The 51,713-nt window shown below is 63.1% G+C and carries 44 protein-coding genes; 25 read left to right on the forward strand and 19 right to left on the reverse strand.

The annotated features are described in order from the left end of the window. Window positions 1-422: 422 nt before the first annotated feature. Window positions 423-2,045 carry a glycosyltransferase family 39 protein gene (locus OZ411_RS33995; protein ID WP_282531432.1) on the reverse strand — a complete coding sequence of 541 codons (1,623 nt, stop codon included), beginning with the start codon at window positions 2,043-2,045 and terminating at the stop codon, window positions 423-425. Between the two features lie 272 nt (window positions 2,046-2,317). On the opposite strand from OZ411_RS33995, the gene lepA reads away from it, so the two are divergent. From lepA to OZ411_RS34015, 4 genes are all read left to right on the forward strand, one after another. Then, the gene (gene lepA, locus OZ411_RS34000; protein ID WP_130583046.1) at window positions 2,318-4,129 is read left to right on the forward strand and encodes a translation elongation factor 4; all 1,812 of its coding nucleotides are present in this window, start codon (window positions 2,318-2,320) and stop codon (window positions 4,127-4,129) included. Window positions 4,130-4,177: 48 nt separating this feature from the next. After that, window positions 4,178-4,414: an antitoxin MazE family protein gene (locus tag OZ411_RS34005; RefSeq protein WP_282531433.1), complete on the forward strand. Its 237-nt coding sequence runs from the start codon at window positions 4,178-4,180 to the stop codon at window positions 4,412-4,414. Next, on the forward strand, window positions 4,411-4,740 hold the full coding sequence (locus tag OZ411_RS34010) for a type II toxin-antitoxin system PemK/MazF family toxin (protein ID WP_282531434.1): 330 nt from the start codon (window positions 4,411-4,413) through the stop codon (window positions 4,738-4,740). The genes OZ411_RS34005 and OZ411_RS34010 overlap by 4 nt, the downstream gene beginning before the upstream one ends. A gap of 92 nt (window positions 4,741-4,832) precedes the next feature. Then, window positions 4,833-6,005 carry an acyl-CoA dehydrogenase family protein gene (locus OZ411_RS34015; RefSeq protein ID WP_282531435.1) on the forward strand — a complete coding sequence of 391 codons (1,173 nt, stop codon included), beginning with the start codon at window positions 4,833-4,835 and terminating at the stop codon, window positions 6,003-6,005. A gap of 183 nt (window positions 6,006-6,188) precedes the next feature. Here the strand turns inward: OZ411_RS34015 and OZ411_RS34020 are convergent, their stop codons facing one another. Further along, window positions 6,189-8,405 carry an EAL domain-containing protein gene (locus OZ411_RS34020; RefSeq protein WP_282531436.1) on the reverse strand — a complete coding sequence of 739 codons (2,217 nt, stop codon included), beginning with the start codon at window positions 8,403-8,405 and terminating at the stop codon, window positions 6,189-6,191. 462 nt (window positions 8,406-8,867) lie between these two features. On the opposite strand from OZ411_RS34020, the gene OZ411_RS34025 reads away from it, so the two are divergent. The 7 genes from OZ411_RS34025 to modC all read left to right on the forward strand — a co-directional run bounded on the left by OZ411_RS34025 (window position 8,868) and on the right by modC (window position 14,358). Then, a complete protein-coding gene (locus OZ411_RS34025; RefSeq protein WP_282531437.1) occupies window positions 8,868-9,860 on the forward strand; it encodes a tripartite tricarboxylate transporter substrate binding protein in 993 nt (330 codons plus the stop codon). Between the two features lie 182 nt (window positions 9,861-10,042). Further along, window positions 10,043-10,990, forward strand: a complete 948-nt coding sequence (gene mepA / locus OZ411_RS34030; protein ID WP_282531438.1) for a penicillin-insensitive murein endopeptidase — start codon at window positions 10,043-10,045, stop codon at window positions 10,988-10,990. 164 nt (window positions 10,991-11,154) lie between these two features. Next, window positions 11,155-11,364 carry a TOBE domain-containing protein gene (locus tag OZ411_RS34035; protein WP_282531460.1) on the forward strand — a complete coding sequence of 70 codons (210 nt, stop codon included), beginning with the start codon at window positions 11,155-11,157 and terminating at the stop codon, window positions 11,362-11,364. Between the two features lie 2 nt (window positions 11,365-11,366). After that, window positions 11,367-11,873 carry a hypothetical protein gene (locus tag OZ411_RS34040; protein ID WP_282531439.1) on the forward strand — a complete coding sequence of 169 codons (507 nt, stop codon included), beginning with the start codon at window positions 11,367-11,369 and terminating at the stop codon, window positions 11,871-11,873. A gap of 291 nt (window positions 11,874-12,164) precedes the next feature. Beyond that, window positions 12,165-12,950, forward strand: coding sequence for a molybdate ABC transporter substrate-binding protein (gene modA, locus OZ411_RS34045; RefSeq protein ID WP_130584043.1), 786 nt, complete (start codon window positions 12,165-12,167; stop codon window positions 12,948-12,950). A 38-nt stretch (window positions 12,951-12,988) separates the two neighbouring features. Continuing rightward, window positions 12,989-13,684: a molybdate ABC transporter permease subunit gene (gene modB / locus OZ411_RS34050; RefSeq protein WP_282531440.1), complete on the forward strand. Its 696-nt coding sequence runs from the start codon at window positions 12,989-12,991 to the stop codon at window positions 13,682-13,684. Window positions 13,685-13,686: 2 nt separating this feature from the next. Continuing rightward, window positions 13,687-14,358 carry a molybdenum ABC transporter ATP-binding protein gene (gene modC / locus OZ411_RS34055; RefSeq protein ID WP_130584045.1) on the forward strand — a complete coding sequence of 224 codons (672 nt, stop codon included), beginning with the start codon at window positions 13,687-13,689 and terminating at the stop codon, window positions 14,356-14,358. Window positions 14,359-14,539: 181 nt separating this feature from the next. Here modC and OZ411_RS34060 read toward each other — a convergent pair whose 3' ends face one another. Further along, window positions 14,540-14,794, reverse strand: a complete 255-nt coding sequence (locus OZ411_RS34060; protein ID WP_282531461.1) for a PepSY domain-containing protein — start codon at window positions 14,792-14,794, stop codon at window positions 14,540-14,542. A gap of 253 nt (window positions 14,795-15,047) precedes the next feature. Between OZ411_RS34060 and OZ411_RS34065 the strand changes: the two genes are divergently transcribed. After that, complete coding sequence (locus OZ411_RS34065) at window positions 15,048-15,845, forward strand: hypothetical protein (protein ID WP_282531441.1); 798 nt, start codon at window positions 15,048-15,050, stop codon at window positions 15,843-15,845. Between the two features lie 313 nt (window positions 15,846-16,158). On the opposite strand, the gene OZ411_RS34070 is transcribed toward OZ411_RS34065, so the two are convergent. Further along, entirely contained in the window at window positions 16,159-17,952 is a 1,794-nt protein-coding gene (locus tag OZ411_RS34070) for a potassium/proton antiporter (protein WP_282531442.1), read from the reverse strand. Window positions 17,953-18,166: 214 nt separating this feature from the next. Here OZ411_RS34070 and OZ411_RS34075 point away from each other — a divergent pair, with 214 nt between their 5' ends. The 3 genes from OZ411_RS34075 to OZ411_RS34085 all read left to right on the forward strand — a co-directional run bounded on the left by OZ411_RS34075 (window position 18,167) and on the right by OZ411_RS34085 (window position 21,603). Continuing rightward, window positions 18,167-19,480 carry a mechanosensitive ion channel domain-containing protein gene (locus OZ411_RS34075; RefSeq protein WP_282531443.1) on the forward strand — a complete coding sequence of 438 codons (1,314 nt, stop codon included), beginning with the start codon at window positions 18,167-18,169 and terminating at the stop codon, window positions 19,478-19,480. A gap of 113 nt (window positions 19,481-19,593) precedes the next feature. Further along, the gene (gene map / locus OZ411_RS34080; RefSeq protein WP_130583597.1) at window positions 19,594-20,415 is read left to right on the forward strand and encodes a type I methionyl aminopeptidase; all 822 of its coding nucleotides are present in this window, start codon (window positions 19,594-19,596) and stop codon (window positions 20,413-20,415) included. Window positions 20,416-20,751: 336 nt separating this feature from the next. Continuing rightward, window positions 20,752-21,603, forward strand: coding sequence for an SMP-30/gluconolactonase/LRE family protein (locus OZ411_RS34085; RefSeq protein WP_282531444.1), 852 nt, complete (start codon window positions 20,752-20,754; stop codon window positions 21,601-21,603). A 154-nt stretch (window positions 21,604-21,757) separates the two neighbouring features. Here OZ411_RS34085 and OZ411_RS34090 read toward each other — a convergent pair whose 3' ends face one another. From OZ411_RS34090 to OZ411_RS34105, 4 genes are all read right to left on the reverse strand, one after another. Beyond that, window positions 21,758-22,477, reverse strand: a complete 720-nt coding sequence (locus OZ411_RS34090; RefSeq protein WP_282531445.1) for a DNA-3-methyladenine glycosylase I — start codon at window positions 22,475-22,477, stop codon at window positions 21,758-21,760. Between the two features lie 85 nt (window positions 22,478-22,562). Further along, a complete protein-coding gene (locus OZ411_RS34095) occupies window positions 22,563-23,654 on the reverse strand; it encodes a nitronate monooxygenase (RefSeq protein ID WP_282531446.1) in 1,092 nt (363 codons plus the stop codon). Window positions 23,655-23,664: 10 nt separating this feature from the next. Beyond that, on the reverse strand, window positions 23,665-24,378 hold the full coding sequence (locus OZ411_RS34100; protein WP_282531447.1) for an SDR family oxidoreductase: 714 nt from the start codon (window positions 24,376-24,378) through the stop codon (window positions 23,665-23,667). Window positions 24,379-24,525: 147 nt separating this feature from the next. Then, complete coding sequence (locus OZ411_RS34105; RefSeq protein WP_282531448.1) at window positions 24,526-25,479, reverse strand: AraC family transcriptional regulator; 954 nt, start codon at window positions 25,477-25,479, stop codon at window positions 24,526-24,528. 207 nt (window positions 25,480-25,686) lie between these two features. Here OZ411_RS34105 and radC point away from each other — a divergent pair, with 207 nt between their 5' ends. After that, window positions 25,687-26,400, forward strand: coding sequence for a DNA repair protein RadC (gene radC, locus OZ411_RS34110; protein WP_282531449.1), 714 nt, complete (start codon window positions 25,687-25,689; stop codon window positions 26,398-26,400). 80 nt (window positions 26,401-26,480) lie between these two features. Further along, window positions 26,481-26,909 carry a GNAT family N-acetyltransferase gene (locus OZ411_RS34115; RefSeq protein WP_282531450.1) on the forward strand — a complete coding sequence of 143 codons (429 nt, stop codon included), beginning with the start codon at window positions 26,481-26,483 and terminating at the stop codon, window positions 26,907-26,909. 225 nt (window positions 26,910-27,134) lie between these two features. Here the strand turns inward: OZ411_RS34115 and OZ411_RS34120 are convergent, their stop codons facing one another. Further along, entirely contained in the window at window positions 27,135-31,001 is a 3,867-nt protein-coding gene (locus OZ411_RS34120) for a DUF4082 domain-containing protein (RefSeq protein ID WP_282531451.1), read from the reverse strand. 201 nt (window positions 31,002-31,202) lie between these two features. Between OZ411_RS34120 and OZ411_RS34125 the strand changes: the two genes are divergently transcribed. Continuing rightward, the gene (locus OZ411_RS34125) at window positions 31,203-31,400 is read left to right on the forward strand and encodes a hypothetical protein (protein WP_130578544.1); all 198 of its coding nucleotides are present in this window, start codon (window positions 31,203-31,205) and stop codon (window positions 31,398-31,400) included. Between the two features lie 214 nt (window positions 31,401-31,614). On the opposite strand, the gene OZ411_RS34130 is transcribed toward OZ411_RS34125, so the two are convergent. Continuing rightward, a complete protein-coding gene (locus tag OZ411_RS34130; RefSeq protein WP_130578543.1) occupies window positions 31,615-31,989 on the reverse strand; it encodes a hypothetical protein in 375 nt (124 codons plus the stop codon). Window positions 31,990-32,295: 306 nt separating this feature from the next. Between OZ411_RS34130 and OZ411_RS34135 the strand changes: the two genes are divergently transcribed. Continuing rightward, window positions 32,296-33,963 (forward strand): PAS domain-containing methyl-accepting chemotaxis protein, encoded by a 1,668-nt coding sequence (locus OZ411_RS34135; protein ID WP_282531452.1) that lies wholly within the window; start codon window positions 32,296-32,298, stop codon window positions 33,961-33,963. Window positions 33,964-34,284: 321 nt separating this feature from the next. Here OZ411_RS34135 and OZ411_RS34140 read toward each other — a convergent pair whose 3' ends face one another. Genes OZ411_RS34140 through OZ411_RS34160 form a run of 5 tightly spaced genes read right to left on the reverse strand, consistent with a single transcriptional unit; the run spans window position 34,285 to window position 38,620 of the window. Then, window positions 34,285-34,986 carry an AprI/Inh family metalloprotease inhibitor gene (locus tag OZ411_RS34140; protein WP_282531453.1) on the reverse strand — a complete coding sequence of 234 codons (702 nt, stop codon included), beginning with the start codon at window positions 34,984-34,986 and terminating at the stop codon, window positions 34,285-34,287. A gap of 13 nt (window positions 34,987-34,999) precedes the next feature. Then, window positions 35,000-35,986, reverse strand: a complete 987-nt coding sequence (locus OZ411_RS34145) for a 2-hydroxyacid dehydrogenase (protein WP_165421085.1) — start codon at window positions 35,984-35,986, stop codon at window positions 35,000-35,002. After that, a complete protein-coding gene (locus OZ411_RS34150; RefSeq protein ID WP_130578540.1) occupies window positions 35,986-36,774 on the reverse strand; it encodes an ABC transporter permease in 789 nt (262 codons plus the stop codon). Before OZ411_RS34150 ends, OZ411_RS34145 begins: the two co-directional genes overlap by 1 nt. After that, the gene (locus tag OZ411_RS34155; RefSeq protein WP_282531454.1) at window positions 36,771-37,583 is read right to left on the reverse strand and encodes an ABC transporter ATP-binding protein; all 813 of its coding nucleotides are present in this window, start codon (window positions 37,581-37,583) and stop codon (window positions 36,771-36,773) included. Before OZ411_RS34155 ends, OZ411_RS34150 begins: the two co-directional genes overlap by 4 nt. 17 nt (window positions 37,584-37,600) lie before the next feature. Beyond that, on the reverse strand, window positions 37,601-38,620 hold the full coding sequence (locus OZ411_RS34160; RefSeq protein WP_130578538.1) for an ABC transporter substrate-binding protein: 1,020 nt from the start codon (window positions 38,618-38,620) through the stop codon (window positions 37,601-37,603). A 123-nt stretch (window positions 38,621-38,743) separates the two neighbouring features. On the opposite strand from OZ411_RS34160, the gene OZ411_RS34165 reads away from it, so the two are divergent. The 4 genes from OZ411_RS34165 (at window position 38,744) to OZ411_RS34180 (ending at window position 43,844) form a co-directional block, all read left to right on the forward strand. Continuing rightward, window positions 38,744-39,577 carry a creatininase family protein gene (locus OZ411_RS34165; protein WP_130578537.1) on the forward strand — a complete coding sequence of 278 codons (834 nt, stop codon included), beginning with the start codon at window positions 38,744-38,746 and terminating at the stop codon, window positions 39,575-39,577. Window positions 39,578-39,696: 119 nt separating this feature from the next. Then, window positions 39,697-39,972: a hypothetical protein gene (locus tag OZ411_RS34170; protein ID WP_130578536.1), complete on the forward strand. Its 276-nt coding sequence runs from the start codon at window positions 39,697-39,699 to the stop codon at window positions 39,970-39,972. 452 nt (window positions 39,973-40,424) lie between these two features. Beyond that, complete coding sequence (locus OZ411_RS34175; protein ID WP_282531455.1) at window positions 40,425-42,425, forward strand: carbohydrate porin; 2,001 nt, start codon at window positions 40,425-40,427, stop codon at window positions 42,423-42,425. A 105-nt stretch (window positions 42,426-42,530) separates the two neighbouring features. Further along, window positions 42,531-43,844, forward strand: a complete 1,314-nt coding sequence (locus OZ411_RS34180; RefSeq protein WP_130578534.1) for a nitrate/sulfonate/bicarbonate ABC transporter ATP-binding protein — start codon at window positions 42,531-42,533, stop codon at window positions 43,842-43,844. Window positions 43,845-43,958: 114 nt separating this feature from the next. On the opposite strand, the gene OZ411_RS34185 is transcribed toward OZ411_RS34180, so the two are convergent. Further along, complete coding sequence (locus OZ411_RS34185) at window positions 43,959-45,584, reverse strand: FMN-binding glutamate synthase family protein (protein ID WP_282531456.1); 1,626 nt, start codon at window positions 45,582-45,584, stop codon at window positions 43,959-43,961. Window positions 45,585-45,895: 311 nt separating this feature from the next. Continuing rightward, window positions 45,896-46,669, reverse strand: coding sequence for a ferredoxin--NADP reductase (locus tag OZ411_RS34190; RefSeq protein ID WP_130578533.1), 774 nt, complete (start codon window positions 46,667-46,669; stop codon window positions 45,896-45,898). A 290-nt stretch (window positions 46,670-46,959) separates the two neighbouring features. On the opposite strand from OZ411_RS34190, the gene OZ411_RS34195 reads away from it, so the two are divergent. Beyond that, window positions 46,960-47,910, forward strand: coding sequence for a RimK-like protein (locus tag OZ411_RS34195; protein ID WP_349017062.1), 951 nt, complete (start codon window positions 46,960-46,962; stop codon window positions 47,908-47,910). Between the two features lie 113 nt (window positions 47,911-48,023). On the opposite strand, the gene OZ411_RS34200 is transcribed toward OZ411_RS34195, so the two are convergent. Together OZ411_RS34200 and OZ411_RS34205 are read right to left on the reverse strand one after the other, a co-directional pair. Continuing rightward, entirely contained in the window at window positions 48,024-48,962 is a 939-nt protein-coding gene (locus OZ411_RS34200) for an amino acid ABC transporter substrate-binding protein (protein WP_282531457.1), read from the reverse strand. Window positions 48,963-48,974: 12 nt separating this feature from the next. Then, window positions 48,975-50,264: a dicarboxylate/amino acid:cation symporter gene (locus OZ411_RS34205; protein WP_282531458.1), complete on the reverse strand. Its 1,290-nt coding sequence runs from the start codon at window positions 50,262-50,264 to the stop codon at window positions 48,975-48,977. A 274-nt stretch (window positions 50,265-50,538) separates the two neighbouring features. On the opposite strand from OZ411_RS34205, the gene OZ411_RS34210 reads away from it, so the two are divergent. Next, the gene (locus OZ411_RS34210) at window positions 50,539-51,540 is read left to right on the forward strand and encodes an NADP-dependent oxidoreductase (protein WP_282531459.1); all 1,002 of its coding nucleotides are present in this window, start codon (window positions 50,539-50,541) and stop codon (window positions 51,538-51,540) included. Window positions 51,541-51,713 lie beyond the last annotated feature (173 nt).

The following is a 51,713-nucleotide window of genomic DNA, read 5'->3' on the forward strand; positions in this document are numbered from 1 at the left end:
TTAGCGCCAGCGTCGGGGCGCCAGGACCACACGACTTCGCCGTCCGTGATGCGCGCGCTCGTCAGTCGCACCCGTCACGTCCACCGCATCTCACCGCAACGTTCGTGACGATCGCGATCCGCCCCTCATTCGCGCTGAGACGCGCGGAGTTAAATCACTGATTTGCCCGACGCCGAAAGCGGAATGTTTTTTGTGCGAGGGCTGGACGGGGCAAATCACCATGGAATCGCTGGCGAATTTTTCTCCGCTGTCATTCCGGGGCATCGCAAAGCGATGAGCCCGGAATCCATTTCGCCGCCTGCACAAGTGGAGGAATGGATTCCGGGCTCGCGACTTCGTCGCGCCCCGGAATGACGGAGAGTAAGTGGTCCGTGGCCCATCCCTCGAGACGCCGCTGGCGCGGCTCCTCGGGGATGAGGTCGTCACTTTGGGACGTCCGGCGCCGGCGGCGCGATGTAGACTTTCCAGCTTACGGCGGGGCCGGGATGGCCGTGGACGAAGCGGCGCGTGGTCATGATCAGGCGCTCGGCGTGCGGCGCGTTCTTGGCGATCCAGCTCTCGAACGCCGGCAAGCGTCCGTCATTGGGATCGAACACGCCGATGAAGCCGAGGCGCTTGGCTTCCGCTTCGCTGGTGAGACCCGCGCCCCAGACCTCGCCCGGCGTGAACGGCGCCGGATGATCGGGGCTGTAGAACACCAGCGGCATGATCACCTCCGTGGTGCCGGCCACCGCCGCCCAGCGTGAGGCGAATTTGCGGTGCCAGGCTTCGGCGAGTTCGCGCGCAAGCTCGGCACGCGCGCCGTATTTCGCGACGCTGTTCGGATCGGCCGCGAGTTCGCGCTCGGCGATGGTCGGAGACGCGAACAGCATGGCAATGGTGATCACGAACCAGATCGCGCTGATCCGAAACAGCGCCATCTTGGGAATCCGCAGCCAGGGGATCGCGACCAGCGCCAGCGGCGTCAGGAAGAACAGCGAGATGCCCCAGTCGGTCTTGATGTAGATCTCGAAGAACAGCGCGCCGAGCGGCGGCCCGATGGCGACGATGATCTGGATGATCCAGACGTTGAGCGCCTGCGAGAGGTTGACGCCGGGATTCGGCCCAAGCGACCAGTTGCGCGTGAACAAGGTCGACGGCCGCCGCACCAGCGCGCCCCAGCCGAGCGCCAGCGCCGCCAGCACGATGCAGGCGGCGAGCAATCCGATATTGTGGACGATATAGCCGTTCACGAGGTACAGACTGACCGCGCGATTGTCGATGCTATAGACATCTCCGGCATAGGTCAGCGGAGCGAAATGGGCCTCGCTCAGCCAGACGATATGCGGAATCATCGCCACGATCAGCGTTGCGATCGCAACCCACGGCGCCGGCGAGGCCAGGAAGCGCAACCGCTCGGGATGGATCAGCGCCGCCAGCCCGATGGCGCCGATCATGGTCAGCACCCAATATTTAGTCATCAGCGCCAGCGCGCCGGCAAGGCCGAGCCAGATGCCCGAAATCGCGGTGCGCTTCTCGAACGCATAGAGATAGGCCAGCACGACCGGCGGCAGGGTCGCAAGCTGCAGCAGGTCCGCGTTGTACTTGTAGCCCTTGAAGTTGAAGATCGGATAGAGCGCGAGCATCACCACGACGAAGAAGGCGCGGCGGCGATCGACGACACGGAGCGCGATCAGCCAGCAGACGACGAGGCTCACGGCGATGACCGCCATCGCCAGCGCGTAGGTCGCCCAATCGGTCACCGGGAAGATGCGGAACCAGAGGCCGGCGACCCAGCCGGACAGCGGCGGATGCTTGCCATAGCCGAGCTGGAATTTCTGGCCCCAGGCAAAGGCCTCCGCGACGTCCATATGGATGTCCTGCGCGGACTTCAGATTGACGAGGATCAGCGTCCACAGCACGGCATGGGCGAGCGCAAAGCCGGTGACGAACCATAATCCGGTGACGGGATCGGTTGCGCGCGCCACCAGCCACGCCGCCAGGCGCGAGATCGACAATTTCCGTTTTGCGCGCGCCGCCGCGGGCAGGATTGATGCAGTCGCCATCACCCCTGCCTAGCCTGTTTTGCGGGCGAATGAAATCAGCTTGGCGTGAGGGAACGATGCCGCGCTCCCTCTCCCGCTTGCGGAAGAGACGAGCAAAGCTCGCTCCGGGAGGGCTGGGGCGAGGGTGTCGCGATTCACGCCTTCCTTGCAGGTGAGAGAGCCCCCACCCGGCGCTGGCGCGCCGACCTCCCCCGCAAGCGGGAGAGGTGAAACCGCCTCAAAATTCCGCAATGTGGTTGCCGCTTCGGGGCGCGAATGCTATCTCGCGCCCCATGACGACCGTCCCTATTCCGAACATCCGCAACTTCTCCATTGTCGCCCATATCGACCATGGCAAATCGACGCTGGCCGACCGCCTGATCCAGATGACCGGCGGCCTGTCGGATCGCGAGATGGCGGGCAAGGAACAGGTGCTCGATTCCATGGACATCGAGCGCGAGCGCGGCATCACCATCAAGGCGCAGACGGTGCGGCTGAAATACCGCGCCAAGGACGGCAAGGATTACATCTTCAACCTGATGGACACGCCCGGCCATGTCGACTTCGCCTACGAGGTCTCGCGGTCGCTGGCGGCCTGCGAAGGTTCCCTGCTCGTGGTCGACGCCAGCCAGGGCGTCGAGGCGCAGACGCTCGCCAATGTCTACCAGGCGCTCGACAACAACCACGAGATCGTGCCGGTCCTGAACAAGGTCGACCTGCCCGCGGCCGAGCCCGAGAAGGTCAAGCAGCAGATCGAGGACGTGATCGGCATCGACGCCTCCGACGCCGTGATGATCTCGGCCAAGACCGGCCTCGGCGTGCCCGATGTCCTGGAGGCCATCGTCACCCGGCTGCCGCCGCCGAAGGGCGACAAGGATGCCACGTTGAAGGCGCTCTTGGTCGATAGCTGGTACGACGTCTATCTCGGTGTGGTCGTCCTGATCCGCGTCGTCGACGGCGTGATGAAGAAGGGTGGCCGCATCCGCATGATGGGCACCGGCGCAGCCTACGACGTCGAGCGCGTCGGCTTCTTCACGCCGAAGATGCAGCAGGTGGACGAACTCGGCCCCGGCGAGATCGGCTTTATCACCGCCGCGATCAAGGAAGTCGCCGATACGCGCGTCGGCGACACCATCACCGACGACCGCCACCCGGTGAAGGAGATGCTGCCGGGCTTCAAGCCGGCGGTCCCGGTGGTGTTCTGCGGCCTGTTCCCGGTCGACGCTGACGATTTCGAAACCCTGCGCGCGGCGATGGGCAAGCTCAGGCTCAACGACGCCAGTTTCTCGTTCGAGATGGAGACCTCGGCCGCGCTGGGCTTCGGCTTCCGCTGCGGCTTCCTCGGGCTGTTGCACCTGGAGATCATCCAGGAGCGGCTGTCGCGCGAGTTCGATCTCAACCTGATCGCGACCGCGCCGAGCGTCATCTACAAGATGAAGCTCACCGACGGCAGCGAGATCGAGATCCACAACCCCGTCGACATGCCCGACGTGGTCAAGATTGCCGAGATCGACGAGCCCTGGATCGAGGCCACCATTCTCACGCCGGACGAATATCTCGGCAGCGTGCTGAAACTCTGCCAGGACCGGCGCGGCGCGCAGAAGGAGCTGACTTATGTCGGCAGCCGCGCGATGGTGAAATACGATTTGCCGCTCAACGAGGTGGTGTTCGATTTCTACGACCGGCTGAAATCGGTCTCCAAGGGTTACGCCTCGTTCGACTATCATCTGACCGACTACAAGGCGGCCGATCTCGTGAAGATGCAGATCCTGGTCAATGGCGAGCCGGTCGATGCGCTGTCGATGCTGGTGCACCGCACCCGCGCGGAGGGCCGCGGCCGCGCCATGGTCGAGAAGATGAAGGAACTGATCCCGCCGCACATGTTCCAGATCCCGATCCAGGCCGCGATCGGCGGCAAGGTGATCGCCCGCGAAACCGTGCGCGCGCTGCGCAAGGACGTCACCGCCAAGTGCTACGGCGGCGACATCACGCGTAAGAGAAAACTTCTGGAGAAGCAGAAGGAAGGCAAGAAGAAGATGCGGCAGTTCGGCAAGGTCGACATCCCGCAGGAAGCTTTCATTGCCGCGCTGAAGGTGGATAGCTGAGGCCCGCCGGCCATTGAAATTCGTCCGTAACATGTTACGATACGGAGTATGGCCACCACCCCGAAGAAGTCGAAGCCCCGTACACCGCAGCAGCGCATGACCGCGCGCCGCGAGCGCCTGCGCGCGCAGGGACTGCGTCCGGTGCAGCATTGGGTGCCCGACCTGCGTGATCCCAAGGTCCGTGCCGACCTTCGCCGACAGGCCAAACTGATGGCACGGCATCCGGAGGATGCGGCGATCAACGATTGGATCGAAGCGGGCTACGATTGGGATAGCTGGAAGTGAAGCGCGGCGACGTCGTCCTGGCCGTCGTTCCCAGTGAGTTGGGGCGGCCTCGGCCCGGCGTCATCGTCCAGGCTGACGAGTTCAATAAACACCTGTCGACGGTCTTCATCTGCCCAATCACGTCGGATGTTCAGGAAAAGCTGCCGCTACGGCCTATCATAGACGCAAAGCCATCGAACGGCCTCAAGCTTCCGTCTCAGATCATGACCGACAAGATGGTTGCCCTGCGGAGCGACCGGATTCGACGGGTCATTGGTCATCTGGATTCCGAGACGTCCAAACAGCTCGATCGCGCCCTTCTCGTCGTGCTCGGGCTCACCCAATAGGCAGGAGCGCACTCCTCCCCACCTTGCCCTCCCCCACCAGATAGGCCACCATCGCGTTCCCGCTCGACAAAACAAGAACAGCGAGGAAACGCATGAGCAAGCCGGAAGGATTCGATCTTGCCGAGAAGGCGCGCGCGCTGGCGCCGTTGATCACAAAAGATGCCGACGAGATCGAGCGGACGCGGCGGCTGACGGCAGCGGTGACGTCGGCGCTGGTCGACAACGGGCTGTACAGGGCGCTGCTGCCGAAACGATTCGGCGGCAGCGAGGCAACGCTGGAAGCGTTCATGCAGATGCAGGAGGAGGTCGCCAAGGCCGACGCCTCCACCGCCTGGTGCCTTGGCCAATGCAGCGTCTGCGCGATGACCGCGGCCTATCTCGAGCCTGAGGCGGCCAACGAGATCTTCAATGTCGCGCCGGGCATTTTGGCCTGGGGCGCGATCGCACATGAGGTGAAGGCGGTGCCGGGAGGCTATCTCGCCAATGCGCGCTGGGAGTTTGCCTCGGGCTCGCGGCAGGCGAGCTGGCTGGGCGCGCATGTGCGCGTGGTCGAACAGGACGGCACGCAGCGCAAGAAGGCGGACGGCTCGGTGGAAATCCGCACCATCCTGTTTCCGGCGGCGAGCGCCACGATGCACGACGTCTGGGACGTGATCGGGCTGAAGGGCACCGGCACCGATTCCTATTCGGTGGAGAATCTGTTCATCCGGGAGAAATTCGCCGCGCTGCGCGACGATCCTTCGGCCTTGCGCGAAGAGGGCCCGCTGTACAAGCTTTCCACCAACATGGTGTTCGGCATGGGCTTTGCCGCGACCGCGCTCGGCGTCGCGCGGGCCACGCTCGATGCGGCGATCGAGCTTTCGCGCGGCAAGACACCGCAAGGGTTGAAGGCGATGCGCGAGAACAATGCGGTGCAGGGATTGATCGGGCGCACCGAGGCGAGCCTACGCGCGGCGCGCGCCTATCTCTATGCGACCGCGGCAGAGGTCTGGCGCGATCTCGAGCGCGGCCATCCGCTGACCGAAGGCCAGCGCGTGGCGCTGCGCGTCGCCTCAACCTGGACCATCCATCAGTCGGCATCCGTGGTCGATACTGCCTATCACATGGCCGGCGCCACGGCCGTGTTCGCCGCCAACAAGTTCGAGCGCCGCTTCCGCGACATGCACGCGATCGCGCAGCAGATCCAGGCCCGCGACACTCATTACGAGGACGCCGGCCGCGCGATCCTCGCAGCGAATCTCGCGGGATCGCCGACGACGCGGTGAGCACCCGTCATTGCGAGCGAAGCGAAGCAATCCATGCCTCCACAAGCGGCGAAATGGATTGCTTCGCTTCGCTCGCAATGACGGCTGAAACCTGCGTAGGGTGGGCAAAGCGTAGCGTGCCCACCATCAGCACTCAGCTCGTGAAGGTGGGCACGCTTCGCTTTGCCCACCCTACGATTCCGTTCATGCCACCAGCGCGGCTTCGTCGTCGGTCTCGCCGCGCTGCGCCTGCAGCAGGCTGACGATGTCGGCATTGGGCCTGGCGCGGCTGAACAGGAAGCCCTGGCCCTCGTGGCAACCTTCGGCGCGCAGGCAGCTCAGCTCGGCTTCGGTCTCGACGCCTTCGGCGGTGATGGTGACGCCGAGGCCCTTGCCGAGGCTGATGATCGAACGCACGATCGCCTGCGCATCGCGATTGGAGCCGAGGTCGCGCACGAAGGACTGGTCGATCTTGATCTTGTCGAACGGGAAGCTGCGCAAATAGCTGAGGCTGGAATAGCCGGTGCCGAAGTCATCCATCGAGATGCGCACGCCGAGCGAGCGCAGCGCGTGCAGTGTGGCCAGCACCTGGCTGCTCTTTTCCAGCAGCAGCGTCTCGGTGATCTCGAGCTCGAGCCGCCGCGCCGGCAGGCCGGAATGCTTCAGCGCTTCGGTTACTTGCGACAACAAATTGCCGGTGCGGAATTGCAGCGGCGACAGGTTGACCGCGACGCGGACATCGTCGGGCCAATGCGCCGCATCCATGCAGGCGCGCCGCAGCATCAAGCCGCCGAGCGGATTGATCAGGCCGGTCTCTTCCGCAACGGGGATGAACTCGCCAGGCGAGATCATGCCGCGCTCGGGATGCGGCCAGCGCACCAGCGCCTCGAAGCCGGTGATGCGGCCGCTCGAAAGATCGACCAGCGGCTGGTAGAACGGCCGCAAGCCATCGTTCTGGATCGCATCGCGCAGATCCATCTCGATCTTGCGGCGGGTCTGGGCGCGCGCGTCCATCTCGGCCTCGAAGAAGGAGAAAGTGCCGCGGAATTCGCTCTTGGCGCGCGACAGCGCCATGTCGGCGCTCTTCAAGAGCTTCTCGGATTCATCGCCGTCGCCGGGCGACATCGCAATGCCGATGCTGGCGCCGATCACGATGGAATGGCCGTCGAGCAGATAGGGTTCGCCGATCGCTTCCAACAGCCGCTTCGCGAGCAGCACCGCGTCCTCCGGACGCGACACGCCGCTCTGGACGATCGCGAACTCATCGGAGTTGAGGCGGGCCAGCGCATCTTCCTCGCGCAAGGTTGAGCGCAGGCGCTTTGCGACCCCGCGCAACAGCTTGTCGCCGACGCCATGGCCGAGCGTATCGTTGACGGCCTTGAAATTGTCGAGGCCGAGCACCAGCACCGCGACCTTCTCGGCGCTGCGGCGGGTGTGCAGCAGCATGTCGTCCATCTGCTGGCGCAACAGATTGCGATTGGGTAGCGCCGTGAGGCCGTCATGCTGGGCCATGAAGGCAAGCCGCGCCTCGGCGCGCTTGCGCTCGGTCATGTCCATCAGCGCCAGCAGCACCGCGGGCTGGTCGCCATGCATCAATTCGCGCGAATAGATCGCAAGATCGATCAGCGTGCCGTCGGCCCGCACATGCTTCCAGGTCCGCGCCGCCTGCTCGTCGCCGTCGCGGCCGCCGATCCACGGCAGTTCGGTATCGAATGCCTGCAGGCTGCGGATGGTCAGTTTCTCGAATTCGGCGCGGCTGAAGCCATAGTGCTCGGCCGCGGCATCGTTGACGGAAAGGATGCGCTCGCCGTCGAGCGAGCAGAGGATCATCGGCACCGGATTGCCGTCGAACAGCAGGCGGAACGACGCTTCGCGCTGCTTCAATTCGGTGATGTCGACGCGCAGGCCGACGACGCCGCCATCCGACGTCAGCCGCTCCTCGATCAGGACGACGCGGCCGTCGGCAAGCTTCTGCTCATGCCGCTCGCCGGGCTGATAGAGCTTCTTCAGCCGCTCGGCGATCCACGCCTCCTCGCGGCCGATTGCCTCGGGGTAATCGCCGCGCGCGACGCCGACCCGGAGCGTGTCCTGCAGCCGCGCGCCGTGCTCGAACTGGTCGGAGCTGCGGCGATAGATCTCGGCATATTTCTTGTTCCAGAGGATGTAGCGGCCTTCGGCGTCGAGGAAGACGATGCCCTGCGGCAGGATGTCGATCGCCTCGCGCAGGCGCTCGTTGGAGCGGCGCGCATCCGCAATCGCCGCTTCAGTCTCGGCGCGCTTGCGCACGATCTCGCCGATCTCGGATGGAACGCGCCGCCGGCCGCCTGAAAGCTTCGGATCGGGTTTGACGGGACGGCCGGGAATTCTCGCCGCCACCTTGCGCTTCAGTTTCTTAGCCGTTCTTGGCCGCATCTTCGGCATCGACTTTCCGCCACACGCACTCCCGTCGAGCATGCTTCTCCGATAAGTGTCTGAAAAAATGGTATATTCCGCCGGTTCCCAGAATGGAGCCGAACTCCGAGCTGCCCGTTTAGGAGGCGGACTTCCGCATCCCTGAATACCGGCGGACGGCTCGGAGGGGCTGAAAAGCAAATCCAACGGGCAAATCAACCAAGCGCGCGGAGCCAATTTTCCCGCGATCCGGGTAGCGATGCTGCGGACGCACCAATGGCGCGTATTTCGCACGAAATTGCGTCATTGCGCGGCAGGGTTAGTGCCCGGTTAAGCCGCGAGCCTGCATCGAACCAATCATGAGGCGGCGCGACATCTGCTGTCGCCAAAAAGGCTTCGGCCGCCTGCCGGTTCGGGCTATCCTCCATCGCAGGGGACGCCAAGTTGCAGACGGCGGACGAGGCGCGAGCATCGCCTCGGGGAGGGGACCCGATGCGCCAGGGCACGCACAATCGATCTCTCACCATCAGCACTCTCTTGGCGGCGACGCTGGCGCTGCTGCTGACATCTGGTCCCGGCATTGCCGGAGACTATCCGGACCGCACCGTCAGGATCGTCGTGCCATTCTCCGCCGGCGGCACGGCGGACGCGGTCCCGCGGCTGGTGGCAGATTGGCTGTCGCGCAAATGGGGCCAGCCGATCGTGATCGAGAACAAGACCGGCTCAGCCGGAAATGTCGGGGCCGAGGAGGTCTACAATGCCGCCCCCGACGGCTACACCCTGCTCTCCGCGCCGCCGCCGCCGCTCGTCATCAACCAGAATCTTTATCGGAAGCTCGGCTTTGATCCGGCGAAGTTCGAACCGATCATCGTGATGGCGCAGGTGCCGAACGCGATCTTCGTCCGCCCCAACGGCATAAAGGCATCCAGCGTGGCGGAGTTGATCGATCATCTGCGCGCAAACCCCGATGGGCTCACAGCCGCCACGCTCGGCAGCGGGACCACGTCGCATCTGAGCTCCGAACTGTTCGAGACGATGGCGAAGGTGAAGCTGCGCCAGATCCCCTATCGCAGCACCGTGCCGGCGCTGCAGGGCCTGCTCGCCGGCGACGTCGACCTGATGTTCGACAATCTCGGCGTCACGCTGCCGCTGGTGACGGCCGGCAAGCTCAAGCTGCTGGCGGTGGCCTCGCCCAAACGGTTGCCATCCATGCCCAACGTACCGACGATCGCCGAAACGCTGCCGGGCTTCGAAGCGGTCGCCTGGTACGCGATCGTGGCCCCGCCCGGGACGCCGAAGGCAATCGTCGAGAAGATCAATGCCGACATCAACGAAGTGCTGGCCCGGCCCGATATCCAGGCCAACTTCCGAAAGCTCTCCGCGGAAATCTATGGCGGCTCGGTGGAGCGGACGGCCAAATATCTGCGCAGCGAGGTCGACCGCTGGGGCACGGTGATCAAGTCGGCCAACATCGAGATGCAGTGAGGCTGGCGAATTTTTTCCACTTCTCCCGCAAGCGAGAGAGGGAGCGCAGGGTTCATGGTGGCTGCTACTCCATTGAAGTTCATCACGTGCCTGTTCGTGCTGGAGATCAACCAATTGCGATGTCACAGCGGCTCGCGGAACGTCGAATCCATGTTACGCTGACTGCCCTTCGAGTGAATCCCATGACGTCCCGCCCGATATTGACCCTGCTGATTCTTGCAGCTCTATCGCTTGGTGCCGACGCCGCGTCGGCGCAGGACAGAGGCTCGGTCAATCCGAAGCCGCTGCCGCCGCTCGCCAATCCCAACGATCCCAAGCTCGGCGCCAAGGAATTGTTCGCGCGCAAGGTGCTGCCGACGGCGACGCCGACGCGGGTGATCGGCTCCTATTCCAAAGGCTGCCTCGCCGGCGCGGCGCAGATGCCGATCAACGGCGAGACTTGGCAGGTGATGCGGCTGTCGCGCAACCGCAACTGGGGCTATCCCGGTATGATCGCGCTGCTGAAGCGGCTGTCGGTCAGGGCGCACAAGGATGCCGGCTGGCCGGGCATCCTGGTCGGCGACATCGCGCAGCCGCGCGGCGGGCCCGCCTTGAGCGGCCATGCCAGTCACCAGATCGGTTTGGATGCCGACGTCTGGCTGACACCGATGCCCGACCGCAGGCTGTCGCGCGAGGACCGCGAGGACATGTCGGCGGTGATGATGGTGCGGCCGGACCGGCTCGATATCGATCCCAAAGTGTTCACCCCTGGCCATGTGCTGGTGCTGCGCGACGCCGCGCAGGAGCCGGGCGTGCAGCGAATCTTCGTCAACGCCGCGATCAAGAAGGCGCTCTGCCGCGAGGCCAAGGGCGACCGTAGCTGGCTCGCCAAGATCAGGCCGTGGTGGGGCCACGACTATCACTTCCACATCCGCATGCGCTGCCCGGCCGGCGCCACCGAATGCGAGGGCCAGCCGTCGCAGTCGGAGGATGAAGGCTGCAACCCTTCCGACTTCGCCTTCTGGTTCTCCGATGCGGTGCTGCATCCGAAACCGCCGCTGATACCGCCAAAGCCGAAGCCGCCGATGACGCTGGCGCAAATGCCGGCCGCCTGCAAAGCGGTGCTGAATGCACCGGACGCGAAACCGTGATCAGCGCAATGGTGTTTTCATTCGACCGCAAGGTGCGCTAAAGTAGAGGAGTCGCTCCGTAAGCGCGATAAAACCTCGGGTCAGGGCTGCTGATCCTGTTTCATCCCAATCTGTCGATGCAGGCCGTCGTCACACACGGGATGATCAACATTGAAGGATTGATGATGCGCATCAGTGCACGTAACCAGATCAAGGGTGCCGTCGTTGACGTGAAGAAGGGTGCGACCACCTCTCATGTCCGCGTCGACATCGGCGGCGGCCAGGTCGTGACATCCTCCATCACCAATGAAGCCGTCGATGATCTGGGCATCAAGGCTGGCGACAAGGTCATCGTTGTCATCAAAGCTTCAGATGTCATGATAGCAGTGGATTGATCATGCGCAGACTCCTCATTGCCTCGTTGCTGTTGCTCGGTGCCGTTCCCGCTCTTGCGGCGGAAGAACCGAGTGGTTGTGACAAGTTCAAATGGCCGATCGATCGCGAGCGTGCCGCGCTGACCGCGCCGGATCGCGCCAAATTGACATCGGGCAACGAGTTTGCGGCATTGCCCGCAAGCGGATTCACGCTGACCCTGGTGGCGCCGGCAGATGCAAAACTGCCGACGCCGCCGGAACGGGCACCGAAGGACGGCACCTTTGCCGGCTTCACCAGCTTCAAGAATGCGCCCAAGGCCGGCCTTTACACGATCAGCCTGTCGTCCGGTGCCTGGCTGGACGTGGTGCAGGATGGCCATTTCCTCAAGCCCAAGGCATTCAGCGGCGCCACCGACTGCGACGGTATCCGCAAGACGGTAAAATTCGAGCTTTCTGCGAGCCCGTTCGTGCTGCAGATCAGCGGGGCCAAAGAGAATTCGATCTCGATCGCGATATTGCCGAGCGAATGACGGGCAACGGCATGATCCGGAAAAGTGGAGACCGGTTTTCCGAAAAGATCATGCCCAAACAAAGAGCTGGAGCTGGATGGCTTTTCCAGGAAAAGTTATCCAGCTCTAGACAAACGGTCGCCTTTACCCACGCGACCAGCCTGTTATGTTCCCACCGCGATATCCCCGGCGGCCGTAAGCCTCGGGGCTCCTCGGAACGGCGCTTCCGTCTGTCGCGGACCACACCGATTCAACCAACGCCCGAAGTGCGCGCGCGGTCCGCGCGCATGTGGACGTGATGGAGCGCCTGCCATGAACCGCCTTGCCGGAATTGTCGCCGCCTTTGTCCTTGTGCTGTCTTCAGCCGCCTTACCTGCGAGTGCGCAGGAAAAGACCTTGACCGTGTTCGCGGCCGCCTCGATGAAGAACGCGCTCGACGACATCGATGCCGCCTACACCGCCAAGACCGGCGTCAAGGTCAATGCGAGCTATGCCGCCAGTTCGGCATTGGCAAAGCAGATCGAGCAGGGCGCGCCGGCCGACGTGTTCGTCTCCGCCGACACCGACTGGATGGACTACGCGATCAAGCAGAAGAACATCAACGAGGCGACGCGGGTCAATCTGCTCGGCAACAGCATCGTGCTGATCGCGCCGAAGGACTCCAAGATCGACAACGTCAATATCGGCGCCGGCTTTGATCTCGCAAAACTTGCCGGCGACGGCAGGATCGCGACCGGCGACGTCAAGGCCGTGCCGGTCGGCAAATATGCCAAGGCTGCGCTGGAGAAGCTTGGCGCCTGGCAGGCAGCCGAGCCGAAATTCGCGATGGCCGAAAGCGTGCGCGCGGCACTGACGCTGGTTGCCCGCGGCGAGGCCGTGCTCGGCATCGTCTATTCGACCGACGCCAAGGTGGAGCCCGGCGTCAAGATCGTCGGCACCTTCCCCGCCGACAGCCATCCCGCGATCATCTATCCGGTCGCGGCGACGACGACGGCGAAGCCCGAGACCACCGAGTACCTCAACTTCCTGAAATCGTCGGCGGCAAAGACCATCCTCGAGAAGTACGGCTTCAAGTTCCTGATCACGCCGACGACCTGAGCATGATCCGGAAAAGTGGAAGCATGATCTGAGCTCACGTGTTCGAGATTTCGCCGACCGAGTGGACGGCGATCCTGCTGTCGCTGCGGGTCGCCATCGTCGCAACGCTGGTCGCGACCCCCCTGGGGATCGCGCTGGCATGGCTGCTGGCGCGCCGTGACTTCTGGGGCAAGTCGGTGCTCGATGCGCTCGTGCACCTGCCGCTGGTGCTGCCGCCCGTTGTCACCGGCTATCTCCTGCTGCTCGCGCTCGGCCGCCGCGGCTTTCTCGGGGCATGGCTTGCCGATCATCTCGGCATCGTCTTCGCCTTCCGCTGGACCGGTGCGGCGCTCGCCTGCGGCGTGATGGCCTTTCCATTGCTGGTGCGACCGATCCGGCTTTCGATCGAGGCCGTCGACCGGCGACTGGAGCAGGCGGCGGGAACGCTGGGCGCGGCGCCCTGGCAGGTGTTCCTGACCGTGACCTTGCCCTTGGCGCTGCCGGGCGTGCTCGCCGGCATGGTGCTCGGCTTCGCCAAGGCGATCGGCGAGTTCGGCGCGACCATCACCTTCGTCTCCAACATCCCGGGCGAGACCCAGACCATCTCGTCAGCGATCTATTCGCTGATCCAGACGCCCGAGGGCGACCTTGCGGCGGCGCGGCTCGTCATCATCTCCATCGTGATCGCGATGAGCGCGCTTGTTGCATCGGAGTGGTTCGCACGGCGCGCGACGAAGCGGCTGCACGGAAACTGACCATGCTGCGCGTCGACGTCACCAAGCACCTTGGCGAATTCACGCTTTCGGCTACCTTCACCAGTGAAGGCCGCGTCACCGGCCTGTTCGGCGCGTCGGGCGCCGGCAAGACCTCGCTGATCAACATGATCGCGGGACTGCTGAAGCCCGACCGCGGCATCATCTCGCTCGATGGCGAGACGCTTGACGACACCGAGGCGCGCGTGCATGTGCCGCCCTACCGGCGCCGCATCGGCTATGTGTTTCAGGACGCGCGGCTGTTCCCGCATCTCGACGTGCGGCAGAACCTCGATTACGGGCGGCGCATGAACCGCCTGCCGGATGATCCGGCGCAGCACAGCCGCGTCACCGACCTGCTCGACATCGGCCATCTCATGGATCGCCGTCCTGGAAAACTTTCCGGCGGCGAGCGCCAGCGCGTCGCGCTCGGACGCGCGCTGTTGTCGAAGCCGCGCCTGTTGCTGCTCGACGAGCCGCTCGGCTCACTGGACGAAGGGCGGAAGGTGGAGATCCTCCCTTATCTGATCCGGCTGCGCGACGAAGGCATACCCATGGTCTATGTCAGCCACGACGCCGCCGAACTGCGCCAACTCGCGACCCAGATCGTGATGCTGCGTCGTGGCGAGGTGACTGCGTTCGGCGGCGTGAAGGTGCTGACGGGAAGCCCGAAGTGATTTCGGCCACCTTCCCTTCTCCCCTTGTGGGAGAAGGTGGCGCGAAGCGCCGGATGAAGGGTCGTCGCCGCGGGCACGGTGCGCGTGGAGAGAGACCCCTCACCCAAGCGCGTTCGTGCCGACGCCGGAGTAGCCCTCTCCCACAAGGGGGCGAGGGCGCATCGAGCAGCACCTCGCAGGTTTATCGGTCGACGTTGAGTACTTCACCGGTGCGGGCGTCGACATCAACTTCCATGTATCGGCCTTCGATATCCCGCCCCTCGATTTGCCATTCATAGCCGGCAAATTCAGTGTGAGACACCGCTACGAGACCGAGATCGGTCGCGATCGCCAGTGCTCTCTGCATCGATATGAGATCGCCAGAATCATAAGCCTTGGCCTGTGTCGCAATCCCAAGGGTCATAACCGCAACCATCGGGAGGATGAATTTTCGCATGGGCCACTCCTGGTGAAGGTTCGTTACGGCAGGCACCAACAGCCCTCGAGGCGTATTGGTTCCCATTTCACAGCGAAACTGGGTGATCAGCAGCGGTTGCGACCGCTTGTTGGCTGCCAATTGGCGACAATGGGACGGTTTCCTCGCGGCGCGGGTTGCTTCGATCACGGATTCGTTTGCTTTAAGGACAAAGCTTGTCGATTTGCCAAATCGGCCCGACCGCGCCAAATTGTTGCCGGAAGAAAGGCGTGCCATGCGTATTGCTGGTTGGGTTTTGCTGCTCGCAGGATTCGTCCTGTGCCTCACGGTGGCCTGGGCCGCTCTCGGCTTTCTGTTGATGGGCATTGGCCTCGTGTCGCTGCAGGTCGCCGAGCGGAAGCGGCGAAAGGCGGAGAAGGCGGCGGCCGTCGCCGCCCTCGATGCGAGTCCAGAGCCGGCTGCAGCACTTGTCGAGGCGCCTCCGGCCCACGCGGAAAATGTTCCGATCACTGCGGAACCTCCCGCCTTGCCGGCACCGCAAACGACCTCGAGCGCCGACGCCTCCGCTTACGACAAGGAAGTGTGGCGCCGCCTGGTCGAGAGCGATCCCGATCTGGCGCGACTGGCCGCGGTGCTGTCCGACTACGGCCAGCACCATGTCGATGAATTCGCCAATAGCTATCTCGCCCAGCCCGACAAGGGCCGCCTCGGCGCGATCGTCAACGAAATCATCGCGAAAGCCGCACGAAAGGAATCCGCGCCGGCGGCACAGCCCGAAGTGCATGAGCCATCGGTCGATGCAAATCAGGAGCCGAAGTCACCGCCCGCGCGGATCGAGCCGGGCCGCAGCCTACCGAAAATCCACGCGCCGAAGGTGGCGGTGGTGCCGCCCGCGGCGAACGATGTCCGCAGCACCAGGGCAGCCGCCATCGCCCCGCGCATCCAGAGCGCCCCCGAGATTCGTATCGAGCCAAATCCGGAACATGGAAACGACAGGATCACATCGGCAGACGATGACCTCAGCGAGCTGATCAGGACGTTCGCAAACGATGCGAGCTCCCTCAGGAGATGAGACCTTTCCTTAGAAAATAGACCCTGCCCAGCCTACGACTGTCGTCCCCGCGAAGGCGCGCGAAAGCGGGGACCCATAACCACAGGGAAGTGTTGCGGCGCGAGCAAGCGGTTGCAGCGAAGCACACACCGAAGCCTGTGGTTATGGGTCCCGGGTCAAGCCCGGGACGACGTGGAGAGAGGTTCGGATTCAAACGTCAAACAGCCGCGTAGCCCGAGTGGAGCGTCAGCGTAACTCGGGACAGCTCGTTGATGGGAGACGACCCGGGTTACGCTGGCGCTCCACCCGGGCTACGCCGTTTTGACGCGAGGCCCTAAACTCCCGCGACTGATGACCAGATCCCGGCGAGCTTGCGCTTGAACTGCTGCAGCCGGGTCGGCGGCACGGCCGGCTCCTCGTCCTCCGGCAGGCGCAGGCCGACGACATTGACCCTGCCGCCGCCGAGGCTGCGCGCGACCAAGACAATGCTGTCCAGCGCGAGCTCCGCGCCTTCCTTCGGCGCGCGGTCGAGATGGATGTCGAAATAATCCGACAGCGTCAGCTTCTTCTGGTCCTCGTCGACGGTCACGCCGTAGATCTCGGCAAGCTCGCCGAGCGTATGTTCGCCGGAGACCACGAAGTCGCCGAGCAGATGCGGATCCGGCGCGGTGCCCGGGGGCATGTCGACGAAGAAGCGGTCGAGCGCTTCCGCCCGCTCCGGCGGCGCCAGCAGATAGAGGTAGTCGCCGGGTGCGATCGGGTCGGCCTCAGCGGGGGAGAGGATGTTCTCGTCGCGGATCACCAGCGTCGGCTTCGACCAGGACGGCAGCAATCCACGGCGGAAAAACAGGCTTTTCGCACCGACGGGATAGCCGACCAGTTGCTGCTCGAGCTGGCCGGGCAGGTCCAATTCGACGCGCCGCGGGCCACGGTCGACACGCGGCAGCGCCACGTGCAGCCGACGCGCCGCCGGCGCCAGGGTCCAGCCCTGCAGCAAAAGCGAGATGATGACGACGACAAAGGCGACATCGAAATAGAGATAGGCCTTCGACAGGCCCACCAGCATCGGGATCGAGGCGAGGAAGATCGCAACCGCGCCGCGCAGCCCGGTCCAGGCGATGAACAGCTTCTCCCGCCAGTTGAAGCGGAACGGCGCCATGCAGGCGAATACCGCAAGCGGCCGCGCCAGCAGCATCAGCGCCAGCGCCACCACGACTGAAGCACCCAGGCTGCTGAGCACGCGATGCGGCGATACCAGAAGCCCAAGCAGCACGAACATCACGATCTGCGCGAGCCAGGTGGCGGCGTCGAGGAACGCGACCACCGAGCTGTGCGCGCGCGTCGGCCGGTTGCCGATGATGATGCCTGCGAGATAGACGGCGAGGAAGCCGGAGGCATGGGCGATCTGCGCCGCGCCGAAGATCACCAGCGCCGCCGTGGTCACGAACGGCGCGTGCAGGCCCTGCGGCAGAGCGACGCGGTTCATGGCGATCACGACCAGCCGGCCGCCGATCACGCCCACGATCGCCCCAAGCACGGCCTCGCGGGCGAACTCCAGGATGACGTGCGACGCCGAGCTTTCCCCAAGCGAGATGAACTCCACCAGCATCAGCGTCAGGAAGATCGCGAACGGATCGTTGGTGCCGCTTTCGGCCTCCAGCGTGGCGCCGACACGCGGGCGCAGGCGCAACCCCTGGGTGTGGACCAGCAGGAATACCGCCGCGGCGTCGGTCGAGGCCACCACGGCCCCGACCAGCAGCGCCTCGGTCCAGGAGAGGTCGAGCATATATTTGGCCACCGGCGCCGTGACCAGCGCGGTCAACAGCACGCCGGCGGTCGCGAGCACCATCGAGGGCGCCAGCACGGCACGGATGCTCTGGAAGCGCGTGCGTAGTCCGCCGTCGAACAGGATCAGCGCCAGCGCCACCGAGCCCACCAGATAGGTGGTGCGGACGTCGTCGAACTGCAGATGGCCGGGACCGGCATCGCCCGCGAGCATGCCGATCAGGAGGAAGACCAGCAGCAGGGGGGCGCCAAAGCGCAGCGCCAAAAGGCTCGACAGGATGCCGGCCATCACGAGAACTGCGCCAAGCAGGATGGCTATGCTGACCTGATCGAGAGAAGCCATACGCCGTAAGGAAGGAGAAGGGTTGCAATGCATCCTTACCGTCGCCACAGTTCGACGCCAACCCATTTTCTGAACATGGCGTCAGACTTCTGGTTTTACACCCAACCTCACTTCGCCCTCCCGTTGTGGCGATGGTCCGTGCGTCGCGTTTGTGGGATCGTGCCGACCGTTCGAATCAAATTCGCTTGAATCTGCACTTCATGAGATTTCGCCGATGGAAATGGAGCTGAAGGACGTCATCGAGACCCTGCAGATGGCCGCACGGTCGGTCGGCGCGGAGGTCACCTCGCCCTGGTTCTATCTGCAGTTCGGCATCATCCTGGCCGCCGCGGGCATCGCCTATGCGGCCGACGCCGCGATCCGCGTACGGGTCGACACGGATTCGCTGGGATCGCACCTGCCGCTGCCGCTCAGGCATTTCCTGCGCGTGCTGGTCGGCAGCGCCTCGACCGCGGTGTTCGCGCTCCTGATGATCGCGACGCGCATCATCATGGCACATTCGACCTGGCCGAGCCGCAGCTATCTGATCGTGGTCTCAGCCAAGCTGGCGCTGGCCTGGCTGGTGATCTGCCTGGTGACATCGGTGATCCGCAACGCCCTCATCGTCCGCCTGGTGTCGCTGGGGGCCTGGATCGTCGCGGCGCTCAGCATCATCGGCCAGCTCGATGCGACGGCGGAGGCGCTGGATTCGGTCGCAATCGAGATCGGCGGCCTGCGGCTGACGCCGCTGCTCCTGATCAAGGCCGGCGCGCTGGTGATCCTGGCGCTGTGGCTGACCAACATCGCGAGCAATTTCGTCGAGAGCCGCATCAACCGCGCCACCGACCTGACGCCGTCGATCCAGGTGCTGCTGATCAAGATCATCCGCATCGGGCTGATGGTGGTTGCAATCGCCATCGCGCTAAGCGCGGTCGGCATCAACCTGTCGGCGCTCGCGGTGTTCTCCGGCGCGGTCGGTGTCGGTATCGGTATCGGCCTGCAGAAGATCGTCGCCAACTTCATCTCGGGCATCATCCTGCTCGCCGACAAATCGGTGAAGCCCGGCGACCTCGTCACCATCGGCGACAGTTCGGGGCGCATCAGCGCGATGAAAACGCGCTACATCTCGGTTGCCGCCGGCGACGGCCGCGAATTCCTGATCCCGAACGAGGACCTGGTGACGCAGAAGGTCGTCAACTGGACCTATACCGACAAGAACACGCTGGTCAAAATCCCCTTCGGCACCAATTACGACGCCGATCCGCGGCTGGTGTGCAAGCTTGCCATCGAGATCGCCGCCGCGGCGCCGCGGGCGTTGAAGGGCAAGCCGCCGAACTGCATCCTGACCGAATTCGCCGAGGCCGGGATGAAATTCTCGCTGACCTTCTGGATTGGCGACCCTGATGGCCTCGACAACGTCAAAAGCGACGTGATGCTGGCGCTGTGGGACGCCTTCAAGCGCGAGGGCATCCGCGTGCCCTATCCGGTGCGGGAACTTCGGGTCCGCGGCGCCCTGCCGGTCGAGACCGTGATCGAGACTTCCAGCTAAATCCATGGCAGGAAAGGCCATTTCGGCCCCAACCTTGGCTTGCGCTGGCCGCCTCGATCATTAAATTAGGTGAATTACCGCCAGTCCGACAGACCCCGCCAAATGACCCGACCATGAGCTATATCGAAGCAACCGACACCTCCCTACGCAAGACCGGCCAGATCAAGCTGCACGGACAAAGCGGCTTCGTCGGCATGCGCAAAGCGGGTGCGCTGGTGTCGAAATGCCTCGACGAGCTCACCGACATCGTCAAGCCGGGAATCCCGACCTCGCAGATCGACCAGTTCGTACGCGAGTTCGCCTTCAGCCATGGCGCCTATCCGGCGACGCTGATGTATCGCGGCTATCGCTATTCGACCTGCACCTCGCTGAACCATGTGGTCTGCCACGGCATGCCCGGCGACCGCCCGCTGAAGGAAGGCGACATCGTCAATATCGACGTCACCTTCATCGTCGACGGCTGGTATGGCGATTCCAGCCGCATGTATGCGGTCGGGCCGATCGCGCGCAAAGCCGAGCGGCTGATCGAGGTGACCTATGAGGCGATGATGCGGGGCATCGCCGCGGTGAAGCCGGGCGCCACCACCGGCGACATCGGCCATGCGATCCAGAGCTATGTCGAGCCGCAGGGCATGAGCGTGGTGCGCGATTTCTGCGGCCACGGCCTCGGGCGTATGTTCCACGACGAGCCGAACATCATCCATGTCGGCCGGCCCGGCGAAGGCGTGGCGCTGAAGCCCGGCATGTTCTTCACCATCGAGCCGATGATCAATCTCGGCAAGCCGCATGTGAAGATCCTGTCCGACGGCTGGACCGCGGTGACGCGCGACCGCTCGCTGTCGGCGCAATTCGAGCATTCGGTCGGCGTGACCGCCGATGGGGTGGAAATATTCACGCTGTCGCAGCGGAGCGGCGAGAAGCCGTGGACGGTGTAGCCGCGGAGACCCGTCCGCGAGTCCAAAATCACTTTCGATCACCATCGGTTTGACGGGAATGGGCGAAAGCTGTTGCGACGCACACGTCGCTGCCGATGCAGCCCGGCGGGAGAAGTGCGCCGGCCGTGAAACGTGTCGAACGCATCCCCTTTAAGAAGTAAGTGCATTCAAGTTTATTACAATCTATCATTGCATCTATCACAATCCATTTGCAACAGGGGGTTGGCGATGGCGACTGCAAGACCCGGCTTTCGAGCGCGACAGATTGTGGCTTGTCTTGCCGTAGTCGCGGCTTTCGTCGCTGGCCCACGCGCCAATGCGCAGGACACCCTGTTCGTGAGTCAAAGGGTCACAACGCCGGGCGAATACACTGCCGGGATTGAGGGGCCCGCGGTGGATGCATCGGGCAATCTCTATGCCGTCAACTTTCGACAGAGTGGCAATATCGGCAAAGTCGCGCCAGGCGCATCTCAATCGCAACTCTTCACGTCGCTTCCTACCGGCAGCATCGGCAATGGCATCCGCTTTGACCGCGACGGGCGGATGTACATCGCCGATTTCAAGAAGCACAATGTCTTCGTGATCGAGCGCGGCGACACCACGCCGCGTGTCTACTTTCATTCCGATCTTTTCAATCAGCCGAACGATCTGGCGATAGCGGCAGATGGCACGCTCTACGCCAGCGACCCGCGATTTTCAGCAGGCTCGGGTCAGATTTGGCGAATCACCCGCGACGCGGACGGCAAGGGCCGCGGCGAAGTGATGTCCAGCACGCGACCGCGCATGGGCGTGACCAACGGGATCGATCTGAGTCCGGATGGCGCGACACTCTACGTCAGCGAGTCGGATTCCCGGCAAGTATGGGCCTATCGCCTCGATGGCAGCAGACTGCTCGATCCACGACAGGTCAGACGGTTCGCCGATTTCGAAGTCGATGGCCTGCGCACCGACACCAGCGGCAGGATTTTTCTCGCACGGCCTTCGGCAGGCAGTATTGCCATCTTCGCCGCCGACGGATCGCTCGAGCGGGAAGTGCCGCTGCTCGGAAAAGAACCGACCAACCTCACCTTTGGCGGCCCCGATGGCAGGACCGTCTTCGTGACCCAGAAGGACGGCCGTTTCATCGAGGCGTTCCGCACGGATCGTCCTGGCCGCGAGCCTTGCTTGCAAGTGCCGGCAATGTGCTGAAACCGAAACCGCGCCGGGCCACGTCTAGAGCGCGATGATTTTTCTTCGAATTATCATCCCGCTCTATCTTTTTATTTGAGCATGATCTCCGCGCAAACGCTTCGCGTTTGTCGCGAGGGAAAACCGGTATCCACTTTTCCGGATCATGCTCTAATCAGTCATCGCCGCCCATGCGGCGACTGAGTTCGGCTGGTTCGTAATTCTCCCCGATCGACATCGCGCAGATGCGCGAGAGATGGACGTAAGGCAGCCCGGTCTCCTTGGCCCAGGCGTTGAACTGCGCCTGCACCTTGGCGAGGTCGCCTTTCGACTTCACCTCCTCCGCGACATCGAGGCCAGCGTCACGCAGGCAAGAGACGACATCCCTTGACGTGACAAAGCCGTCCCAGCCGAGGAAACGCAACAGCATCTGGCCGGTATTGCCGCCGAGCCGGCTGCCGCGCTTGACCAAAAGGTTCAAGAGCCCGACTTCGTCGGAAGACGGCCAGTCGGCCAGGAATTTGCCGAAGCTGCCGTGCTCGCTTGCGATCTCCTGCACGAAGCGGGCGTTGTCGCGCACCGACATGATCTTGGCGCCGTTGCGCACGATGCGCGTGTCGCTCGTGAGCCGCTCCCAGAATTCGTCCGGCTCGAATGCGAGCTTCTTGGGCTGGAAGCCGAGGAAGGCCTCTTCGAAGCCCGGCCACTTCGCGTCGATCACGCTCCAGGCAAAGCCGGCGCAGAACACCCGCTTCGTCATCTCGGCGAGAACGCGATCGTCTTTCAGCTTGGCCAGGGATTTCGCGTTCGGCGCCGGCGGCAATAGCTTCTCCAGCGCTTTCGCGCCGCCCTTGCGTTTCTCGGCCCGCGCCCGAATAGCCCTAAACGACGTCACGCGGCGAGACCTCTTTGCATTGGCAGGGACGGGCGATCATAGCGTGACGCCTTCCCCGATGCCAATGCGAAGCATCTAGCTGATATCAGCCGTCCTTGATGCGCTTCAGGCGCTCGACTGCTTCCTTCACCAAGGTCTGCATCAGCGCCTTGGCAGGGAGTTCGCGGGCCATCGCAGCGCCCTGCCCTGCCCAGAGCGGGGTGAAGTCGCGGCTTCCGTTCCGCTCTGCCGCTGCCCGCAGCGGTGCCAGCTCGCCCATCGGCAGCGGAAAATCCGGTACAGCGTCGGACAAGGGACCGACCTCGGCGATGAGACGATTGACCAGGGCACGCGCGGGTCGGCCGGAAAGCACGTTCGTCACCACGGTGCCAAGCTCGCGTGCCTGGCGCAGCGCATCGCGGTGCAGCGGTGGCGTCGCCGCCTCGGGGCAAAGCAGGAAGGCTGTCCCCATCTCCACTCCGGACGCGCCAAGGGCAAGAGCGGCGGCGATGCCGCGCCCATCGGCGATGCCGCCGGCGGCGATCACGGGCGCGCCGACCGCGTCGGCGATCTGCGGCACCAATTCGAAGGTCCCGAGCTGCGCGGCGAGCGCGCGGTTCTGGTCGCGATCGAGGAACGTGCCCCGGTGGCCGCCAGCTTCATAGCCCTGGGCAATCACGGCATCGGCGCCATGGTCTTCCAGCCAGCGCGCTTCCTCGACCGTCGTCGCCGACGAGATCACCTTGCAGCCGGCCGACTTGATCCGGGCCACCAGCGGCGGTGCAGGCAAGCCGAAATGGAAGCTCACCACCTCGGGCCTCGCGTCCTCGACGAATTCGCACATCTCACCGCCAAACGGCGCAAGGTCGGTGCGCGGCCGCGGTGTCGCTTCGTCAATTCCGAACTCACGATAATAGGCTGACAGCCGGTCGTGCCACGCCCGCTCGCGCCCCGCATCGGCCTTCGCCGGCTCGTGGCAGAAGAAATTGAGGCTGACCGGCTTGGTGGTCAGCCGCCGCACCTGCGCGATCGCGTCGGTGACGCGCTGCAGGTCCATGGTGGCGCAGCCGATCGAGCCGAGGCCGCCGGCATTGGAGACGATGGCCGCGAGTTCAACCGTGGCGAAACCCGCCATCGGCGCCAGCACGATCGGGTGTTCGATCCCAAACAATTCAAGCAGACGTCGGTCGGACCACATCGCGCATCTCCTACCAGCGGCCGGCGGAGGCGCCGCCATCGACATGCAGGATCTCGCCGGTAACGAAAGATGCCTTCTCCAGGTACATCACGGCATCGACGACCTCCCGCATCTCGCCCATTCGGCCGATCGGCTGCAGCCCGGCGAGAAAGCCGTGGGCCTCGGGCGAATGCATTGGCGTGCTGATCACACCCGGCGAAACCGCGTTCACCCGGACATTTCGGGGAGCATATTCGATCGCGAGCGAGCGCGTGATCGCGTTAAGCCCGCCCTTGGTCATCGCCGCAAGACCGGCCGCCAGCGACGCCATCGGCTGTTCGGCTATCGTTGCCGTGATGTTGACGATGTGGCCAGAACCCGTCTGCAGCATTCGGCCTGCGACCTTCTGGGTCAGATGAAAGAATCCGGCGAGATTGACCGCGACCGCCTTTGCGAAATCGGCGGCGGAATATTCGGTGAAGGGCTTGGCGATGAACACGCCAGCATTGTTGACAAGCGTATCTATTCGCCCGAAGCGCTCGACCGCCAGGCTGAAGATGCGTTCGGCGGTTTCGGGGTGGGCAATGTCGCCCTCGATCATGAGGACCGACGGATCGTCGCTCTTGCCGATCGAACGGGCAGTGGCCACGACGCGGTAGCCGTTTTCGCGATAGGCTTTCAGCAATTCCGCGCCGATGCCGCGTGACGCGCCGGTGATAATGACGACCTTTCGCTCTGATGTCATATTCGCTCCTCGCAATTGCCTGGGGTGTATGGGAGCGATAGATGCACCATTCGACCGGACGCGGCTTTGCCTCGCTTGCTCTGCTGTTGTCATTTCTTGCCGCTGTCGGGGGATCAGCGGACGCGGATCGGTTACATCCGTAACAAATCAGGCCACGACGCTGCGGCGGTACTGAGCCGGCGTCAGGCCGGTCGCCTGCCGGAACGCGCGGGTGAAATTGGCCTGGCACGAAAATCGGAGCCTGAGCGCGATATCAGCCAGCGGCTGCTCCCTCTGTCCCAGCAGTTCCTTGGCACGTTCGAGCCGCCGCGCGCTGACGTAACGATGCGGCGATCGGCCGACGGCGACCTTGAAGGCGCGGGAGAAATGAAACTGGCTCAAGCACGCGATCGATGCCAGGTGGCCGACCGTCAATTCGCCCTCCAGATTCGTTTCGATGTAATCCAGCACACGTGCCAACCGGCGCCGATCAAGCCCTTCGCGAGCGGGAGATGCGAAGAAGTCGAGCGATAGCTTGCCGAAGTGGTTTTGCACCAATCTTGCGGCCAGGCTCGAGGCCAGCGTCTCCGCGAGCAGCCTGCCGGAAGACGTCTCGCGCTCCAGCTCGCACGTGAGTGCAAATGCGATTTCGGCGACGAGCGGATCGCGAAAACTGCTTTCATGGCGCAGCGACGTCATGACGGATGGAGCGGTCCCTTCACCAAAGCTCTCCGGTGAAAACCGGTTCGGCGGAAGATAAACGTGCAGGACCGCCGGAACGGGGTCGGACAGATCGATCAGGCCATGCCCGACCACCGGCGGAGAAAGCCAGATGGTCCCGCGTTCGGAGACGCTGCGATCGGTGATGCCATACCTCTCGCGCGTAACCACGGACCCATTGCCGCGGACGTCGACGCAAATTTCGATGTCAGGTTGCGGGCTCTTCCAGGCGATCGTGCCACTGCTATGACTGCGAAGCTCCGCCGTGATGTCCGACCAGCCGCGATCGGCGGAAGACGCCAGAAGCCCGCAGGTGCCGTAGCTTTCGAGCCCGTGTGCCCCTGGCGAGGCTGGCTGCTCCGGCTGAGATGCGAACTTAGGCTTTTCATGGGTGGAATTCATTCGACATAACCCGATATCCGGCAATCGACGACAATCCCCCAGTCACCTCAATGTGGCCGGCTCGCAGCCGAATCGCAACGATTCCTGGCCGCCCATCACGCGGAAGCGATCAAGACCCGCCGATCTTCCGGCGCATATCGAAGGCTTCGATGCGTCCGCGGCACTTCATGGTTGCAAAAACCGCGTGGCACGGCATGTTTGGCGGCGATGCCCGCCAAGACCAGCGACCCCACCGACCAGCCCGCCGAGACGCCGCATTACCACGGCCATCGGGAGCGCCTGCGCGAGCGCTTCCATAGCGCCGGCCCCGACGCGCTGAGCGACTATGAACTGTTGGAGATGGCGCTGTTTGCCTCGATCCCACGGCGCGACACCAAGCCGCTCGCCAAGGAACTGCTGAGGCGCTTCGGCTCGTTTGCCGAGGTGATCCATGCCCCCGTGGCCCGCCTGCGCGAGGTCGACGGCATCGGCGAATCCTCGGTCAACCAACTCAAGCTGATCGCCGCCGCCGCCAGCCGCGTCGCCAAGGGCGAGGTGAAGCGGCGCAACGCGCTGTCGTCATGGAACGACGTGCTCGACTATTGCCGCTCCAGCATGGCCTTCGCCGACAAGAAGCAGTTTCGCCTGCTCTTCCTCGACAAGCGCAACCAGCTCATTGCCGATGAGGTGCAGCAGATCGGCACCGTCGACCACACGCCGGTCTATCCGCGCGAAGTGATCAAGCGCGCACTCGAACTATCCGCCACCGCGCTGATCCTGGTGCACAACCACCCTTCCGGCGACCCGACGCCGTCGCAGGCCGACATCCAGATGACCAAGGCGATCATCGATATCGCGAAGCCGCTCGGCATCTCCGTGCACGACCACATCATCGTCGGCAAGAACGGCCACGCGAGCTTGAAGGGGATGCGGCTGATATAGAGCGTTTTCGAGCGAAGTGGACGCCGGTTCGCGTGAAGAAAACGCGTCAAAAAAGAATCCAGAGCGAAAGGAGCGACAACGTGGAATGGACATCCGATCAGGACCGGATCGACTGGAACGTGCTGTCGGAGCTTTATCGGATTGCTCCGCTCGGCGACAAGAAGCCGGAGGATTTGAAGCGCGCGTTCGGGAACAGCATGTACAAATGCTTCGCGTTCGAGGAAGGCATCCTCACCGGCGCGGGACGTGCCGTCGCTGACGGTGTCGATTGCTCCTACATTTGCGACATCGCCGTTCATCCGCGCTTTCAGGGGCGAGGCCTCGGCAAGGAGATCGCGACACGCTTGCGGGATCTGTCGCGTGGCCACAGGAAGATCATCCTGTACGCCAATCCCGGCACCGAACCGTTCTATGAAAAGCTCGGCTTCCGGCACATGCTCACGGCGATGGCCATCTTCAGCAACGAGGACGCCGCGATCAAGAAGGGCTTGATCGCGCCGTCGGCTTAGAGCGTTTTCGAGCGAGGCATGCCCTCGGACTTGATCCGAGGGTGGACACCGGTTCGCATAGCAATCAAGTTTACGCAGATTGCGTAGACTTATCTGCGCAGAAAACGCGTCAAAACAAGAATCTAGAGCGTCGGTTCTGATTCAATCAGAACCGAAATGCTCTGGAGCGTGGCACGATTGGTTGAGCCGGCAGCCGGTTCACTTTACATTTCCCGCTTGTCATCTTTACGGCCCAGCGCCGGCGACGAACAGCACGTCGACCCAGTAGTTATTGGCGTTGAAGGTATTTGTCGGGAAGCTGCTGCTGGTGCCGTAGACATAGACACCATTGCCCCCGCTGCTCGCGCTGGCCGGCGCCGTAAGTGCACCGCTGATATGGTCGGCGGCGAAATAGTTGGGGTCCGCCGAATAAAAGCCGTTGCAGTGATAAGAAGCGACGTAGATCGTGTTGGCGGTCAGTGCCACCGGTGTAGCGAGATTGACAGTTTGCCAGTCCCCGGGGGTCTCGTTGGTGGATGTTGCGCTGGCGAGCAGGGTCCCGGTTTCAGTCCATAGGTTGACGATATGCGGACCAGTGTTCTGCGGCCCTTTGTAAAAGAGAATTGCAAAGACGAGACCGCCGGCCGACGTCTCGAACTTGACCCCGAGTTCGACCGCATTGGAATCGTTGACCGTGATGTTTGCCGGGGTGGTCGTGGCGGTGAAGAGGCTGATGGCATTGGATGGGACAACAGTCAGTGAGACGGTTGCCGAGGCTGTCCCTCCGTGGCCGTTGGTGATTGTGTATGTGAAGTTCGCCGCTCCGAGGTAGCCGCTGGTCGGCGTGAAACTGACCACCTGCGTCGCTGCATTGTAGCTTACGGTTCCGTTGGTCGGGGTGCTGACGCTCGAGATCGACAAGGCAAAGCCGTTGGGATCGGAGTCATTGGCCAGAATCGTAGCGGCCGAAATGGCAAGGACAGTATTCTGGAGCGTTGTAAATCCGCTGTCGTTGTTCGCAACGGGAGGTAGGTTTCCGGTGCCACTCGGGTTGAAAAGTACATCGACCCAATAGTTGCTTGCGTTGAAACTGCTGGTCGGGAAGCTGCCGCTGGGGCCGTAGGAGAAGACTCCATTGCCGTTGCTGCCGGCGCTGTTGGGGGCCGTGAGCGGCCCACTGGTATGGTCAGTGGCGAAGTAGGCCTCGTTCACCGAGTAGAAGCCCTTGGTGTGATAGGACGCGACATAGATCGTATTGGCGGTCAAGGTCGCCGGTGTGGGCAAACCCACGGTCTGCCAACCACTCGCGGTTTCGTTGTTGGATGCTGCACTGGCCAGCAGGGTACCCGTCGAGGTCCACAGATTGACGACATGCGAGCTTGTGTTTTGCGGACCCTTGTAGAAAAGAATTCCGAGGACCTGGCCGGCAACGGATGTCTCGAACTTGACCCCGAGTTCGACCAGGCTGGGGTCATCCACTGTAATCGTTGCCGGTGTCGTCGATGGTCCGAACAGGCTGACGGTGCCAGCACTCACGGTCAGCGATACAGTCGCGGAGGCGGTGCCGCCATGGCCGTTGGTGATTGTATAAGTGAAGCTGGCTGTCCCAAGGTAACCGGTCGTCGGTGTGAAGCTAACGACTTGCGTTGTTGCATCGTAGCTCACCGTTCCATTGACCGGGCCGCTGACGCTTGAGATGGATATTGTGTAGCCATTTGGATCCGTATCATTAGCCAGGATCGAGGCGGCCGGAATGGACAGGACGGAGTTCGGAAGGGTGACAAAGCCTCCGACGTCATTCGCGATGGGTGGAAGGTTCCCGATTCCACCAGCGCGGTTGAATACCAAATCGACCCAGTAATTGCCGTTCAGATTTGAGCTCGCGGGAAAAATGCTCGTCGATCCATAGGCAAATACACCATTGACGCCAGCGGCCGGTGCGCGCAACGGACCCGCGCTCCGCGTATTGAGAAAGTAGTTCAAGTCCGCCGAATAGAGGCCCGTAGCGGTGTGGTACGACGCAACGTATGTGGCGCCTGCATTGACAGTGACCGGAGTCGGAAAATTGACCTGCTGCCAACCGCTTGACGTTTCGCCGGAGAAGGCCGCGGTTGCAAGCAACGTTCCGTCGGCGCTCCAGAAATTGCCGACGTGCGGCCCGGTGTTGAGCGGCTCCTTGTAGAAACGGATACCGCTGACAGTGCCGGCAGAGCTGATCTGCACTCGGATACCAAGCTCTATTGCCAAGGGATCGTTGGCGAGTACCACAAACGGCGCATCAGCAGGCGTGAAAAGGCTCACGATCGCTGCAGGTACAACGCTTACGGTTACACCGGCGGCGGGTGTCTCCATATTGAGGCTGTCGTCGACAGCACGGGACTTGATGGTGAATGTGCCCGGCTGCAGTGGCCACCACGTGTATGTCCAGCTCGTGGTGCCTGTGGTCGGGTGCCAGGTCGTTCCGCCGTCGGTCGAGACCTCGACGACCGCAACCAGCCCGCCGACATCGCTCGCGGTGCCCGAAATCGTCACCGCTTGCTGCTGGACAAGGCTTGCACCCGAAGCGGGAGTAGAGATCGTCGAGACCGGCGGCGTGTGATCCGTTGATGCGCTGGCGGCAACGAGGTTGGTCTGCAGGGTTTGCGGCTGCACGCCCATGTCCGCAAACAGGTTCACCATGGCCTGCTGTACGTTGGGATCTTCGGGCGTCGGTCCCACACTGCCAAGGTTGCAGTAGTCGTGCGTCGTGTCGAGGCCAAAAGACAGGAAGACCGTTCCCGTACCGAACACGATTGCCCCGCTCGGTGCGCGATACAGGACGAGATTATGTGTCGCAGTCCGGGCGCCGGTGGTGTTGCCATAATCGAGCAGATAGGTGTCCACCGGAAGGACCGTCGATGACACTGCAATCAATCCGCCCGGCCGGAAGCCGTTGTCAGGCGCTTCGTCCCATTCGTAGCCAAGCATGCCGATTGCCAGAGAGCTGGTCGTGCCGGCTTGCACCGCCGTATTCCGCCAGAATCTGAACTGTGCGAGGTTCGAGGGAATCGTGATCGTGTCGCCGCGAAATGAATCCACCTGGAAGATGGTGCCGGTCAGCGCATTTTCAGGACGTCCTCCATCGGACGGAGGGCTGAAGCTCGGATCGCGCCAGGTGCCGGTCCACTCCGGCGACGGATCGATTTTTGCGGCGGCGTGGGTTTCCTTGTAGCAGACGAGAATGCGGTTCGCCGTACCGTTCGCATCCGCTTCCCATCGCGTTTTCCAGTAAACCTCGTTGCCGCTCATGAAGATGAGGTGCACGCCCGCATCACGTGCGGCCTCTACATTGGTCCGGAGATCGCCGGACCAATATTCATCGTGTCCGACCGACATGAACACCCTGTAGTTCGTCAGCGGAATGTTGCCCGGCCCCGCGTCGACGGTTGAGATGTAGGTCACATCGTATCCGTTTCGCTCGAGCCAGCGAATCGCTGCATACTCCCCGCTGAACACGAAATCCTGCGGGCCAGCATATAGCCCAATACCGTCACGTGTGCCGAAGGGCCGGTTGTAGCTGACTTTGAAAGCGCGCCCGTCACCACTCTGCGTCGCATTTCCTCCGTACAGGCTTGCACCGCCCCAGCCGTTGTAGGCATGCCATGTCGTGTCGGAGGTCTTGAAGACGATGTCCCGCGCCACACCGTCATTGCGGACGACAAAGGTCATATGGCTTTCGCCGGCTGTCGCGTCCTGACGGACAAGCTTTGCGATATACACGCCGGAGACCGCCGTCGCGGGGACGGTCCACGTGACGGTGACGCTCCAGTTGGCAGCATCGTACAGACCGATCGACGGATCACCGTCCGGTTGCGACGGCTGGATCGACGCGGCGTTCTGCTGAATGGACGTTACGAAGCGAGCGCCGTCGCCGCCGTAATAGCCAAGGCGATAGATGTCGATCCGGTAGTTCGTCGAATCGGTATTGATCTTGAAGCCGATCTGGCTTCCACTATTGACGCTGATGCTGGTGGCGAAGCCTTCGATATTGGTGGCTGCCGGACCGCTGAGGTCCCATACTGCTTGAGGGGTGCCGGTGTTCTGGTTTTCGATAACGATTGGATTTTGTGCCATTTGCTAGCATCTTTGCTGTGAGAAACGTGACTGCAATAAACCGTCGCCTGCAAAGCTTGGTATCGAATCACCACTCGAGCGTTCATCGACCGATGTTCACAATCTAGTGCAATTGCGATGGCGTCGTGACAGCGTGTTCGATTGATGAGAAACTGGCATCGGCCCCGGAGATTGGCCGATCAATCAGGGAGCGTTGAGCCGATGACGGAAGAGCAACGTCCAACCTGGACAGAAGGCAAGACCTGGTTGTATCGCGGTTATCAGGTCACGCACGCTCGTGACGGAAAAAGCGTGGAAGTTCGCAAAGGCAACGGGCCGCCGATAAAAAGCCTTGCTAAACCGGTCACATACAAGGACGTGACAGATTGCATCGACAGACTCCATCCCTCGGCGCCCTGACGAGATTCCCCGGTCGGAGTACATCAGTGCGGTGATCGTGTGTGAAGCCTCGAGAGAGAAACACTAGGATCGTTCGCATCGCCGAAGACACAGATGGAAACATCGGGCATTAAATAGAAACAAGTGGAAACATAGAAACAAGCCCGCCAGGCCCTCGGAACGGCGAAGCAGGTGACCCTCTCCTTCAAGTGGTGCCCGTGATGCGGCGGCCGTCTTACGGCGCAACCCAGCGTCGCACCGCATCCATCGTATCGGCGGGCGAAGTGTTGAAGCAGATGGAGGCCTCCGGCGCCAGCCGGTGCACGAGGTTGATGATCTTCTCGAACAGCAGCAGTTGCTCGGCGGGCTCGCGCAGACCCGCGCCGATGACGACGCAGTCGAACCGTTTCGACTCCAGCGCCATGGCCACCACCCGCTCGGCGGTATCGCCAAGATCGACCAGACAGGCTTCCGCCTGATAGCCGTGGGTGCGCAACTGATCGATCTGCGCGTCGATATAGTTCCTGATGAGTTCCGGCGTGAGCTGCGGAAAGGCGCTGAAATCCGCGAATGCGGGATCGATGCCGATTGCAAGCACGGTCGTCGCCATAATCCGCTCCTGGTCGGAAAAAGACAGATCGAGACATCAACAGCCAACGCCGCGCACGCCAAGGGCGTTCCTCGTCCCAGCACACGGACAGGTGACGGAAAGAAAGCGCCGATTAGCAGGGGTTTACGTCTTCGGCCGCAACGCAATATCGGAGCTCGGCGATTTTGTCAGCGGTAACCGGATGTTTAAGGGACCATTCACACCATGCTGAGAAACTTCTGGTGACATTTGGAATTTTGATTCGCCGACCGTGAATACCTGATCGACAATTTCATCGCCTGGCCCCCCAACGCAGGAACCCCACACATGTTCGGAAGCCGGAAATCGCGTGCCGGTGACATTGCCAAGACTGCCGCCGACGTCATCACTGCCAACCTGATGGTCGCGGATGCGTCACTGACCATCACCTACATGAACCGTGCGGTGATAAAGCTGCTCACCGACGCGGAAGCCGACATCCGCAAGGAGCTTCCGGGCTTCTCGGTCGCCAAGCTGATCGGCGGCAGCATCGACATGTTTTACAGGGATTCCGCCCAGCGCCACCTTCTGGGACAGTTGAAGTCGCCGCACCGGGAGACCATCAGGTTCGGTGGCCGCGCCTTCGATCTCATGATCACGCCGCTGACCACGGACGACGGGCAGCGCGCAGGCTTCGCCGTGGAATGGTCCGATGCTTCGATCCGGCTGCAGAACCTGGACTTCCGGGCGCAGACCACGGCCATCGGCCGCGTCCAGGCGGTGATCGAATTCAATCTCGACGGCACTGTCATCACCGCCAATGAGAATTTCCTGCGCGCGCTCGGCTATTCGCTGGCCGAGATCAAGGGCAAGCACCACAGCATGTTTGTCGAGGCATCATTCCGCGACAGCCCGAACTATCGGGAGTTCTGGCAGAAGCTGAACCGAGGCGAGTTCGAGACCGGCGAATTCAAGCGGATCGGCAAGGGCGGCAGAGAGGTCTGGATTCTCGCATCCTACAATCCGGTGTTCGATGAGAACGGCAAGCCGTTCAAGGTGGTCAAATTCGCCACCGACGTGACTGAGCAGAAGCTGCGCAATGCCGATTTTGCCGGCCAGATCGCGGCCATCGACAAGTCGCAGGCCGTGATCGAGTTCGCGATGGACGGCACGGTAAGAACGGCGAACGCGAATTTCCTGAAGACGCTGGGCTACACGCTGCACGACATCCAGGGCCGTCACCACAGCATGTTCGTCGATCCGGCCGAGCGTGACCTGCCAGCCTATCGGGAATTCTGGGCTGCGCTTAATCGCGGCGAATACCAGACCGGTGAGTTTCGCCGTGTTGGCGCCGGCGGACGCGAAGTCTGGATCCAGGCCTCCTACAATCCGATCATGGATCTCAACGGCAAGCCGTTCAAGGTCGTCAAATACGCCTCCGACGTCACCGCCCAGGTTATCGCGCGGCTGAAGAGCGAGCGCGTCCGCGGCATGATGGAGCAGGTCGCGGCCGGCGCCGAGGAATTGAATGCCTCGGTGCGCGAGATCTCGGAGGCGATGGTCAAGTCCAAGGAAACGGCTGCGGCCGCCACCGACCATGTGCAATCCGCCGACCACCAGGCGCAGCGGCTGACCGCCGCGGCCGCCTCGATGAGCGGCATCCTGCAGATGATCGGCGACATCACCGGCCAGATCAACCTGCTCGCGCTGAACGCGACCATCGAGTCCGCACGCGCCGGCGAGGCCGGCCGTGGCTTCGCGGTGGTCGCCGCCGAGGTCAAGAACCTGGCCAACCAGGCCAAGCAGGCGACCGACAAGATTGGCGTCGAAATCGACTCGCTGAATGGCATTTCCGTCGACGTGGTCACCGCGCTGGGCACGGTCCGCCGGTCGATCGAGGCGGTGGGCGAATATGTGACGTCGACGGCGGCCGCGGTCGAGGAGCAGAGCGTCGTCACCGGCGAGATGTCGTCGAGCATGCAGCGCGCCGCCAACGAGGCCGCCGCCATCGGCTGACAGCAGCGGATTACCAACGGCTCAGATCGAAGACTTGCCGTATCGGCGGTGGATGCTGCACTCCCTCTCCCGCTTGCGGGCAGGGCTATCGCATATAGCTGTTTGATGGCTGTGAACGAGGCGGGCCTCATGGTTCTCCGAGCGATGCGCAGCATCGTCTCGAGACGCGCCGCAAGCGGCGCTCCTCACCATGAGAGTCTAAGATTCCGCCGCGCAATCAGACCTCATCCTGAGGAGCCCGCCAAAGGCGGGCGTCTCGAAGGATGGGCCGCGAAGGAACCGCCGCCGACTCGACCAAATCGCATCACGCCATAGCGGCTGCTACTGGTCGCGCAGCATGATCAGGGGGTCGGCGCTGTCGGGGACCTTGCGCCACTGCGCATTGTCGTCGGCCTCGAACTGCCAAGTCTCGCCCTTCTCGGACATCAGCAGCATCTGGCCGTGATCGAGCCGCCAGACCGTCGGCGCGAACGCCGTCACTGCCGGATCGCATTTCGGCTTCAAGAAGACCTGGAAATTGTCCTGACCGGCTTCGGTATTGGTCAGCGTCAGGCCGCAGATCGCCTGTCCGTTGCCGCGCACCATCGACCAGTCGCCGATCATCTGGTCCATCGACTTGGCGAGCGCGCGCGCCGCGGCGAGGTTTTGCAGGATGTAGACGCCCTCGCCGGTCCGATGCCCCTCAAAGATGCCGCTCTCGACCTCAGTGAAATCAATCACCGGTTCGCCAACCGCATTCTGCAGCCGCACGATGTCGAGGCCCTTGATGTTCCAGGCGGTGATGTCCTTGGTGAAAGGCAGGGCCGCCGGACACGAAGGCTCGAGCTCGAGCTTGAGGCCTTGGGCCGCGGCATCGCCCTTCAGCGTGACGACGCAGGTCTTGCTGCGCTCGGTGGTCGCAAGCTCCCACTGCCCGATCATTTCCTTTTTCAGCGACGTGGCATCCTGGGACGACGCAGGTCCAGCGCCGCCGGCGATTGCAAGCAGCATTGCCACCACGACGCTGAAACGGCGGACTGACATCGACTATCCCTGATCAACGTCCCTTTACCGGGGTTTCCGCGACGGGCGTGAGCGGCGGCTTGCCGGCGAACCAGCTTTTGAGATTGTCGACCACGAGCTGGTCCATGGCATTGCGCGTTACCACGGAAGCCGAACCGATATGTGGCAGCACCACGACATTCTGCATCGACTTCAGCTCGTCCGGCACGTTGGGCTCGGTGGCGAACACGTCGAGACCGGCGGCCAGGATGGTCCCCGATTTCAACGCCGCGATCAGCGCCGGCTCGTCCACGACCGAACCTCGCGCGACGTTGATCACCACGCCCCGCGGGCCGAGCGCCTTCAACACATCGGCATTGATCATCTTCGCGGTGGAGGCGCCGCCGGGCACGATCACGACAAGCGTATCCACCGCCTTCGCCATCTCGATCAGGTCGGGATAATGCTGGTAGGACACGCCGGCCGCCGGATTGCGCGAATGATAGACGACCGGAACGAGCGAAGCCTCGAGCCTGCGGCCGATCGCCTGCCCGATCCGCCCCATGCCGACGATGCCGACCTTGCGGTCGCGCAGCGAGCCGACGCTCAAGGGATAGTTCTGCGTCTGCCAGAGGCCGGAGCGCACATAGCGGTCGGCCTTGATGAATTCGCGCAGGGTCGCGATCAGGAGGCCCATGGCGACGTCGGCGACCTCCTCGGTCAGGACGTCGGGCGTATTGGTGACGATGATGTTGTGCTCGCGCGCATAGGCGGACTCGACATGGTCGTAGCCGACGCCGAAGCTCGCAACGAGCTCGAGCTTCGGGAATTGCGCCAGCACGGTCCTGTCTGTGGACACGGTGTGATAGGTCACGGCCATGCCGCGGATCTTGGCCTTGGTCTCCGGCGTCAACCGCTCGAGATCGGCGCGGTTTTCGGCAGTGTGCAGGATGAACTGATCGGGAAAGCCGTTCTGCAGAATGGGACGGATCGGCCCGTAGACCAAAAGGTCGATCTTGTCAGAAGAGATAGTTGCAGCCATCAGCTTTCCTTTCCAAGCGCGCTCTCGTGCCAGCGCCGCAATACCAGGTGCGAAATTAGCGCCAGCACCCCATAGATGACAATCCCGGCGACCGAGAGCAGGAACAACGCCGCGAACATACGTGGAATGTTGAGACGATAGCCGGACTCGGCGATGCGGAAGGCGAGACCGGAGCCTGCGCCCGCGGTGCCGGCCGCGATCTCGGCCACGACCGCGCCGATCAGCGACAGGCCGCCCGCGATCCGCAATCCTCCGAGGATGAACGGCAGCGCCGCCGGCAGTTTCAGAAAACACAAAGTCTGCAGCCGCGTCGCGCCGTAAAGCTGGAACAGCCCGGCGAGGTTGCGGTCAACGGAATTGAGCCCGAGCGTGGTGTTGGACAGGACTGGAAAGAAGGCGACGATCCAGGCGCAGACCACCACGGCGGTCTGTTGCTGCAGATAGATCAGAAGCAGCGGCGCGATCGCAATCACCGGCGTGACCTGCAGGATCACCGCATAGGGGAACAGCGAATATTCCAGCCATTTCGACTGGTTGAACAACAGCGCCAGCGCGATGCCGCCGATCGCGGCCGCCACAAAACCTTCCAGCGTGGTCAGCAAGGTGACGCCCAGCGATTGCGACAGCACCGGCCAGTCGCCAATCAGGGTCTGAAACACCGCCACCGGCCCCGGCAGTACATAGGGCTGGATATTGTTGATGCGAACGATCGCTTCCCACAGCACGACAGCGGCCGCGAAGACGACGACCGGCAACAGCAGGCGGACCGCATGCAGCGAGGACTTCATACGCCGGCCTGTCCCGCATAGGCCGGCGCCAGCGCGCCCGAAACCTGGCGGCAGAAGCCGGCATATTCGGCGGAGGTGCGGAATTCCTCGCCGCGCGGCTCGGTCGCGCTGATGCGAAACTCCGCACCGATCCGCCCCGGCCGCGCCGTCATCACGATCACGCGCTGCGAGAGATACACCGACTCGAACACCGAATGGGTGACGAAGATCACGGTCTTGTGCAGCTTGCGCCAGAGCGCGAGCAGATCGTTGTTGAGGCGGAAACGCGTGATCTCGTCCAGCGCCGCGAATGGCTCGTCCATCAGGAGAATATCGGGATCGGTGACCAGCGCCCTGGCCAACGAGACCCGCATCTTCATGCCACCGGACAGTTCGCGCGGATAGGCCTTGGCGAATTCGGCAAGCCCGACCTGCGCCAGCGCCTCGTCGATGCGCGCATCCGCCTCGCCTGTCGGCGCATGGGCAAGTTTCAGCGGCAGGCGGACATTTTCGCGCACGCTCGCCCATGGCATCAGGGTCGGCTCCTGAAACACGAAACCGATCGGGTGATGGCCGCGCATTTCCGCCGCGAGAGGCGAGACGCTGACCGTGCCGGCGGTCGGCGCGGCAAGGCCCGCGATCAGCCGCAGCGCGGTGGATTTGCCGCAGCCCGACGGCCCGACCAGCGACACGAACTCGCCGCGCCGGACGTCGAGGTCAACGGGCCCGAGCGCCGCGACGCCGGTGTCATAGACTTTCGTGACGCCACGCAGGCTCACCGCAAGCGGGGAGCCGGCGTCCAGTTCGCTTGAGGCTTGCTCGGCCATCACGAGAGCAATCTTCGTGCTTACTTCTTCGGCCGCAGGTCGAGCCCGACGCCCTTGTTGACGAAGCGCAGCGTATAGGCCTGGCGGAAGTCGATATCGGAGCGAACGACGCCGGCCCGCACCATCTTGTCGAAGAAGCTCGCCATCCGTTCGTCGGTCATGGCGCCGATGCCGTTCTTCAAGGAGTCGCCGGAATCGACGATGCCGTATTCCTTCATCTTGTCGATGGAATAGCTGAGCAGTTCGTCGGTCATTTCCGGATTGAGCTTCTTGATCATGGCGTTCGCAGCGGCATTGTCGCCGTAGAGATAGTTGTACCAGCCGATGATGGAGGCGTCGACGAAGCGCTGGACGAGATCTGGCTTCTTCTCGACCATCTCGCGACGGGTCTCGATCAAGGTCGAATAGGTGTTGAAGCCGTAATCGGCGAGCAGGAAGATTCCGGGCTTGAAGCTTGCGGCCTTCTCCACCGCGAACGGCTCCGAGGTGACATAGCCCTGCATCGCGCTCTTCTTGTCGACGATGAAGGGTTGCGGGTTGAAGGTGTACGGCTTGACCTTGCTCTCGCTGAATCCGTATTCGGATTTCAGCCACTGGAAGTAGGTCGTCATGCCCTCCTTGGAGACGAGCAGCGTCAGCGGCTTCAGATCCTCGAGCTTGGTTGCCTTGATGTCAGGATGGGTCAACAGCACCTGCGGGTCCTTCTGGAACATCGCGGCGACGGCGACCAGCGGCACGTTGTTGGTGACCGCGTCGAACGACTGCAGCGAGTTCGCACTCATGAAGAAATCGATCTTGCCGGCGATCAGGAGGATGCGATTGTTGTTGTTGGGACCGCCGGGAACGATGGTGACTTCGAGGCCATATTTGTTGTAGGTGCCGTCGACCAGCGCCTGGAAGAAGCCGCCATGCTCGGCCTCCGCGACCCAGTTGGTGCCAAACGAAACCTTGTCCAAGGTCTGGGACCTTGCCGGCGCAAAGGCCGCAACCAGGGCGAAAACGGCTATAGTTAACGCTCGCAGCAAAAAGGCCCGCTTCATGGTTGGACTCCGTCGCTGGTTATGGCCCATGATGGGTGATGGACGCCGAATGCGCCCGCGGCAGGGCCGGCAAATTACCTCGCAAATCCGCGCAAAGGAACGCTTGGCAGAGAAACGTTTGGCATGACTTCCACTGTTCCACCCCGCGACTGGACCGAAATCCGCTGGCCGGAGATCGCTGGCGCCGATCCGGCGCGCTGGATCGCGGTGCTGCCGCTCGCGGCGACCGAGCAGCACGGGCCGCATCTGCCCCTCGGCACCGACATCATGGTCGCCGAAGCCTATCTGGCGCTCGTGCGCGAGCTGTTGCCGGTCGGCCTCCCCGCCACCTTCCTGCCGCTGCAGCCGGTCGGCATTTCCACCGAGCATATCGATTTTCCGGGCACGCTGACGCTGCCGACCAATGTCGCATTGAAGACGTGGACGGCGCTCGGCGGCAGCGTGGCACGCACAGGCGTCAAGAAGCTGGTGATGGTCACGAGCCATGGCGGCAACAGCGCCGCGATGAGCCTGGTCGCGCAGGATTTGCGCGCGCAACACGGGATGCTGGTGATCACCACGAGCTGGTCGCGGCTGAGCGCGGCGGAGAAGCTGTTCGATGCGGAAGAAGTGCGCCACGGCATTCACGGCGGCGCGGTCGAGACCTCGATCATGCTGGCGCGCTATCCGCAGACGGTGCGCAACGAAGCGATCGCGGATTTTCGTCCCGCCAGCATTGCGATCGAAAAGGATCATCGCTGGCTGTCGACGCAACGGCCCGCGCCATTCGCCTGGCAAACACAAGACCTGCACGCAAGCGGCGCGGTCGGCGATGCGACCAAGGCCTCCGCGGAGAAGGGCGAGCGCCTGCTCGATAACGGCGCGCGCGCGTTCTGCGAGCTGCTTATCGATGTCGATAACTTCGACGTGAACAAGCTCGCAGCCGGACCACGCTCGTCCACTAAGCCGCTGTTCTGACAGCCGAATAATCGACAGCCACAGGCTCCTTCCTGCGCTTCGAACCCAAATCGCGGAGGCTCCGTCCAACGGTGCGTGCGGGCCATCCCGGCGCCGCCTTCAACAGGATGGAGTTATCCATGTCGATCAAGACCAAGATTGCTGCTCTCGCTCTCGCCGCGCTCGCTGTCACCGGCACGATCGCGACGTCGACCACCCAGGCGCAAGCCAAGCCGTTCCACCACCACCACTGGGGCTGGGGCGTCGGCGCCGGCCTCGTCGGCGCAGCGGTTGTCGGCAGCGCCATCGCCGCGAACAATGGCTACTACTACGACGGCTATCGCCGCTGCGGCTGGGTTCGCCAATACGATGTGTTCGGCAATTACATGGGCCGCGTGCGTACCTGCAATTTCTGATCGATCGACGGAGCGGTTTTGGTTGACGCGTTTTCCTGGCGCGAACCGGTAAACCTCCTTCGCTCGAAAACACGTCGACCGTGGATTGTGCGTCCGGCACGGGCGCCTCATCCACCCCGTGTCGTACCCCGACCCGCCCGGCTGTCCCCCCGGGCGGGTCATCCACTTCCAGATCTGGCCGCGACAAGATGATCGCGCTTTCTGTTGCAAAACTGTCATTGAGCGATGCCATCCAGCGGTAATAACCCGCCGCTTCTTGCTATTGCGAATTATTCGCAATAGGGATTGCGGTATAGTGTGGCTTCCCCGATCTGGCGTGATGGAGGGGAATCAGGACATGCGATCGGGGCAAGGGCGGCGTGATGATTTGGTGTTGGGGAAGGCGTCGCAGCAGCACTTCGGCAACGGGCACGCCGAACTGTCGCGACGTTCAGTTTGGAAGCATCTCCGCCATGCCGCGCCGCAGCCGATCCCTTGAGCAGATTCTCGGGCACGCGGCGGCCGCGACCTTCGCCTTGAGCGGCCCGGCGGTAGCGGCCGATATCAAACTACCGGTCAAGGCGCCCTATGCACAGCCGCTGTTCAACTGGACCGGGCTCTACATCGGCGCACATGCCGGCTACGGCTTCGGCTCCTCGAATGCAGTGCTGGCCGATCCCCTCAGCAGCACCACCAGCAACAACGTCAGCGGAATGATCGGCGGCGTGCAGGCCGGCTACAATGTTCACCTGCCCTCGGGCCTGCTGCTGGGCGTCGAAGGCGATCTGACCTTTCCGAACTATCTGCCCTCGAATTCAGTGGTGACGTCGCTCGCGACGCCGCGCTCCGACTTCGTCGAGCAATGGGACTATGTCGGAACGATACGCGGCCGCCTCGGCTATGCGAGCGGCCCATGGCTCGCTTATGTGACCGGCGGCTTCGCCTATGCCGGCGGGCGCTTCCTCAACACGTCGACGGCGATCGGCGAGGAGGAGAAGGAGATTCACGTCCGCCTTGGCTGGGCTGCTGGCGCGGGTTTCGAATATGCCTTCGCCCCGCACTGGACCGCGCGGCTCGAATATCTCTACAGCCAGTTCGACAGGGCCAACATCCAGTTCCTGCCGTCAGGGACGCAGTATTCCTCCAGCCTCGACTTCCAGTCGGTGCGCATCGGCCTCAATCGCAAGATCGACTGGCCGGGCGCCCCGGGCCTGACGCCGAAGACCGACATCACCGATCCCGAATCGGATCGCTGGGAAATTCACGGCCAGACCACCTATCTGCCGCAGGGCTATCCGGCGTTCCAAGCGCCCTACAGCGGCACGAACAGCCTGACGCCGGCGCGGCAGGCGCAGGCGACATGGAGCAACAGCCTGTTCCTGAATGCGCGGCTCTGGGAAGGCGGCGAGGTCTATTACAATCCTGAGCTGCTGCAGGGCTTCGGCTTGAACGACACCGTCGGCCTCGGCGGCTTTTCCAGCGGGGAAGCGCAGAAATCGAACTTCGCCTCCCCGCATTACAACACCTCGCGCGTGTTCCTGCGCCAGACCTTCGGCTTCGGCGGCGAGCAGGAGGAATTGCCGAGCGGGCCAACCCAGCTCGGCGGCAAGGTCGACGTATCAAGATTGACGCTGCAAGCCGGCAAATTCGCCGTGCTCGACGTGTTCGACGGCAACGCCTACGCCAAGGACACGCGCAGGGATTTCATCAACTGGGCTATGTGGGCGCCGGGCGCGTTCGACTATTCCGCCGACAAGGTCGGCCTGACCTACGGCGTCACCGCCGAGCTCAATCAGAAGCGATGGGCGTTGCGCGGCGGATATTTCCTGATGCAGTCGGTCTCGAACGCCAACAGCTTCGATACCAATGTGTTCGAGCGCGGGACTTACGTGCTCGAGTACGAGGGGCGCTATTCGCTGTTCTCGCTGCCAGGCAAGATCCGCGCGATCGCTTGGCTGAACAGCGCCTTCTCCGGCAGCTATCGCGAGACGCTGAACAATCCCGCCCTCAATCTCGACATTGCGCTGACCCGTACCGGCCGCATCAAATACGGCTATGTCGTCAATCTCGAACAGGCGCTCTCCGACGATCTCGGCCTGTTCGGCCGCTGGAGCTGGAATAACGGCAAGACCGAGATCATGGCCTTCACCGACATCGACGCCTCGCTGTCGCTGGGCGCCTCGATCAAGGGCACCAAATGGGGCCGACCGGATGACGTGATCGGCATCGGCGGCGCGATCAATTCGCTGTCAAATGACCACCGCGATTTCATCGCCGCCGGCGGTCTCGGCATTCTGATCGGCGACGGCGCGCTCAACTACCGCCGCGAGCGCATCCTCGAAGCCTACTACGCCTACGCCCTGACCAAGCAGGTCACCTTGACGGCGGACTATCAGTTCATCACAAACCCCGCCTATAACGCCGACCGTGGCCCCGTGCACATCTTCGCGGGAAGGCTGCACGGGGAATTCTAGAGCACATCTTTCCGACAAGATTCTGCTCAAACGAAAGGATGGCGGGAAAGATCGGTTTAAGGAATCGTTTCCCGCCGCCTTCGCCTCAGGTGATGAGGAGCCGCAATGCTCGAACAATCCGCTGAGCCCAACCTCATCGACATCCGCGGCGTCTGCCGCTCTTTTCCCAAGGGCAGCGGCGAGAACCTTTTGGTGCTCGAAAACGTCGACCTGACGATCCGCGCAGGCGAGATCGTCGGATTGCTCGGCCGCTCCGGCTCCGGCAAATCGACGCTGCTCCGTATCATCGCCGGCCTCGTCGATCCCTCCTCAGGCGAGGCGGCCTGTCGCGGCAAGAAGATCGCAGGTCCCCCGAACGGCGTCGCGATGGTGTTCCAGTCGTTTGCACTGTTTCCCTGGCTCACGGTGCTGCAGAATGTCGAGCTCGGGCTCGAAGCACTCGGCATCGACGCCGCCGAGCGGCGCACCCGCGCGCTGGCCGCGATCGACCTGATCGGCCTCGACGGCTTCGAATCCGCCTACCCCAAGGAGCTGTCCGGCGGCATGCGCCAGCGTGTCGGCTTCGCGCGTGCCCTGGTGGTGCATCCGGACCTGCTCCTGATGGACGAGCCGTTCTCGGCGCTGGACGTGCTGACCGCCGAAACACTGCGCACCGACCTGATCGACCTCTGGACCGAAGGGCGCCTGCCGATCAAATCGGTGCTGATGGTGACGCACAATATCGAGGAGGCGGTGCTGATGTGCGACCGCATTCTCGTGTTCTCGTCCAATCCCGGCAGGGTGGCGACCGAGATCAAGGTCGATTTCCCGCATCCGCGCAACCGTTTGGATCCGGCGTTCCGGCAGCTCGTCGACAGCATCTATGGGCGCATGACGCAGCGGACCGACGGAAAGTCAACGACGGCGACCGAGATGATGTCCGGCGCAGGCGTCGGCACCGCGCTCGGCCATGTCTCGTCCAATGAACTGTCCGGCCTGATCGAGACGCTGGCAGCACCGCCCTATAATGGCCACGCCGACCTGCCGGTCCTCGCCGGCAGCCTGCAAATGGAGACGGACGAGATCCTCCATCTCGGCGAGTCGCTGCAGCTCTTGCGTTTCGCCCGATTGAGCGAGGGCGACCTGGTGCTGACGGAAGCCGGCCTGCGCTTTGCCAATCTCGAAACCGACGCGCGCAAGAAACTGTTCGCCGAGCATCTGATCAACTACGTGCCGGTGATGGGCCTGATCAAGCGCGTGCTCGACGAGCGCCCGTCCCACACCGCGCCCGCCGCGCGATTCCGCAACGAGCTCGAGGACTACATGTCCGAGGACTATGCGGATGAGACGCTAAAGACCATCGTCTCATGGGGACGCTATGCCGAGCTGTTCGCCTATGACGAACAGTCGGAGACGTTCAGTCTGGAGAACCCGCATTAGCGTTGACCGCGTAGCCCGGGTGAAGCGCAGCGCAACCCGGGACATGTGCATCAACGTTGACGAGCGGTCCCCGGTTTACGCTGCGCTCCACCCGGGCTACGGGCTACGATCTCTTCACCCCGCCGGCTGGAACGAATCGGGGCGGGCCATGGCCCAGGCATCGCGGAAACGGCGGTCCTGGGTGCCTTCGAGCAATTCGCCCGGGCGCAGCGCCGGGTAGAGTTCGGCAAAGGTACGGACTTCCGTGGTCGACGTCCGCTGCGTGAAATGGATTGGCCGCAACTCCTGCGGATGCTCGAGGCCGGCAGCGGCGAGCAGCTCCGCCAGCGCATGCAGCGTCGCGTGGTGATAATTGCAGACGCGCTCGATCTTGTCGGGCACGTAGAGCGCGCGGTTGCGGATCGGGTCCTGCGAGGTCACGCCGGTCGGGCAGCGGTCGGTGTGGCAGCTCAAGGACTGGATGCAGCCCAGCGCGAACATGAAGCCACGCGCCGAATTGCACCAGTCGGCGCCGATCGACATCGCGCGCGCCATGTCGAAGGCGGTCGCGACCTTGCCGGAGGCGCCGATCTTGATGCGGTTGCGCGCATTGATGCCAACCAGCGCATTGTGGGCAAAATTGACGCCTTCGCGCATCGGCATGCCCAAATGGTCCATGAATTCCAGCGGCGCCGCGCCGGTGCCGCCCTCATTGCCGTCGATCACGATGAAGTCGGGATAGATCCCGCTCTCAAGCATCGCCTTGCAGATCGCGAGGAATTCCCAGGGATGGCCGATGCACAGCTTGAAGCCGGCCGGCTTGCCGCCGGACAGCCTACGCATCTCGCCGACGAAGGCCATCATCTCAAGCGGCGTCGAGAAAGCCTTGTGCGAGGCCGGCGAAATGCAGTCTTCGCCCAAGGGAACGCCCCTGATCTTGGAGATCTCTTCCGAGACCTTTGCCGCCGGCAGCACGCCGCCATGGCCGGGCTTGGCGCCCTGGCTCATCTTGAGCTCGACCATCTTGATCTGCTCGTCGGCGGCCACGCGCGCGAACTCGTCCGGATTGAACGTGCCGTCGCGGTTGCGGCAGCCGAAATAGCCGGAGCCGATCTCCCAGATGATGTCGCCGCCCTTCTCGCGGTGATAGGGGCTGACGCCGCCTTCGCCGGTGTCATGCGCGAAGCCGCCCTTCCTGGCGCCGGCGTTCAGCGCGCGCACCGCGTTCGGGCTCAGCGCGCCGAAGCTCATCGCGGAGATGTTGAAGACGGAGGCGGAATAAGGCCTGGTGCAATCGGGACCGCCGATGGTGATGCGGAATTTCTCATTCGAATAGGGCTTCGGCGCTACCGAATGGTGCATCCACTCATAGCCCTCGCGGTAGACGTCCTCCTGGGTACCGAACGGCCGCTTGTCGAGCACCATCTTGGCGCGCTGATAGACGACGGCGCGGGTGTCGCGGGAGAACGGCATGCCGTCCTTCTCGCTCTCGAAGAAATACTGCCGCATCTCCGGGCGGATCTCTTCGAGCAGGAAGCGCAAGTGCGCCGAGATCGGATAATTGCGCAGCACCGCGTGGTGCTTCTGCATGAGGTCGCGGACGCCGAGCAGCGTCAGCGCGCCGAAGATCAGCAAGGGAATCAGGATGACGTCGATCAGCTTCCGGTCGACGATCCCGAACGCGAGCAAGAGAGCGGTGACGACCGAGCAAATCGTAAGCACGATGAAGCGCGGCGAGAACGGAAGCAGCAGCGTTTCCATGAAACCCCTCAGCAGACCCTGCCGGATTGTTGTTGGCGGGCGGGGGAGCCTAATCCATCCCGCGCCATCTGCCATACGGTATAATCGGCCTTCGGGTTCACGGATGTGACACCGGTGCCACCCGGTCCGGGGTGTTGTATTGCGCTGCAACGAAGGAGAACGCGGCCGCCCTCCGCCGTCATTCCGGGACATCGCGCAGCGATGGGCCCGGAATCCACCGGGCCGCAAACGCCTGCGGAGAAATGGATTCCGGGTTCGCGTTTCGCGCGCCCCGGAATGACGGGGGAGAGGGTGGCCTTGAGCAGAAAAGCTCAGCGCTCGACGAAGGCCTTTTCGATCACGAAATGGCCGGGCGCGCTGTGGTTGCCTTCGGCGAAGCCGCGGCCCTCGAACAGCTTGCGCAGGTCTTCCAGCATCGCTGGGCTGCCGCACATCATGATGCGGTCGGTCTCGAGATCGAGCGGTGACTGGTGGATGTCGTTGAAGAGCTGGTCCGAGGTGATCAGGTCGGTGATGCGGCCACGGTTGCGGAACGGCTCGCGCGTGACGGTCGGATAATAGAGCAGCTTCTCGGCGAGCAGCGGACCGAACAATTCGTCGTCGCGCAGATTGGCGACCAGCTCCTCGCCATAGGCGAGCTCGGCCACCTGGCGGCAGCCATGGACCAGCACGATGGTCTCGTAGCGGTCATAGACCTCGGGGTCCTTGATCAGGCTCGCAAAGGGGGCCAGCCCCGTGCCGGTCGACAGCAGCAACAGCCGCTTGCCGGGGATGAGATTGTCGGTGATCAGCGTGCCGGTCGCCTTGCGGCCGACCAGGATGATGTCGCCTTCCCGGATCTTCTGCAGCTTGGAGGTCAGCGGACCGTCCTGAACCTTGATCGAGAAGAACTCGAGCTCTTCCTCGTGATTGGCGCTCGCCATCGAATAGGCGCGCAGCAGCGGCCGGCCATCGATCTCGAGACCGATCATGGCGAACTGGCCGTTCTGGAAGCGGAAGCCGGTATCGCGGGTGGCTCGGAAGCTGAAAAGCGTATCAGTCCAGTGACGAACAGAAAGTACCTTCTCTCGATAGAACGCGCTCATGTGTCTGGTTTTTCCGATTGACCTTACATAAACGAGGTCGAGTAGCGGCTGCTCGACCGCACGAAATTGACTGACATCAAGGGGAAGCCCGCCTGCCCGTCGCGCCGCTGACACACATAATGGAATTCATCCATTGTGCAATTGCGAACTCGGCATGGCTGTCGATTGATTTCGCAGAATGGTTCAAAACATCGTTGTTAAGGTTTCCGGGGCGGCGCAATTAACTTGCTGGAAACGATCCCGATCAAGCAATTAATTCCACAGCGCGCCATCGAGAGAGGAAAATCGACTTGGCGATCCCAATCAGCCAGCGGATCTTCGTCGACGCGGTCACGAAATATTGCCTGGCCCGTAACATTACGGTCGAGGTGCGGTCGGAGGGCTGGCTGATCGTCATGCAACGTGGTGAGCGGCGGCACCTCGCCTTCGCCTATGACGTCGGGCTGAACAGCGCGGTCGCGCACCAGATCGCCAACGACAAGGCGGCCACCGCCGAGGTGCTGCAATGTTCCGGCGTCCCCTGCATCCCCCACACCCTGTTCCTGGGACCGAAGCTTGCAGCCTATACGCGTGCGCCCGGCTCCTGGGAAACGATGCTGCGCCTGCTGGCCGAGCATCCCAATGGCCTCGTCGTCAAGCCAAACGAGGGCACGTCGGGCGACGGCGTCTTCCGGGTGACGACCAAGCGTGCGCTCGAGCTCGCGGTCGGCAGGATCCTGGCGGCCTATCCGAGCCTCGCCATCTCGCCCTATGTCGAGATCGAGGACGAGGTCCGCGTCGTCCTGGTCGATGATCTTCCGGTCGTGGTCTACGGCAAGGAGCGTCCGTTCGTGATCGGCGACGGCAGGCACTTGCTGCTCGAGCTTGCGCTCGCGGCCGTGCCGGCCGGGCGGCGATCGACCGCGCTGCCCGGCCTGATGGCCGAGATCGGGCGGGCCGAACTCGATGCGATCGTCCCGGAGGGCGAGCGGCGCATCCTCAACTGGCGCCACAACCTCGATTCCGGCGCGCGGCCGGTGCTGCTGAAACAGGGCGAGACGCGCGACGCCTGCATCGAGATGGCAATCAAGGCCGCCCGCGCGATCGGCATCCGCTTCGGCTCGATCGACGTCGTACGCACCGACGGCGCCTGGCGGATCCTTGAAGTCAACGCCGGCGTGAAGATGGAAGCGCTCAGCCGCTCGCACCCGGAACTGGCTTATGCCGCGTATGAAGCGGCGCTGGATAGAGTGTTTGCGTAAGCATCAGTGCCGTAGGGTGGGCAAAGCGAAGCGTGCCCACCATCCACGTTCGGTGCAAGAAAGGTGGGCACGCTTCGCTTTGCCCACCCTACCCGTTCGCCCACGCAATCGCGCTAATTGCTCGTCCCCTCGTTATCATTCAGCGCCTTGAAGGCTTCCTCGAGCTGCGGCGAGATCGCGACGTCGAGGCGCTCGCCGGTCGGAAGCCGCGCGACGAACCATTTGTTGTAGAGCGGGATCAGGTCCCGGCCAGAGCCGAGCTTGCGGAAGGTGCGCTCGACCACGTCCTTCAACTGCGGCTCACCCTTGCGGTACATGATGCCGTAGGGATCGTAGGACAGGTAGTCGCCGACCACGCGAAACCTGTCCTGTGACTTGTGCCGCGCGATCAGGCCGTAGAGCAGGATGTCGTCGGTCGCGAACGCATCCGCCTTGCCGTCAACCAGCATCTGGTAGGACTGCTCATGGTCGGGCGAGGTCACGATGTTCAGCCCGAGCGAGAACTTCTTGTCGACATTGTGCATGGCCTGCTCGTTGGTGGTGCCCTTGGTCACCACCACGGTCTTGCCCTTGAGATCGGTCACGCCCGAGACGGAGGAGGTCTTCGGCACCATCAGTTTGGTGCCGGCGACGAAGATCAAAGGCGAGAACGCGACCTGCTTGGCCCGCTCGGAATTCGCCGTGGTCGACCCGCATTCGAGATCGATCTTGCCCTGCACAACAGCAGGAATGCGGTCGTCGGAGGTGACCTTGACGTAGTCGATCCTGAGATTGGCATCGTCGACCTCGACGCCGATCTCCTCCACGATCGCCTCGCACAGTTCGAGGCTGTAGCCGATCGGCCGGTTGGAATGGTCGAGGAAGGAGAACGGCGGCGAGCTCTCGCGGTAGCCGAGCCGCACCACATGCGTGTTCTTGATATTGGCAAGCGTCGAGCTAAGCCCCTCGCTTGCCGTCTGGGCGGCGGCCGGCGTTGCCAGCAGACATGCTACCAGCAACAGGCAGCCGGCCCATATCGCCTTCCTTGTCGCTTTCTTTGGGGGCTGATGCATGCAGCTCTCCCGTCAATGCGCCGGCACCGCGTCACCCGGCACCGCATCGGAAGGCACGGCATCGTCCGGCCCGAGCTCGTGCTCTTCCTTCAGCTCACCTTCCCACTTCGCGACCACGGCGGTGGCGAGCGAGTTGCCGATCACGTTGGTGGCGCTGCGGCCCATGTCGAGGAAGGTGTCGATGCCCATGATCATCAACAGGCCCGCCTCGGGAATGCCGAACTGGCTGAGCGTCGAGGCGATCACGACGAGGGAAGCGCGCGGCACGCCGGCGACGCCCTTGGAGGTGATCATCAAGGTCGCCAGCATCGCGAGCTGGGTGCCGAGCGACATGTCGATATGATAGGTCTGCGCGATGAAGATGCTGGCAAAGGTGCAGTACATCATCGTGCCGTCGAGGTTGAAGGAATAGCCGAGCGGCAATACGAAGGCCGAGATCCGGGACGAGGCGCCGAAGCGGTTCAATCCCTCCAGCGTCTTCGGATAGGCGGCTTCCGAGGATGCGGTCGAGAACGCGATCATCAGCGGTTCGCGGATCAGCCGCAACAGATGGCTGTAGCGCGGACCGATCACGATGAAGCCGACGATGACCAGGATCCCCCACAGGATCAGGAGCGAGACATAGAAGCCGCCCATGAACACGATCAGCTTCCAGAGCACGCCGAGCCCGTTCTTCGACACCGTTGCCATGATCGCGGCCCACACAGCAATCGGCGCGAACAGCATCACATAGCTCGTGACTTTCAGCATGATATGGGCGAGGTCGTCGATCAGGGCCATGATCGGCTTCGCCCGCTCCGGCATTGCGCCGAGTGCGACCGCGAAGAACACCGCGAACACCACGATCTGCAGGATCTCGTTCTGCGCCATCGCATCCGCGATCGAGGTCGGCACCAAGTGAATCAGGAACTTCTCAAAGGAAAACGCCGAGACCGGCAGGCCGGTCGACTGGCCCTTGTCGGGCAGCGTGCCCGGGAAGTTGGCGCCGGGCTGCAGCAGGTTGACCATGACGAGGCCGAGCAGGAGCGAGACGAAGGAGGCGGTGACGAACCAGCCCATGGTCTTCGCAAAGATACGCCCGAGCCGTGCGCCGGGGCCCATATGCGCGATGCCGCCGACCAATGTCGCAAACACCAGCGGCGCGATGATCATCTTGATCAGCCGCAGGAACAACATCGCGATCAGGTTTACGTCGGCTGCGATCTCGGCCCGGCTATCGGGCAGGAAGTTGTAGACAAAGGCCCCCATCACGATGCCAAGCGCCATCGCGATCAGAATGTACTGCGTAAACCTGCTCGACATGTTCTTACTCCCGTAAGTCACCCGGCAAGCGATGGAGTGTGGCAGATTTACGCACCGGCGCAACACGCTTTCGACCTGCGCGCGCATTGCTGCATGTTCCAGTTGTGGAATAGACACGCGGGGACTAGAGCATGATCCGGAAAAGTGGGAACCGGTTTTCCGGAAAGATCATGCTCAAACAAAAAGACGACCGTGGGCAGCGCACAATCTGTGCAGTCGGCCGCGCAGCGAGCACGCAATTGCATCGGGATTGACCAACAAAGGGAGGAACACCATGAGCGAGGCTATCAATCGTCAGATCCTGCTGGTGGAGAAGCCGACGGGGAAGCTTGGGGCTGAGCATTTCAGGATGGTCAACGGCAGCATCCCGGAGCCGAAGGACGGCGAGGCCCTGCTGCGGCTGCGCTATCTCTCGCTCGACGCCGCCAACCGCGCCTGGATGCATGGCGCGACCTACCGCGCTGCGGTCGAGGCCAACACCGTGATGTCCGGTGGCGGCATCGCCGAGGTGGTGGCGTCGAAGGCGCCAGGCCTTGCGCCAGGCGACATCGTGTTCGGCGACACCGGCTGGCAGCACTATGCCGCGGTGCCGGCAAGGCATCTGAACAAGATGCCGAAGCTCGAGCCGATGACGCACTTGCTGAGCGTGTACGGCATCGCCGGCCTCACTGCCTATTTCGGCCTGCTCCATGTCGGCAAGCCCAGGGAAGGCGAGACCGTCGTGGTCTCGGCCGCCGCCGGCTCGGTGGGTTCGATCGTCGGACAGATCGCAAAAATCAAGGGCTGCCGCGTGGTCGGCATCGCCGGCGGCAAGGACAAGTGCCACTGGCTGATCAGCGAACTCGGTTTCGACGCCGCGGTCGATTACAAGGACGGCGGCACCTACAAGGCGCTGCGGTCGGCCGCGCCTGATGGCATCGACGTCTATTTCGACAATGTCGGCGGCGACATCCTGGAAGCCTGCCTGCCGCAGATGAACAACCGCGGCCGAATCGCCTGCTGCGGCGCGATCTCGCAATATGACGGCGTCCCCTCCGCCCACGGCCCGCGCGGCGTGCCCGGATTGATCGTCGTGAAGCGGCTGATCATGCAGGGCTTCATCGTCATGGACTTCATGGACCAGCGTGACGCGGCGCTCGCCGACCTGCAGTCCTGGGTAGCGTCGGGCAAACTGAAGGTGCAGGAAGACGTGATCGACGGGCTGGAGAACGCGCCGGCCGCGCTGATCGGCCTGCTCGCCGGCGAAAACCGCGGCAAGCGCATGATCCGGGTGTAGCCCTAAGCACACAGCCGTCGTCCCGGCGAACGCCGGGACCCATAACCACAGGCTGTTGTTGTGGCAAGAGCAAGCGGTTGCGGCGGAGCACGCTACAAACGGCTGTGGTTGATGGGGTGGACGGCCCCCTACGGCATCAGTTGTGCCAGAATGAGGTTGTCGAAATCTCAAAC

Origin of the sequence: Bradyrhizobium sp. Arg237L, assembly GCF_029990105.1 — a bacterium.
Taxonomy (GTDB): Bacteria; Pseudomonadota; Alphaproteobacteria; order Rhizobiales; family Xanthobacteraceae; genus Bradyrhizobium.

What these genes read in the sequence shown, in the direction of transcription:
- OZ411_RS33995 (WP_282531432.1), bottom strand. Translation starts at nt 2,045, where the DNA reads ATGGCGACTGCATCAATCCTGCCCGCGGCGGCGCGCGCAAAACGGAAA.
- lepA (WP_130583046.1), top strand. Translation starts at nt 2,318, where the DNA reads ATGACGACCGTCCCTATTCCGAACATCCGCAACTTCTCCATTGTCGCC.
- OZ411_RS34005 (WP_282531433.1), top strand. Translation starts at nt 4,178, where the DNA reads ATGGCCACCACCCCGAAGAAGTCGAAGCCCCGTACACCGCAGCAGCGC.
- OZ411_RS34015 (WP_282531435.1), top strand. Translation starts at nt 4,833, where the DNA reads ATGAGCAAGCCGGAAGGATTCGATCTTGCCGAGAAGGCGCGCGCGCTG.
- OZ411_RS34020 (WP_282531436.1), bottom strand. Translation starts at nt 8,405, where the DNA reads ATGCCGAAGATGCGGCCAAGAACGGCTAAGAAACTGAAGCGCAAGGTG.
- OZ411_RS34025 (WP_282531437.1), top strand. Translation starts at nt 8,868, where the DNA reads ATGCGCCAGGGCACGCACAATCGATCTCTCACCATCAGCACTCTCTTG.
- mepA (WP_282531438.1), top strand. Translation starts at nt 10,043, where the DNA reads ATGACGTCCCGCCCGATATTGACCCTGCTGATTCTTGCAGCTCTATCG.
- OZ411_RS34035 (WP_282531460.1), top strand. Translation starts at nt 11,155, where the DNA reads ATGCGCATCAGTGCACGTAACCAGATCAAGGGTGCCGTCGTTGACGTG.
- OZ411_RS34040 (WP_282531439.1), top strand. Translation starts at nt 11,367, where the DNA reads ATGCGCAGACTCCTCATTGCCTCGTTGCTGTTGCTCGGTGCCGTTCCC.
- modA (WP_130584043.1), top strand. Translation starts at nt 12,165, where the DNA reads ATGAACCGCCTTGCCGGAATTGTCGCCGCCTTTGTCCTTGTGCTGTCT.
- modC (WP_130584045.1), top strand. Translation starts at nt 13,687, where the DNA reads ATGCTGCGCGTCGACGTCACCAAGCACCTTGGCGAATTCACGCTTTCG.
- OZ411_RS34060 (WP_282531461.1), bottom strand. Translation starts at nt 14,794, where the DNA reads ATGCGAAAATTCATCCTCCCGATGGTTGCGGTTATGACCCTTGGGATT.
- OZ411_RS34065 (WP_282531441.1), top strand. Translation starts at nt 15,048, where the DNA reads ATGCGTATTGCTGGTTGGGTTTTGCTGCTCGCAGGATTCGTCCTGTGC.
- OZ411_RS34070 (WP_282531442.1), bottom strand. Translation starts at nt 17,952, where the DNA reads ATGGCTTCTCTCGATCAGGTCAGCATAGCCATCCTGCTTGGCGCAGTT.
- OZ411_RS34075 (WP_282531443.1), top strand. Translation starts at nt 18,167, where the DNA reads ATGGAAATGGAGCTGAAGGACGTCATCGAGACCCTGCAGATGGCCGCA.
- map (WP_130583597.1), top strand. Translation starts at nt 19,594, where the DNA reads ATGAGCTATATCGAAGCAACCGACACCTCCCTACGCAAGACCGGCCAG.
- OZ411_RS34095 (WP_282531446.1), bottom strand. Translation starts at nt 23,654, where the DNA reads ATGTGGTCCGACCGACGTCTGCTTGAATTGTTTGGGATCGAACACCCG.
- OZ411_RS34100 (WP_282531447.1), bottom strand. Translation starts at nt 24,378, where the DNA reads ATGACATCAGAGCGAAAGGTCGTCATTATCACCGGCGCGTCACGCGGC.
- OZ411_RS34105 (WP_282531448.1), bottom strand. Translation starts at nt 25,479, where the DNA reads ATGAATTCCACCCATGAAAAGCCTAAGTTCGCATCTCAGCCGGAGCAG.
- radC (WP_282531449.1), top strand. Translation starts at nt 25,687, where the DNA reads ATGCCCGCCAAGACCAGCGACCCCACCGACCAGCCCGCCGAGACGCCG.
- OZ411_RS34120 (WP_282531451.1), bottom strand. Translation starts at nt 31,001, where the DNA reads ATGGCACAAAATCCAATCGTTATCGAAAACCAGAACACCGGCACCCCT.
- OZ411_RS34125 (WP_130578544.1), top strand. Translation starts at nt 31,203, where the DNA reads ATGACGGAAGAGCAACGTCCAACCTGGACAGAAGGCAAGACCTGGTTG.
- OZ411_RS34130 (WP_130578543.1), bottom strand. Translation starts at nt 31,989, where the DNA reads ATGGCGACGACCGTGCTTGCAATCGGCATCGATCCCGCATTCGCGGAT.
- OZ411_RS34135 (WP_282531452.1), top strand. Translation starts at nt 32,296, where the DNA reads ATGTTCGGAAGCCGGAAATCGCGTGCCGGTGACATTGCCAAGACTGCC.
- OZ411_RS34140 (WP_282531453.1), bottom strand. Translation starts at nt 34,986, where the DNA reads ATGTCAGTCCGCCGTTTCAGCGTCGTGGTGGCAATGCTGCTTGCAATC.
- OZ411_RS34145 (WP_165421085.1), bottom strand. Translation starts at nt 35,986, where the DNA reads ATGGCTGCAACTATCTCTTCTGACAAGATCGACCTTTTGGTCTACGGG.
- OZ411_RS34150 (WP_130578540.1), bottom strand. Translation starts at nt 36,774, where the DNA reads ATGAAGTCCTCGCTGCATGCGGTCCGCCTGCTGTTGCCGGTCGTCGTC.
- OZ411_RS34160 (WP_130578538.1), bottom strand. Translation starts at nt 38,620, where the DNA reads ATGAAGCGGGCCTTTTTGCTGCGAGCGTTAACTATAGCCGTTTTCGCC.
- OZ411_RS34165 (WP_130578537.1), top strand. Translation starts at nt 38,744, where the DNA reads ATGACTTCCACTGTTCCACCCCGCGACTGGACCGAAATCCGCTGGCCG.
- OZ411_RS34170 (WP_130578536.1), top strand. Translation starts at nt 39,697, where the DNA reads ATGTCGATCAAGACCAAGATTGCTGCTCTCGCTCTCGCCGCGCTCGCT.
- OZ411_RS34175 (WP_282531455.1), top strand. Translation starts at nt 40,425, where the DNA reads ATGCCGCGCCGCAGCCGATCCCTTGAGCAGATTCTCGGGCACGCGGCG.
- OZ411_RS34180 (WP_130578534.1), top strand. Translation starts at nt 42,531, where the DNA reads ATGCTCGAACAATCCGCTGAGCCCAACCTCATCGACATCCGCGGCGTC.
- OZ411_RS34185 (WP_282531456.1), bottom strand. Translation starts at nt 45,584, where the DNA reads ATGGAAACGCTGCTGCTTCCGTTCTCGCCGCGCTTCATCGTGCTTACG.
- OZ411_RS34190 (WP_130578533.1), bottom strand. Translation starts at nt 46,669, where the DNA reads ATGAGCGCGTTCTATCGAGAGAAGGTACTTTCTGTTCGTCACTGGACT.
- OZ411_RS34200 (WP_282531457.1), bottom strand. Translation starts at nt 48,962, where the DNA reads ATGCATCAGCCCCCAAAGAAAGCGACAAGGAAGGCGATATGGGCCGGC.
- OZ411_RS34205 (WP_282531458.1), bottom strand. Translation starts at nt 50,264, where the DNA reads ATGTCGAGCAGGTTTACGCAGTACATTCTGATCGCGATGGCGCTTGGC.
- OZ411_RS34210 (WP_282531459.1), top strand. Translation starts at nt 50,539, where the DNA reads ATGAGCGAGGCTATCAATCGTCAGATCCTGCTGGTGGAGAAGCCGACG.